Below are 50484 nucleotides of genomic sequence, written 5' to 3' on the forward strand. Positions count from 1 at the left end.
CCCCCGACCCGGGCGCCAGCCGCACCGTTCCGAGCCGCTCCGCCTATCCCGCGAGCCTGCGCAAGCAGGAACTGAGCACCGATGCCTTCCGCACCATCCAGTCCACCCAGAGCCGCCTCAACGGCTTCGTGGTCATCCTCAGCCGCAAGGACCGGGTCAGCGTCCCCTTCGGGACCGCCCTGCTGCGCTCCATGTCCACCCAGTGGCGCGGTGACGCGAAGGGCTCCAAGAAGTTCCGTGACGCCATCGGCGACTATCTCTCGGAGCTCACGGGGCTCGTCCACATCCTCGGCAAGGGCGGCGAGCTCACCCTCTCCGGACGCAGCGCGACCATCCCGGTCACCGTCAAGAACGAGCTCGGCCAGACCGTGACCGGCCTCGAACTGCGTCTCACCTCCGGCCAGGACAACAACCTCGACATCGGTACCCCCCAGGCGGTCACCGTCGAGGGCGGCCACACCCGTTCCCTGAAGTTCAACGCCAACGCCAAGCGCAACGGCCAGACCACGGTCATCGCCCAGCTGTACACCCAGGACGGCACCCCCTACGGCAAGCGCATGACCTTCCAGGTGAATGTCACGTCCATCACCTCCACGGTCATGCTCGTCATCGCCGGCGGCCTCCTGCTCCTCGTCCTCGCGGGTGTTCGCATGTACCGCCAGCGCAAGCGCACGGCCGCCGCTGATGCCGCCGAAAGCGGCGACGACGGTGAGGACGGTGGTCCGGAATCCGAGGAGCCGCGCGACCCGGCACCCGAGAACGGCAGTCCGCTCACCAGCAATCCCGCGCGCATTCAATAAGGTGGGCGAGTGGTACCGCAGTCCCCCGGGGGTGACCCCTCGGGACCCCCAGCCGAAAGACAGGTCCGCCGGGCATCCCGGAGCGACATGGCGAGGAGAGCGTGAGTGAACGCGCCGTACGACGGTGACCGCAGCCGGGCAGCGGGGGACGCCTTCCCGCAGCAGCCCGAGCAGCGACCCGCCGCGCCCGACCCGTACCTGCAGGACACCTACGCCCGCGATCCGTACCAGCGGCAGGACCCCACCACCCAGGACCCGGTCGGCGAGGCGCTCTACGACCGCGCTGCGCACCCGCCCTACCCGCCGTACGAGCAGCCGCAGCAGCCGCAGTACGTCGGCGTCGACGAGCTGATCTCCCACGCCGCGTACGACGACCAGGCCGAGCCCGATCCGTACGAGCACCTCTTCCGCGACCAGCCGCAGCCGCCGGCCCCACCGGAGCCCCAGCAGGAACCGGGACCGGCCGCCGCGCCCAAGGCCGGCGGCCGGGCCGGAAGCATCCTGAAGTCGAGCGCGGTGATGGCAGCGGGCACGTTGGTGTCCCGGCTCACCGGTTTCGTCCGCAATCTCGTGGTCACCGCCGCGATCGGTGCGGCCACTCTCGCCGACGGCTACACCGTCGCCATCACCCTCCCGACGATGATCTACATCCTGGTCGGCGGCGGCGCCATCAACGCAGTCTTCGTCCCGCAGCTCGTACGTTCCATGAAGAACGACGAGGACGGCGGCCTCGCGTACGCGAACCGGCTGCTCACCCTGGTGATCTGCGGCATGGCCGCGGTCGTCGGCCTCATGGTGGTCGGTGCGCCGCTGCTGGTCCGCATGATGGCCAGCAAGTTCGCACAGGACCCGGCGCAGTTCGACGTCGCGGTCACCCTGACCCGCTACTGCCTGCCCACGATCTTCTTCATGGGCCTGCACGTGGTCATGGGTCAGATTCTCAACGCCCGCGGACGCTTCGGCGCGATGATGTGGACCCCGGTCCTCAACAACATCGTCATCATCTTCTCCTTCGCCTCGTTCATCTGGGTCTTCGGCACCTACCGCACGACCCACATGAACGCCACGACGATCACCCCCGAGGGTGTCCGGCTGCTCGGTATCGGCACCCTTCTCGGCCTCGTCGTCCAATCCCTGGCGATGCTCCCCTACCTCCGGGACGCCGGCTTCAGGTTCCGGCCGCGCTTCGACTGGCGCGGCCACGGACTCGGTCACGCCGCCAAGCTCGCCAAGTGGACGTTCCTGTTCGTGCTGGCCAACCAGCTCGGCCTGATCGTCGTCACCCAGCTCGCGACCTGGGCGGGCAGCACCGCTTCCGCCCAGGGCCACGACGGGACGGGAATCGCGGCCTATCAGAACGCCCTGCTGATCTGGCAGATGCCGCAGGCCATCATCACGGTCTCGGTGATGACCGCGGTGCTGCCGCGGATCTCCCGCGCCGCCGCGGACGGTGATGCCGCCGCCGTACGTGACGACATCTCCTACGGCCTGCGCACCTCGGCCGTGGCCATCGTCCCGGCCTCCTTCGCCTTCCTCGCCATCGGCATCCCGCTGTGCGAGCTCATGTTCCCCGGCGCGGGCCACGCGGCCGCCCAGAACATGGGCTTCATCCTGATGGCCTTCGGCCTCGGCCTGATCCCCTACTCCGTGCAGTACGTCGTCCTCCGTGGCTTCTACGCGTACGAGGACACCCGCACCCCCTTCTACAACACCGTCATCGTCGCCGCGGTGAACGCCACCGCCTCCGCGATCTGCTTCGTGGTGCTCCCAGCCCGCTGGGCCGTGGTCGGCATGGGCGCCTCGTACGGGCTGGCGTACGTGATCGGTGTGGGCGTCGCCGTCAAGCGGCTGCGCAAGCGGCTCGGTGGGGACCTCGACGGCAAGCGCGTCGTACGGACCTACACCCGGCTCGTCGGCGCGACCCTCCCGGCCGCCCTGGTGGCCGCAGTCGTCGGCTACGGCGTGACTCGAACCCTCGGAAACGGGGTAGCCGCTGCTCTACTCGCGGTAGTCGCCGGCGGACTCGCGCTGATCGGCGTCTTCTTCGTGGCAGCCAAGCGAATGCGAATCGAGGAGATGACAGCCATGGTCGGTATGGTTCGCGGTCGGCTGGGCCGCTGACAGTCCGAGCGCAACCATCGCGGCTCGCCGCGTGTCGTGCATAGCGGCGGACTGTTGGCACAATTGTCCTTGGCTGTGTTGTCAGATCTTGCAACGGATGGGGAGGCGGGAACGACGGTGGCGGAACGGAGCACGGCTGCCGTCGGAGTGGCCAATGAGAGCGGCGACACCCAGCCGCTCTCCGCCCAAGCGGACAGTGCCACTGCCGACGATGCGACGGACCGGGGCGAGAAGAACGACGCGCCGCAGCAGAACATCCCCGAGGAGACAGCGGAACTGCCCGAGTCCAAACCTGAGAAGAGCGCGCAGAGCACAGAGCCGCCGGAGCTCCACAGCGGCCACAAGCTCGCCGGGCGCTACCGCCTGGAGGAGTGCCTCACCCGTGTCGACGGCTTCAGCAGCTGGAGAGCGGTCGACGAGAAGCTGCGTCGCGCCGTCGGGATCCACATCCTGCCCGCCGACCACAGCCGGGCCCGGCCGGTGCTCGCCGCCGCACGCTCGGCAGCGCTGCTCGGTGACCCACGCTTCGTCCAGGTCCTCGACGCCGTCGAGGAGAACGACCTTGTCTACGTCATTCATGAATGGCTGCCCGACGCCACCGACCTGACCGCGATCCTTGCCGCGGGCCCACAGGAGGCGCACGACTGCTACCAGATGGCCAGTCAGGTCGCCCAGGCGATGGCCGCCGCCCACCGCGAGGGGCTGGCGCACCTGCGGCTCAGCCCGGACTGCGTACTGCGGACCGAGTCCGGCCAGTACCGCATCCGTGGTCTGGCCGTCGCGGCGGCACTGCACGGCGTGAGCTCCGAGCGTCCGCAGCGCGAGGACACCGAGGCCATCGGTGCCCTGCTGTACGCGTCGCTGACCCAGCGCTGGCCATACCCCGAGGACCAGTACGGGCTCACCGGTCTCCCCAAGGACATCGGCCTCGTCGCCCCCGACCAGGTGCGTGCGCGGGTGCACCGCGGCCTGTCCGAGGTCGCGATGCGTGCCCTGGTCAACGACGGCGCGACCGCCTCCCGTGAACTCCAGCCCTGCGCCACCCCGGAGGAGCTCGCCAAGGCGATCGCCGCCCTCCCGAAGATCCGGCCCCCGGAGGCTTCTCGCCCCCCGGGATCCCCCTACCAGCGCACCACCTACCAACAGGGCGCCTACCGCCAACCCCCCGCCCGCCAAATCCCCCCCGGCGCCCCACCCACCGCCCCCCTGGCCGCCGGCCCACCCCCCGCCCTCCCCGGCGGCCGCACCGGCAAAGCCCTCAAGTGGGCTGTCTCCAGCCTCCTCATCGCCGCCCTCGGCCTGGGCAGCTGGCAGCTCGCGGACACACTGATGAACCGCCAGAACGATACGAACGGCGGCACGCCCAGCGCGTCCGAGAGCACCGGAAGCACCAGCGGCACCGACGGGTCGGGCGGCTCCGGCAAGACGAAACTGAAGACGCTCCCCATCCAGGAAGCGGCCGAGTACTACCCCTTTGGGGGACCTCAGCACACGGCCGATGTCGGCAAGACATACGACGGCGCCACCTCCACCTACTGGAGGACGTATTCCTTCAAAGAGGGGCCGAAACTCGCGCCCTACAAGGACGGCGTGGGGATCGTCTACGACCTCGGCTCGAAGCAGAAGGTCAGCACCGCGTCGATAGACTTCGAATACGGCGGCGACCACACCACCGTCGAGCTGTACGCCGCTGATTCGCTGTCGTCCACGGCACCGCTGTCGGGTCTGTCGAAACTGGCGACGACCAGTACGAGCGGCAAGACCGCCACGCTCTCCGCAAAGGGTTCGGTCTCCACCCGGTACGTCGTGGTCTGGCTGACCGCGCTCCCGTACTCCCCAGCCGACCAATACAGCGGCGCAGGGTACAAACAGGCCATCACCAACGTGGTCTTCAAGGGCTGAGCCAGGCCAACGCAATCGGTGGTCCTCCGACAGAGTCGGAGGACCACCGATTGCGTATTGCGGCTCACTGTTCATGTCTCAGCTCGATGAATCATCATGTGCGTCGTCTGATCAAGAACACGCATCGCCTCAACGCTCGCCGTGTACAGAGGCACAACGGCAAGCTTCAATGAGACAAGACACTCCGAGTGGGGGATGTGTGAGTGAAATGAGCGAGCAGGGAGCGCTGTCCGACAGCGATCTCCTCGCCCGTCATGTCGCGGGGGACCCGGATGCCTTCGGTGAGCTCGTACGCCGTCACCGGGACCGGCTGTGGGCGGTGGCGCTGCGGACGCTGGGGGACCGGGAGGAGGCCGCGGATGCCGTGCAGGACGCGCTGGTGTCGGCCTTCCGGGCCGCGCATACCTTCAGGGGGCAGTCGGCGGTGACGACGTGGCTGCATCGAATAACCGTCAACGCGTGCCTGGACCGCGCCCGTAGGGCCGCCTCCCGCCGGACCTCCTCGGTGACCGACGAGAAGCAGTTCGAGGAACTCCTCGAGCCTCATGAGTCCGCCGAGGCTCCGGCGGAGCGGGGCGAACTGCACCGCGAACTGCTGGACGCCCTCTCCACTCTGCCGCCCGAGCAGCGGGCCGCGCTGGTCCTGGTCGACATGCAGGGCTATCCGGTCGCCGAGGCGGCCGCCGTCCTGGACGTGCCTGCCGGCACCGTGAAGAGCAGATGCGCGCGCGGCCGCGCCAGACTCCTGCCTCTCCTCACTCATCTGCGCGCCGACACCGGGGGTAGCGGCGATGCGGGTGGGGGAAGGAACCGGACGGATAGAACTTCCGTCCCAGAGACGGAAACCGGACCGGCAATCGGGCCGGAGCGCGGCATTACGAAGGGCGGAGGTGGAAACCAGTGACTTCCACGACCGGCAGGACCGGCACCGGCACCGAGGAGCACCCCGAGGTCGCTGAGATCTCCGCCCTCGCCGAGGGCATCCTCCCACCCCAGCGTTCCACCGACGTACGGGGGCACCTCGAAGCCTGCGTCCTGTGCGCCGATGTGCGGGCCTCACTGGACGAAATCCGCGACCTTCTGGGTACCCTTCCCGGGCCGCCGCGGATGCCCGCCGACGTCGCCGGTCGGATCGACGCGGCGCTCGCCGCAGAGGCACTGCTGGACGCTTCACCGACTCCTGTTTCACGTGAAACAGGAGCGGGCGATGTTTCACGTGAAACAACGACCGCTGCCGACCGTCCGAGCGGCCGTTCCCCAGCACCCAGCGGCCCGGGCAGGCCGCGCGGCCGTCGCCGTCGCTGGGTCAAGGGAGCACTCGTCACCGCCTCGGCGGCCGCGGTTCTCAGCCTCGGCGGGCTACTCGCCCACTCCCTCACCGCCGGCTCCGGGGCTTCCACCAGCAGCAGCGACTCAGCCGTCAGCGACTCCGCGGGCGCGTCCAAGCAGCAGAGCCTGGAGGCCCATGTGCACCAGCTCCTGGCCGCCGCCGGAGCCTCCGCGCACGTCGAGGGCGGCGCCGGCACGGGCAACGGCCCGATGGTGAAGAGCTCCGGAAGCCTTCCTGCGTGCGTGACGGAGGGCATCGGCCGCTCCGGGACCCCGCTCGCATTCGACCGCGGCACCTATCAGGGCGCCGACTCCTACCTCGTCGTCTTCCCCAGCGCCGGCGACGCGGCCAAGGTCGACGCCTACCTGGTCGACGCCTCGTGCGTCACGGCCACGCCGGGCAAGCCGGGTACGGTCCTGAGTAAGGACACGTACGCGCGATAGCGGCGGCGGGGTGACGGGAATGCCTGGCCCGTAGGATCCGTTAGGCGGGATGGACACAGTCCCCCCGCCAGGGTCCAGAGAAGTCGGCAGAGACGAGGAAGAAACCCGTGACGACCGTCCGTAACGTCATCATCATCGGATCCGGGCCTGCGGGCTACACGGCCGCGCTCTACACCGCACGCGCGTCGCTGAAGCCGCTCGTCTTCGAAGGCGCTGTCACGGCCGGCGGCGCGCTGATGAACACCACCGACGTCGAGAACTTCCCTGGATTTCGCGAGGGCATCATGGGCCCCGACCTGATGGACAACATGCGCGCCCAGGCCGAGCGCTTCGGCGCCGAGCTGATCCCGGACGACGTGGTCGAGGTCGACCTGACGGGCGACATCAAGACCGTCACCGACTCGGCGGGCACGGTGCACCAGGCGAAGACGGTCATCGTCACGACCGGTTCCCAGCACCGCAAGCTGGGTCTGCCGCGCGAGGACGAGCTGTCCGGCCGTGGCGTGTCCTGGTGTGCGACCTGTGACGGCTTCTTCTTCAAGGAGCACAACATCGCGGTCATCGGCGGCGGCGACACCGCGCTGGAGGAGGCGACCTTCCTCTCCCGCTTCGCCACGTCCGTGACCGTCGTGCACCGCCGCGACACGCTGCGCGCCTCGAAGGCGATGCAGGAGCGCGCCTTCGCCGACCCGAAGATCAGTTTCGTCTGGGACAGCGAGGTCGCCGAGATCCACGGCGAGAACAAGCTCTCCGGCCTGACGCTGCGCAACACCAAGACCGGCGAGACCTCCGAGCTGCCCGTCACCGGACTGTTCATCGCCATCGGCCACGACCCGCGCACCGACCTCTTCAAGGGCGTCCTGGACCTGGACCACGACGGCTACCTCAAGGTCGAGACGCCCAGCACCCGTACCAACATCCCCGGTGTCTTCGCCGCGGGCGACGTGGTGGACCACACCTACCGCCAGGCGATCACAGCGGCCGGCACCGGCTGCTCCGCCGCCCTGGACGCCGAACGCTACCTGGCCGCCCTGGGCGACGCCGACGCCGACGCCGACGCCGAGCAGACCCTCGAGCCCGAGAAGGCCGCTGCCGCGGTCTGACGCCCCCAACAAGAACCAAGAACACCGAGGAGAACGCAGTGGCCGGCAACACCAAGATCGTGACTGACGCGACCTTCAACGACGAGGTACTGAACAGCGACAAGCCCGTCCTCGTCGACTTCTGGGCCGAGTGGTGCGGCCCATGCCGCCAGATCGCTCCGTCGCTGGAGGCCATCGCCGCCGAGCACGCCGATCAGATCACCATCGTCAAGCTGAACATCGACGAGAACCCGGTCACCGCCGCCAAGTACGGCGTGATGTCCATCCCGACCCTCAACGTCTACAAGGGCGGCGAGGTCGTGAAGACCATCGTCGGTGCCAAGCCGAAGGCCGCCATCGAGCGCGACCTGTCGGACTTCATCGGCTGACGTTTCACGTGAAACGGGCCCGCTCCTTCCGGAGCGGGCCCGTTCGCGTTCTCGGGGCCGTCAGAGGGGCCGCAGCACCGGCTCCTTCTGAACCGCACCCAACAGCCGGTCGAGGGCCAACTCGACGTCCTCCTTCCAGGAGATCGTCGTACGCAACTCCAGCCGCAGCCGGGGGAAGCGGGGATGCGGGCGGACCGTCTTGAAGCCCACCGCCAGCAGGTGGTCGGCAGGCAGTACGCACCCGGGCTCCTCCCACCGTGCGTCGCCGAATGCCTCAACCGCCTTGACGCCCCGCCGGACCAGATCCTTGGCCACTGTCTGCACCAGCACCCGCCCCAGCCCCTGACCCTGGTAACCCGGCATGATCCGGGCCGTCATGAGCTGGACGGCGTCAGGGGAGACCGGGCTCGTGGGGAAGGCCAGGGAACGCGGCACATACGCCGGAGGCGCGTAGATGACGAAGCCCGCCGGGACGTCGTCGACATACACGACCCGCCCGCACGATCCCCACTCCAGAAGCACAGCGGAGATCCAGGCCTCCTTCTCCAGCTCCGGCTTTCCCGTCTGGACTGCCGCCTCGCCGCTTACCGGGTCGAGCTCCCAGAAGACACACGAGTGGCAGCGCTTGGGGAGGTCCGGGAGGTTGTCCAGCGTGAGCGGAACGATCCGACGCCCCATGTGGTCAGACCCTCGTTTCTGTCGTGGACCCAACTGCCGACGAAGCCGCCCACGGCCCCTAGGCCAAGCCCCGCCGCCACCAGTGCCGCCGTCTGCCACTCGTGCTCCACCCTGCTGTGCCGCACGGACTGCATGGGCTCGCCTCCCCGGAGGTGCTGCTCCATCTTCTACGCATCGTATCCGCGACAGGACAAGTCCGACACCGGCGGCATGCAAAGAGCACAGCAAAGAGATCACAACAAGGAGCGGGCCGGACCTCAGGTCCGGCCCGCCCAACCGCACAAGGGCGACTCACACGTTGTCTTCGTCCGGCCCGTCCGTCAGCGTGCGCTCCAGCACCTTGCCCTCGCCGGGCGCGATCGTGCCGAGGATGCGCTCCAGATCTTCTATCGACGCGAACTCCACGACGATCTTTCCGCGCTTCTGGCCCAGGTCGACCTTCACCCGGGTGTCGAAGCGGTCGGACAGCCGCAGCGCGAGATCGGTCAGTGCCGGCGCCACCCGCCGACCGGCCCGCGGGCCGGCGGTCTTCTTGACGGCCTTCGGCTCGGCGTTCATCAGGTGGACGATCTCCTCGACCGCACGCACCGACAGCCCCTCGGCCACGATCCGGCTGGCGAGCCGGTCCTGGTCCTCGACTTCGTCCAGGGCCAGCAGCGAGCGCGCGTGGCCCGCCGAGAGCACTCCGGCGGCCACCCGCCGCTGCACAGGCCCGGAAAGCTTGAGCAGGCGCAGGGTGTTGGAGACCTGGGAGCGGGAGCGGCCGATGCGGTCGGCGAGCTGCTCATGGGTGCAGGAGAAGTCCTGCAGCAACTGGTCGTACGCGGCTGCCTCTTCCAGCGGGTTCAGCTGGGCGCGGTGCAGGTTCTCCAGGAGGGCGTCCAGGAGCAACTTCTCGTCGTCGGTGGCCCGGACGATCGCGGGGATCTTCTCCAAGCCGGCCTCACGACAGGCCCGCCACCGGCGCTCGCCCATAATGAGCTCAAAGCGGTCGGCTCCGGTCTGGCGCACCACGACCGGCTGGAGCAGACCGACCTCCTGGATGGAGGTGACGAGTTCGGCGAGCGCGTCCTCGTCGAAGACCTCGCGCGGCTGGCGCGGGTTCGGTGTGATGGAGTCCAGCGGCAGCTCGGCGAAGTACGCACCGGCGACCTCCGCCGGAGCCTGCTCAGTCGCGGTCTCCGTCTCGCGCACCACCTGCATCGTGGCCACCGGCGCCTCGGTGTGCCCGTTACGCTCCGCCAGCCCGGCCACCTTGGCCGCGGCGACTCCTCGCTCGGCGGTGAGGACCGGCGCCGCGGACGGTGATGCGGCTGCGGCCACTGCCGCCGCGGCAGACTTGTCCGCCCCCGACGGTGCGGCCGGAATCAGCGCGCCGAGACCGCGGCCTAGTCCTCTGCGTCGCTCACTCACTGGATCCCCTCCGACATGCTGTGCTTGTTCTTGCTGTGCTCATTATTGAACTGTTTGAACTCGGAACTGCCCGGGATGCCGCGCAGCGCCATCTCCCGCGCCGCCTCGAGATAGGACAACGCTCCACTGGATCCCGGATCGTAGGTCAGCACGGTCTGGCCGTAGCTGGGCGCCTCCGAGATACGGACCGAGCGCGGGATGCTGGTGCGCAGCACCTCCTCGGCGAAGTGGGTGCGCACCTCGTCCGCCACCTGGGACGCCAGCCGGGTCCGGCCGTCGTACATGGTGAGCAGGATGGTGGAGACGTGAAGCTTGGGGTTCAGGTGGGCACGGACCAGTTCGACGTTCCTCAGGAGCTGCCCGAGGCCCTCCAGGGCGTAGTACTCGCACTGGATCGGGATGAGCACCTCGGCGCCCGCCACGAGGGCGTTGACCGTCAGCAGGCCGAGTGAGGGCGGGCAGTCGATGAGGATGTAGTCCAGCGGCTGCTCGTAGGCCTGGAGGGCGCGCTCCAGGCGGCTCTCCCGGGCCACCAGCGACACCAGCTCGATCTCGGCGCCGGCCAGGTCGATGGTCGCGGGTGCACAGAACAACCCCTCGACATCGGGGACCGGCTGGACGACCTCGGAGAGCGGCTTGCTCTCCACCAAGACGTCATAGATGGACGGAACCTCGGAGTGGTGGTCGATCCCCAGGGCGGTGGAGGCGTTGCCCTGGGGGTCCAGGTCCACGACAAGCACGCGGGCCCCGTGCAGGGCCAGCGAAGCTGCCATATTGACCGTGGTCGTGGTCTTGCCGACCCCGCCCTTCTGGTTGGCGACGACGATCACTCTGGTCTCGGCGGGCCGTGGGAGCCCTTCGCCGGCCCGGCCCAGTGCCTCGACCGCCAACTGGGCGGCACGGCCGATGGGGGTGTCGTCCATCGGGGGCGGTGTTTCACGTGAAACATCCTCCCCATACGACTCGGTGCGGGGACCGGGGACCGGATCGGCCATCGGTCCCGCGATGTTGGCGTCGGACCGCAAGGATTCACTCTCCTCGACTACAAGCTCGCAATGAACAGAGCCTGCCATGCTTTCGGGGTTGTGAACCAGTGAGGCCCGATCTCCTGTGGATGAATCCACCGGTTGAGTCGACTCAGCGGCCCTGTACGGACGCGATTCGGCCGCTGCACGGGCTCGGCTGAGGATTCCTGGAAGCAGAGAGCGACGTTTCACGTGAAACACGATGCGCAGCACGCGCCGGGTTTCCTACGCGACACTCCGAAATATGTCGTTTTGACCGTTTGTATGGAGCCAAGCAGCCCCAGCCGGATCAGCGATTGTGACGCCGGGCCTGAGCCGCCTTGGCCCGCCGGGTCGCCGCCCGCACCCCACCGGGACTCTCCCCGGCCAACACCCGCACCACCGTCGCGAGCGGATCCACGATCCCCTCGCCGACCTGGACCACCGAGGTCTCCACCGCACCGAGCCGGCTCAGGGCGGCACGGGCCGCCTTCAGTTCCTCCTCGGCGGTGTCCCCCTTGAGGACGGACATCTCCCCGTGCGGACGCAGCAGCGGCAGCCCCCAGCCCGCGAGCCGGTCCAGCGGTGCAACAGCCCGCGCGGTGACCACATCCACCGCCGGAAGCTTGCCCACCATCTCCTCGGCCCGGCCGCGCACCACCGTCACCTTGGTCAGACCCAGCAGCCGCACCACCTCCTCCAGGAAGGTGGTGCGTCGCAGCAGCGGCTCAAGAAGCGTGATCGAGAGGTCGGGACGGGTCAGCGCCAGCGGAATCCCCGGCAGCCCGGCACCCGAGCCCACGTCGCACACCGAGACGCCCTGCGGGATCACCTCGGACAGCACCGCGCAGTTCAGCAGATGGCGCTCCCACAGCCGCGGTACCTCCCGTGGACCGATCAGCCCTCGCCGTACGCCGGCGTCGGCAAGCAGCTCCGCATAGCGCACCGCGTCCGCGTAGCGCTCCCCGAAGACCTCCCGGGCCGCCTCCGGCGCCGGGGGGAGCTCCACTGCCTCCTCCGTCACGAGGACCGTCCTTCCGTCGTCTCAACTACCAGGCTGACAAGATTCGGCCCCGCCTGCGAGGCAGACGGGGCCGATGGATCACGTACCGGATGGCGTACCGGAGCACAGATCGGTCCGGATCAGACCGGGAGGACAACCACCCGGCGCTGGGGCTCCTCGCCCTCGGACTCGCTGCGCAGACCCGCTGCCGCGACCGCGTCGTGCACCACCTTGCGCTCGAACGGGGTCATCGGGTCCAGCTTCACCGGCTCACCGGTGCCCTTGGCCTCTTCCGCCGCCTTCGCGCCCAGCTCCGCGAGTTCGGCCCGCTTGCGGGCCCGGAAGCCGGCGATGTCCAGCATCAGACGACTGCGGTCGCCGGTCTCCCGGTGCACCGCGAGCCGGGTCAGCTCCTGCAGCGCCTCGAGCACCTCGCCGTCCCGCCCGACCAGCTTGTTCAGCTCGCGGCCGGTGCCCTCTCCGATGATCGAGACAGAAGCCCGCTCGCCCTCGACATCCATGTCGATGTCACCGTCGAGGTCGGCGATGTCCAGCAGACCCTCGAGGTAGTCGGCTGCGATCTCGCCCTCCTGCTCCAGGCGGGTCAGCGCGTCGGTGGTGTTGCCGTCCGTCACGGATGGACTCCTCTACTTCTTCTTCGACAGGTTCGGCTTTGGCTGCGCCTTGGGCTTGGACTGGGCGTCCGACGGTGGCGTGCCCGGCTTCTTGCCCGCACCACCACTCGGCTGCGCCTGCGTGCCGGTGCCCGTCGTCTGGCGCTGGGACTTGGTCTGTCGCTTGGGCTGCGTACGCTTCACCGGCGCGGCGTCGGCCGTGGCGCCGCCCTCACCGGTCTTGGCGGCGGCCTTCGAGTCGTCCTTCAGCTTGCCCGCCGCACGCAGCCGGTCCTGGCGCTGCTTGAACGCGAGGCTGCCCGGGGTCGGATTCCGGCGGATCACGAACATCTGCTGGCCCATGGTCCACACGTTGGTGGTCAGCCAGTAGATGAGGACACCGACCGGGAAGTTGATGCCGAAGACGGCGAACATGACCGGGAAGACGTACATCAGCATCTTCTGCTGCTGCATGAACGGCGTCTTGACCGTCATGTCGACGTTCTTCGTCATGAGCTGGCGCTGCGTGTAGAACTGCGAACCAGACATCAGGATGATCATGATGATTGTGACGACACGCACGTCGGTGACCGTGGCGCCCAGCTTCGTGAGGGTGCTGGCGCTGTCGGTGAACTTCGCCGCCAGCGGGGCGCCGAAGATGTGCGCGTGCTGCGCGCTGGTCACCATGTTCTGCTTGATGACACCGACTTCTTGGCCCTTGGCGATGTAGCTGAGCACGTGGTACAGCGAGAAAAAGAACGGCGACTGCGCCAGAATCGGCAGGCACGAGGAGAGCGGGTTGGTGCCCGTCTCCTTGTACAGCTTCATCATCTCTTCGGACTGACGCTGCTTGTCGTTCTTGTAGCGCTCCTGGATCGCCTTCATCTTCGGCTGGAGCGCCTGCATGTTCCGGGTCGACTTGATCTGCTTCACAAAGAGCGGGATCAGACAGATCCGGATCAGGATCACCAGCGAGATGATCGAAAGACCCCACGCCCAGCCGCTGTCCTTGTCGAAGACGAGGCTGTACAGCGAGTGGAACTGGACGATGATCCAGGAAACAGCGTCGTAGAGGGGGTTGAAGATCCCCACGGTCAGGCTCCTTGGGCGTTAGGGGTCTCGACGGGCTCGGGAGTGACGGACCCGCCTCCGCGGCCCCGCAAGTGGCGCCGCAACCGATCGTGCCACGGCGGCCGTTTGCGCGGCGGAACATGGTCCACCCCGCCCAGCGACCAGGGGTTGCATCGCAGGATCCGCCATGCGGTCAGGGCGGTGCCCTTGACCGCACCGTGCCGGTCGATGGCCGTGAACCCATAGTGGGAGCACGAGGGGTAGTACTTGCAGACCGGACCGAGCAGCGGGCTGATCGTCCACTGATAGATCTTGATCAACGCCAGCAGCGGGTACTTCATCGCGCCACCCCCAGGAGCCGTTGCAACGCGGCGTCCAGGTCTCGGCCCAGCTCTTCGTGGTCTGCGTCGCCCGCGGCGGGCAGCGCTCGTACGACTACCAGGCTACCGGGGGGCAGCAGACTCAGACGCTCGCGGACCAGGTGACGAAGTCGGCGCTTGACCACATTGCGCGTGACCGCGTTGCCCACGGCCTTGCTCACGACGAAACCCGCACGCGCCGGGGGAGCACTTCCCCCCGCCGCGTGCGGGTCCGTGTGGTCACTGTCCGTACGCAGATGGACGACCAGCAACGGGCGTCCGGCCCTGCGTCCCCGGCGTACCGCGGTCGCGAAGTCCTGGCGCCGCCTCAGCCGATTCCCGGTGGGCAGCACGACATAAGACCTGTGCGATCAGGCGGACAGACGGGCGCGGCCCTTGCCACGACGGGTCGCCAGAATCGCGCGGCCGGCGCGCGTACGCATACGCAGCCGGAAGCCGTGGGTCTTGGCGCGACGACGGTTGTTCGGCTGGAAGGTGCGCTTGCTCACTCGGGGGCTCCAGAGGAAATCGTGTGTTGGCGGGGCGTCGCCTGGCTGTCACCGTGCGCCCACGAGAAACTCGCGGAACATTCGGGTGCACCGCTTCACGGTCACCTGGAAAAACTCTCCGGGTGACCCTCGCCCATCGGTAGGCAGGCGGCAGCAGCCATCGACAACTCGACCTCGTTACGGTACGCGCGGCCGGGTCATCAGGTCAAACCGGCAACCAGCCGTCCCCGGGGCGCGTCCATCCGGACGTGCTTTTGCACACCCTGTGGACAACGACTTGAACCACGCACGTCGCCCTGACTACCGTGGCTCAACCCGGTTACCCCCACCAACCCATCCCCGCATCCTTCCCGTCCGTCCCAAGAACCACACCTTCGTGGGATTTCATCGGCACCGAACCAGCGACCGAGAGAGCGTGCACTGTGGCTGACGTAACTGCCGATCTTGCCTCAGTGTGGCCAAGAGTCCTGCAGAAGATCCTGGTCGAGAGCGAGGACCTGAAGCCGAAGGACGCGGACTGGCTCAAGCGGACCCAGCCCCTGGCGTTGGTCGCGGGCACCGCAGTGCTTTCCGCCCCCAACGAGTTCGCCAAGAGCGTTCTCGAAGGACGGCTGCTCCCGCTGATCACCGAGGTGCTCAGCCATGAGTTCGGCCACCCCGTAGGCATCGCCATCGCCGTCGCCTCCGGCGCCGAGGCCGAAGCCGCCCCCCAGGAGCCCGCGCCGGAGTTCCCCGCCCAGTCCCAGGGCCCCGCGTACGGCGACGAGTACGGCGCCCCCGAACCTCCCCAGCCGTACGGCGGCCAGCACCGCCGCGAGTACGACGAGGCCTACGACCGCCCGACCGACGAGGGCCCGCGGATGCGCCGCGCCTACCCCGACGCCGGCCCCGGCGGCTGGCCGCCCCGCGAGCCCGGGCCCGACGCCTGGCAGCAGCAGCGCCCCGGCGGTCCCGGCGGCTATGGCGAGCGCGACCCGTACCTCTCGCCGCCGCAGCCCCGGTACGAGTCACATCTGCCGCAGCAGCACCAACCGCAACACCACCAGCCCCAGCACCAACCGCAGTCCCCGGTCCGGCACGCGCCGCCCGCCAAGGCCTCGGCCGGGCAGGGCCCCGCCGAGCCGACCGCACGGCTGAATCCGAAGTACCTCTTCGACACCTTCGTCATCGGGGCGTCCAACCGCTTCGCGCACGCGGCCGCCGTCGCGGTCGCCGAGGCGCCGGCCAAGGCGTACAACCCGCTGTTCATCTACGGCGAGTCCGGCCTCGGCAAGACGCACCTGCTGCACGCCATCGGGCACTACGCGCGCAGCCTCTACCCGGGCACCCGGGTGCGGTATGTGAGCTCCGAGGAGTTCACCAACGAGTTCATCAACTCCATCCGCGACGGCAAGGGCGACACCTTCCGCAAGCGCTACCGCGAGATGGACATCCTGCTGGTCGACGACATCCAGTTCCTGGCGAGCAAGGAGTCGACGCAGGAGGAGTTCTTCCACACCTTCAACACCCTGCACAACGCCAACAAGCAGATCGTGCTCTCCTCCGACCGGCCGCCCAAGCAGCTGGTCACCCTGGAGGACCGGCTCCGCAACCGCTTCGAGTGGGGCCTGATCACCGACGTCCAGCCGCCCGAGCTGGAGACCCGGATCGCGATCCTGCGCAAGAAAGCCGTGCAGGAGCAGCTCAACGCCCCGCCGGAGGTACTGGAGTTCATCGCCTCCCGGATCTCCCGCAACATCCGCGAGCTCGAGGGCGCCCTGATCCGGGTCACCGCCTTCGCCAGCCTCAACCGTCAGCCGGTGGACCTCCAGCTGACCGAGATCGTGCTGAAGGACCTGATCCCCGGCGGCGAGGACTCCCTGCCGGAGATCAGCGGGCCGGCGATCATGGCGGAGACCGCCTCGTACTTCGGCCTGGACGTCGAGGACCTCTCGGGGTCGTCCCGCAGCCGGGTCCTGGTCACCGCCCGGCAGATCGCGATGTACCTGTGCCGTGAGCTCACGGACCTGTCGCTGCCGAAGATCGGCGCGCTGTTCGGCGGCCGCGACCATACGACGGTGATGCACGCGGACCGGAAGATCCGCTCGCTGATGGCCGAGCGGCGCTCCATCTACAACCAGGTCACCGAGCTCACCAATCGCATCAAGAGCTGACGCGAGGCCGCCTCAGCAGCCGTACGACCACCACAGCGCCCCGGGAGCCAACTCCCGGGGCGCTGTTCGCTGTTCGAAGAATCGGCCGACCCGCGTCGACAGGAACGTCTCTCCACAATTCCGGGCCGCCGAGCCCGTCCACAGCCTGGGGATGCCCAAGTTGTCCCGATCCTGTCCACAGCGGGGACTCCGGCATACTCATGACTCCAGGTGGGAGGGCTGGGGATTTGTGGGCAACCCTCGTCCCCAGGCTGTGGACAGATCCACTGCCCACAGCGGCCGCTCGGAGTTGTCCACCGGCCGCCCACAGCCCAGGGCCGGTTGTCCCCAGCTTCTCCACAGCTCTGTCCACTGTTCGGCAACCAAACGCGCCCTCTCCCCGGTACGAGTGAAAGCCGTCACACCAAGGGGGTGGATTGGCCTGGGGAGAACCTGGGTATTCCTGGGGACAGTGCTGGGGAGAACCAGGCATGTCCTGTGCATCCCGTGTGCACAACTTTCGGTCGTCCACAGAACAGGCCGGTTGTCCACGGGCCCCACCCACAGGCGCAGTGGATAAAAAACCGGGCCTGACCAGGGCTGGAACCACTTATCCACGGTATCCACAACCCCTATTACTACGACTACCCATAGATCCCGGGAAACCTGCTTCGAAGTGGGTCCTGTGCACAACCGAGCCGCGGGCCGTCGGGCCCCGACCGACTTCGCTTGACCCAACCCGCACCGGTTGTCCGTGGCGGCTGTCAGACTGTTCTCCGGCAAGAGGGCCACGAGGGCCAAGCACAGTCGGCCACAGACAGCCAGCAACAGCAGGAGGCGGTTCCGGTGAAGATCCGGGTGGAGCGCGATGTACTCGCGGAGGCAGTGGCCTGGGCGGCCCGCAGTCTGCCGGCCCGTCCCCCGGTGCCGGTCCTCGCGGGGCTCCTGCTGAAGGCCGAGGACGGCAAGCTGAGCCTGTCCGGCTTCGACTACGAGGTCTCGGCCCGGGTCTCCGTGGAGGCCGACGTCGAGGAGGACGGCACCGTCCTGGTCTCCGGCCGGCTGCTCGCCGACATCTCCCGCGCACTTCCCAACAGGCCTGTGGAAATCTCCACCGACGGCGTCCGAGTCGTCGTGGTCTGCGGCAGCTCGCGATTCACACTCCACACCATGCCTGTGGACGAGTACCCGGCACTGCCCGCGATGCCCGTCGCCACCGGCACCGTCCCCGGCGAGGTCTTCGCCGCGGCCGCCGCCCAGGTGGCCATCGCCGCCGGACGCGACGACACCCTTCCGGTGCTCACCGGCGTTCGGATCGAGATCGAGGGCGACACCGTCACGCTGGCCTCGACCGACCGCTACCGCTTCGCGGTCCGCGAGTTCCTGTGGAAGCCGGAGCAGCCCGACATCTCCGCCGTCGCCCTGGTGCCCGCCAAGACGCTGCTGGACACCGCCAAGGCGCTCACCAACGGCGACACCGTGTCGATCGCCCTGGCAGGCTCCGGTGCCGGTGAGGGCCTCATCGGCTTCGAGGGCGCGGGCCGCCGCACCACCACCCGGCTCCTCGAGGGCGACCTGCCGAAGTACCGCACGCTGTTCCCGACCGAGTTCGCCTCGGTCGCGGTGATCGAGACGCCACCCTTCGTGGAGGCCGTCAAGCGCGTCGCGCTGGTCGCCGAGCGCAACACCCCGGTCCGGCTGAGCTTCGAGCAGGGTGTGCTCACCCTGGAGGCCGGTTCGAGCGATGATGCACAGGCTGTGGAGCGGGTCGACGCCAAGCTGGAGGGCGACGACATCTCGATCGCCTTCAACCCCCAATTCCTGCTGGACGGGCTCAGCGCGATCGACTCCCCGGTGGCCCAGTTGTCGTTCACCACCTCGACCAAGCCCGCGCTGCTGAGCGGCCGTCCGGCGATCGACGCCGAAGCTGACGAGGCGTATAAGTACCTGATCATGCCGGTCCGGCTTTCGGGCTGAGCCTGCCCGCTGAGCCTGCTGCGCCGGGGGTACACGCCCGACGTAGGCTCAACGTAGGTCAGGCAAGGCTTCGAACGAAGGATCAACGATGGAGCTCGGTCTCATCGGTCTCGGCAAGATGGGCGGCAACATGCGCCTGCGCATCCGTCAGGCCGGCCACACCGTCATCGGCTACGACCGCAACCCGGATCTCGCCGATGTCCACAGCCTCCAGGAGCTTGTGGACAAAATCGCCGCGCCGCGGGTCGTGTGGGTGATGGTCCCTGCCGGTGCCGCCACTCAGTCGACGGTCGACGAGCTCGCCGAGCTGCTCTCCCCCGGCGATGTCGTCGTCGACGGCGGCAACTCGCGCTGGACCGACGACGAGAAGCACGCCAAGGAGCTGGCCGCCAAGGGCATCGGCTTCGTCGACTGCGGTGTCTCCGGCGGCGTCTGGGGCCTGGAGAACGGCTACGCGCTGATGTACGGCGGCGAGCCCGAGGACGTCGCGAAGGTCCGGCCGATCCTCAACGCCCTGAAGCCCGCGGGCCCGTACGGCTCGGTCCACGCGGGCAAGGTCGGCGCCGGGCACTTCGCGAAGATGGTCCACAACGGCATCGAGTACGCGATGATGCAGGCGTACGCCGAGGGCTGGGAGCTGCTCGAGGCGGTGGACTCGGTCACCGACGTCCGCGAGATCTTCCGGTCCTGGCGCGAGGGCACGGTCATCCGTTCCTGGCTGCTGGACCTGGCGGTCAACGCGCTGGACGAGGACGAGCACCTGGCCGGGCTCAAGGGCTACGCGGAGGACTCCGGCGAGGGCCGCTGGACGGTGGAGGCGGCGATCGACAAGGCGGTGCCGCTGCCGGCCATCACCGCCTCGCTGTTCGCCCGGTTCGCCTCCCGCCAGGAGGACTCGCCGCAGATGAAGATGGTCGCCGCCCTGCGCAACCAGTTCGGCGGCCACGCGGTCGAGAGCAATTAACAGCGCGCAAGGGAAGGAGGCCGGCGCACAGCCATGCACGTCGCGCATCTGTCGCTCGCCGACTTCCGCTCCTACGCCCGGGTCGAGGTACCGCTCGATCCGGGCGTGACGGCCTTCGTGGGGCCGAACGGCCAGGGCAAGACCAATCTGGTCGAGGCGGTCGGCTACCTGGCGACCCTCGGCAGCCACCGGGTCGCCAGTGACGCCCCGCTGGTACGGATGGGCGCGGACCGGGCGATCGTGCGGGCGGCGGTCGTCCAGGGCGACCGGCAGCAGCTGGTCGAGCTGGAGATCAACCCGGGCAAGTCGAACCGCGCCCGGATCAACCGCTCGTCGCAGGTGCGGCCGCGCGACGTCCTCGGCATAGTCCGCAGCGTCCTGTTCGCCCCCGAGGACCTGGCCCTGGTCAAGGGCGATCCCAGTGAGCGCCGCCGCTTCCTGGACGAGCTGCTCACCGCCCGCGCCCCGCGGCTCGCGGGCGTCCGAAGCGACTACGAGCGCGTCCTGAAGCAGCGCAATACCCTGCTCAAGTCCGCCGCGATGGCCCGCCGCCACGGCGGCCGCGGCGGCGACCTCACCACCCTGGACGTGTGGGACCAGCACCTGGCCCGGGTCGGCGCCGAGCTGCTGGCCTACCGGCTGGACCTCGTCCACGCCCTCCAGCCGCTGGCCGACAAGGCGTACGAGCAGCTGGCACCCGGTGGCGGCCCGCTCGCGCTGGAGTACCGGAGTTCGATCGGCGAACGGATCGCCGTGGCCTCCGGCCGCGAGGAGCTCTTCGCAGCCCTCATGGAGGCCCTGGGCGAATCCCGCAAGCAGGAGATCGAGCGCGGCGTGACCCTCGTCGGCCCGCACCGCGACGACCTGGTCCTCAAGCTGGGGCAGCTGCCCGCGAAGGGTTACGCGAGCCACGGCGAGTCCTGGTCGTACGCGCTCGCGCTGCGCCTGGCCTCGTACGACCTGCTGCGCGCCGACGGCAACGAGCCGGTGCTGGTCCTGGACGACGTCTTCGCCGAGCTGGACGAGAAGAGGCGCAAGCGGCTGGCGGAGCTGGTGGCGCCCGGCGAGCAGGTGCTGGTGACGGCGGCGGTGGACGACGACGTACCGGACGTGCTGGTGGGCGCACGCTACGTGGTGGAGGACGGGACGGTGGAGCGGGCGTGAGCGACGACGAGATCCCGGTCCCCGCGCAGACCGCCGCCGAGCCGTCCGGGGTGGACCTGGCTCGGGTGGCGCTGCGCGCGGCCAAGGAGCAGGCGCGGGCGCGCGGGGCGGCGGCGCAGCAGAAGAAGCAGGCCAGGCGCGGTGGCCTGCGCAGTGGCGCGCGGGCGGACGGCCGGGACCCGCTGCCGCTGGGCGCGGCGATCAACCGTCTGATCACCGAGCGGGGCTGGGAGGCCCCTGCGGCGGTGGGCGGCGTGATGGGGCGCTGGCCGCAGCTGGTCGGCGACGACATCGCGCTGCACTGCGAGCCGCAGAAGTACGACGAGGAAGCCCGCGTACTCACCGTGCAGTGCGATTCCACGGCCTGGGCGACGCAGCTGCGGCTGCTCGCGCCGACCCTCGTGGCCAGGCTGAACGCCGATCTGGGCCATGGCACGGTCAAAGTGATCAAGGTGCTGGGCCCCGCCGGACCCCCGCGCTCCTACGGTCGGCTCCGGGCACCGGGCAGTCGTGGTCCGGGCGATACCTATGGGTAGCCGGGGGTTGACAGCCCGAAGCCCTGTGCGCCCGCGTGAGCCCTTTTTGGACCGGGGCCGCGTGTAGGGAGTCGGCTGGAGGCGCTTCAGGACGGCACATGGGAACTCAGGTACCGGCAAAGCCCCATCTATGTCGGCGCTACCGGTAGACTGGTGGCTACACCGCCCACTCGCGGATCAAGTCGAACGACGCAGCCGCCCCCGCCGCAGCGGGAGACGGCTCGTGCTGTGCCAGAAAGGGCGCTTCGTGGCCGATTCCGGCAACCCCAACGAGATCAATAAGTCCACAGCAGCCGGTTCAGGCGTGCCGTCCAACGGCTCGTCCTACGACGCAAGCCAGATCACGGTCCTCGAGGGCCTTGACGCGGTGCGCAAGCGTCCCGGTATGTACATCGGCTCGACGGGCGAGCGTGGTCTGCATCACCTTGTGTACGAGGTGGTCGACAACTCCGTCGACGAGGCGCTGGCAGGGCATGCGGACACCATCGATGTGACGATCCTCGCAGACGGTGGCGTGCGCGTCATCGACAACGGTCGTGGTATCCCGGTGGACATCGTCCCCTCCGAGGGGAAGCCGGCCGTCGAGGTCGTGCTCACCGTGCTGCACGCGGGCGGCAAGTTCGGCGGCGGCGGCTACGCCGTCTCCGGTGGTCTGCACGGCGTGGGTGTGTCGGTCGTCAACGCCCTGTCGTCGAGGGTGTCGGTCGAGGTCCGGCGTGAGGGCTACCGCTGGACCCAGGACTACAAGCTGGGTGTGCCGACAGCTCCGCTGACCAAGAACGAGCCGACGTCGGAGACCGGCACCACGGTGACGTTCTGGGCGGACCCGGACATCTTCGAGACCACGGAGTACTCCTTCGAGACGCTCTCGCGGCGCTTCCAGGAGATGGCGTTCCTCAACAAGGGACTGACCATCTCGCTGACGGACGAGCGCCCTGAGCACGTCGAGGAGGACGGCGAGCCCCTGTCGGTCACGTACCACTACGAGGGCGGCATCGTCGACTTCGTGAAGTACCTGAACTCGCGCAAGGGTGAGGTCATCCACCCCACGGTCATCGACATCGAGGCCGAGGACAAGGAGCGGATGCTCTCCCTCGAGGTCGCGATGCAGTGGAACACCCAGTACAGCGAGGGTGTCTACAGCTTCGCGAACACCATCCACACCCACGAGGGCGGCACCCACGAGGAGGGCTTCCGCGCGGCGCTGACCGGTCTGGTCAACCGCTACGCGCGCGAGAAGAAGCTGCTCCGCGAGAAGGACGACAACCTCACCGGAGAGGACATCCGCGAGGGTCTGACGGCGATCATCTCCGTCAAGCTCGGTGAGCCGCAGTTCGAGGGCCAGACCAAGACCAAGCTGGGCAACACCGAGGCGAAGACCTTCGTGCAGAAGGTCGTGCACGAGCACCTCACCGATTGGCTGGACCGCAATCCGAACGAGGCCGCGGACATCATCCGCAAGTCGATCCAGGCGGCCACCGCCCGGGTCGCGGCCCGCAAGGCGCGTGACCTGACCCGTCGCAAGGGGCTGCTGGAGACGGCGTCGCTGCCGGGCAAGCTGAGCGACTGCCAGTCCAACGACCCGTCCAAGTGCGAGATCTTCATCGTCGAGGGTGACTCGGCCGGCGGCTCGGCGAAGGCCGGCCGTAATCCGCAGTACCAGGCGATCCTCCCGATCCGCGGCAAGATCCTCAACGTGGAGAAGGCGCGGATCGACAAGATCCTGCAGAACACCGAGATCCAGGCGCTGATCTCGGCCTTCGGTACCGGTGTGCACGAGGACTTCGACATCTCGAAGCTCCGGTATCACAAGATCATCCTCATGGCCGACGCCGACGTCGACGGCCAGCACATCAGCACTCTGCTGCTGACGTTCCTGTTCCGCTTCATGCGTCCCCTGGTCGAGGCCGGGCACGTGTATCTGTCGCGTCCCCCGCTGTACAAGATCAAGTGGGGCCGGGACGACTTCGAGTACGCGTACTCCGACTCCGAGCGCGACGCCCTGATCGAGCTGGGACGCCAGCAGGGCAAGCGCGTCCGGGAGGACTCGATCCAGCGCTTCAAGGGTCTTGGCGAGATGAACGCCGAGGAGCTGCGGGTCACCACCATGGACGTCGACCACCGTGTGCTCGGCCAGGTGACCCTGGACGACGCGGCGCTCGCCGACGACCTGTTCTCGGTGCTGATGGGTGAGGACGTCGAGGCCCGGCGCTCCTTCATCCAGCGCAACGCCAAGGATGTCCGCTTCCTCGACATCTGAGTCGGCCCGTATCAGCAGCCGCAGCTCGAAAGGATTTTGACCAGCAATGGCCGACGACACCACGCCAAGCACTCCAGCACTGCCCGAAGGCGCCGCCGTGGGCGACGACGTACTCCGCATCGAGCCGGTCGGCCTCGAGACGGAGATGCAGCGCAGTTACCTCGACTACGCGATGTCCGTCATCGTCTCGCGCGCACTGCCCGACGTCCGCGACGGCCTCAAGCCGGTGCACCGCCGCGTCCTGTACGCGATGTACGACGGCGGTTACCGGCCCGAGAAGGGGTTCTACAAGTGCGCCCGCGTCGTCGGCGACGTCATGGGTACGTACCACCCGCACGGCGACTCCTCGATCTACGACGCTCTCGTACGCCTCGCACAGCCGTGGTCGATGCGCATGCCGCTGGTGGACTCCAACGGCAACTTCGGCTCTCCGGGCAACGACCCGGCCGCGGCCATGCGCTACACCGAGTGCAAGATGATGCCGCTGTCCATGGAGATGGTCCGGGACATCGACGAGGACACCGTCGACTTCAAGGACAACTACGACGGCCGCAACCAGGAGCCGACGGTCCTCCCGGCGCGCTTCCCGAACCTGCTGATCAACGGCTCGGCCGGCATCGCGGTCGGCATGGCCACCAACATCCCGCCGCACAACCTGCGCGAGGTCGCCGACGGCGCCCAGTGGTTCCTGGCGAACCCGGAGGCGACGCCGGAGGAGCTGCTCGACGCGCTTCTGGAGCGCATCAAGGGCCCGGACTTCCCGTCCGGCGCGCTGGTGGTGGGCCGCAAGGGCATCGAGGACGCGTACCGCACCGGGCGCGGCTCGATCACGATGCGCGCGGTCGTGGAGGTCGAGGAGATCCAGGGTCGGCAGTGCCTGGTGGTCACCGAGTTGCCGTACCAGACCAACCCCGACAACCTCGCGCAGAAGATCGCCGACCTGGTGAAGGACGGCCGTGTCGGCGGCATCGCCGACGTGCGCGACGAGACGTCCAGCCGCACCGGCCAGCGCCTGGTGGTCGTGCTCAAGCGCGACGCCGTCGCCAAGGTCGTGCTGAACAACCTCTACAAGCACACCGACCTGCAGTCCAACTTCGGCGCCAACATGCTGGCGCTGGTCGACGGCGTGCCGCGCACGCTCTCCATCGACCAGTTCATCCGCCACTGGGTGACCCACCAGGTCGAGGTCATCGTCCGGCGGACCCGCTTCCGGCTCCGTAAGGCCGAGGAGCGGGCGCACATCCTGCGCGGTCTGCTCAAGGCACTGGACGCCATCGATGAGGTCATCGCGCTGATCCGGCGCAGCGACACCGTCGAGATCGCGCGCGAGGGCCTGATGGGCCTGCTCACGATCGACGAGATCCAGGCGAACGCGATCCTGGAGATGCAGCTACGCCGACTGGCCGCCCTGGAGCGGCAGAAGATCGTCGCCGAGCACGACGAGCTGCAGGCGAAGATCAACGAGTACAACGCGATCCTGGCCTCGCCGGAGAAGCAGCGCTCGATCATCAGTGAAGAGCTGACCGCGATCGTCGACAAGTTCGGCGACGACCGGCGCAGCAAGCTGGTGCCCTTCGACGGCGACATGTCCATGGAGGACCTGATCGCCGAGGAGGACATCGTCGTCACCATCACGCGTGGCGGCTATGTGAAGCGTACGAAGACCGAGGACTACCGGTCGCAGAAGCGCGGCGGCAAGGGCGTGCGCGGCACGAAGCTGAAGCAGGACGACATCGTCGACCACTTCTTCGTCTCCACCACGCACCACTGGCTGCTTTTCTTCACCAACAAGGGCCGCGTCTACCGGGCCAAGGCATACGAGTTGCCGGACGCCGGCCGCGAGGCGCGCGGCCAGCACGTGGCCAACCTGCTGGCCTTCCAGCCGGACGAGCGGATCGCGCAGATCCTGGCGATCCGCGACTACGAGGCCGCGCCGTATCTGGTGCTCGCCACGAAGTCCGGCCTGGTGAAGAAGACCCCGCTCAAGGACTACGACTCCCCCCGCTCGGGCGGTGTCATCGCGATCAACCTGCGCGAGACGGACTCGGGAGCCGAGGACGAACTCATCGGCGCTGAGTTGGTGTCGGCCGATGACGATCTGCTGCTGGTGTCGCGGAAGGCGCAGTCCATCCGGTTCACAGCTACGGATGAGAGTCTGCGCCCTATGGGACGTGCGACATCCGGTGTGAAGGGCATGTCCTTCCGCGAAGGTGACGAACTTCTCTCGATGAATGTCGTGCGCCCAGGTACGTTCGTTTTCACCGCTACGGACGGCGGGTACGCGAAGCGCACCAATGTGGACGAGTACCGGGTCCAGGGGCGTGGCGGGCTCGGCATCAAGGCGGCGAAGATCGTCGAGGATCGCGGCTCGCTGGTCGGGGCGCTGGTGGTGGAGGAGACGGATGAAATCCTCGCCATCACCCTCAGCGGTGGTGTGATCCGTACGCGGGTCAATGAAGTGCGTGAAACCGGACGTGACACCATGGGCGTCCAACTGATCAACCTCGGTAAGCGGGATGCGGTTGTGGGCATCGCGCGCAACGCCGAGGCGGGGGCGGAGGCCGAGGAGGTCGTCGCCGCCGATGAGGTCGAAGAGGTCGAAGGTGCCGAGGGCGTCGCGGAAGCGCAGCCCGCGGCCGCCGAATCAGAGGAGTAAGCCGTGAGTGGAGCCACGGGTGCCGCGGGCGGGACGGGCGCCGAGGGAGCGCAGCCACTACCAGCTGCCCTGCCCGAAGCGCCCGGCGGCGCCCCTGGCTCACCCACGGGCAACGGCCCGCAGCAGGGGGGAAACACCGTGACCGATACCCGTCCGCCGCACCACCACGCGGTACGGCAGCAGCAGCCCTACGGCGGCGGGGTCCCGGCCCCGCCGCCGGACCTGCCCGCACAACCGGCACAGCCGGTACAGTCTCCGCAGGCCTACGTCCCGCCGTCCGGTACCCCGGAGACAGCGGGCGTGCGCCGGCCGCGCCCCGCGGCCCGTACGGTCCCGCGCACCCGCAAGGCACGGCTGCGGGTTGCCAAGGCCGATCCCTGGTCCGTGATGAAGGTCAGCTTCCTGCTCTCCATCGCGCTGGGCGTCTGCAGCGTCGTGGCTGTCGTTGTCCTGTGGATGGTCCTGGACACCCTCGGGGTCTTCTCCACCGTCGGCGGCACCATCAGCCAGGCCACCGACTCCGGCACCGGCGGCGGCTTCGACCTGCAGTCCTTCCTCTCCCTGTCGAACGTGCTGACCTTCACCTCGATCATCGCGGTCATCGACGTCGTCCTGGCCACGGCGCTGGCCACCCTGGGGTCGTTCATCTACAACCTCTCCGCGGGCATGGTGGGCGGCATCGAGCTGACTCTGGCGGAGGACGAGTAGGCCGCCGATACCGATTTTGGGACATGGGCCCGGGTGCGCTAATCTTTCAACGCAGCGCGGGGCTATAGCTCAGACGGTTAGAGCGCTTCCCTGATAAGGAAGAGGCCACAGGTTCAAGTCCTGTTAGCCCCACAGGTGGATGAAACGGCCCGTACGGATCAAGATTCGTACGGGCCGTTTCCTTATGGCGGCCGCATAGGTTGGGCGGGTAGCAGGTCACCGTTCGATATCGACCGGTGTGTATAGTCGGGCCCGTCGGAGGACCCCCAACGCCAAGAAGGAAGAGGTCGCGCGGTGAAGAAGTTTCTCCTGGTCGCACTGGCCGCCATCGGCGGTCTCCTCGTGTACCGCCAGATCCAGGCGGACCGCGCCGAGCAGGACCTGTGGACGGAGGCGACCGATTCCGTTCCGGCAGGTTCCGGTGCGAGCGTCTGATACGCCAGGTTTTTTCGGGAAGCCCCGGCCGCATGGCGGCCGGGGCTTCGCTGTTGCCGGACCGTGACGGCCCACGACTTGAGTTTGCTGCCGCAAATCAATAGCTTCGCAGCAGCAAATGCGACGCGAGGGGGAAGCGGCACATGCGTGAACGATGGGCCCTGATCGGCGGGCTGCTGCTGGCGGTGGTGGCCGGGGCGGTGGTCCCGGCCCAGGCGGCGGGCGCCTCCCAGGACAGCCTGATCATGGTGCTCGACTCCTCCGGCTCGATGGCGGGCGAGCGCATGGCGGCCGCCAAGAAGGCCGTCGACGAGGTGGTCGACACCCTGCCGGACGGCTATCCCACGGGGCTGCGCGTCTACGGCGCCGGCAAGACGCACGGCTGCGACGACACGTCGCTCGTGGAGCCCGTACAGCCGCTGGACCGGGCCGCGATGAAGAGCGCGGTGGCGGCGGTCGAGCCCAAGGGCGACACCCCCATCGGGCTCTCGCTGCGCAAGGCCGCCGGGGATCTGCCGGAGAGCGGCCGGGGGACGGTCCTGCTGGTGTCGGACGGGGAGGACACCTGCGGGGACCCGGCGCCCTGCGAGGTCGCGAAGCACTCGCGGACTCCGCCGGCCAGGGGGTCGGCCTGCGGATCGACGAGCTGCTGCCTGGTCAGACCCGCTTCTACAAGGTGCGGGTTGGCGGCGACGCTGGGCACCGGGGTCTACAAAGACGAGGTCGAGCCCGGCGAGACGCTCTTCTACCAGGTGCGGGTCGGCTGGGGGCAGCAGCTCTTCGCCACCGCCGAGTTGGGCAACGCCAAGGTGACGGGCAGCGGCGGCTTCGCCGGCAGCGGCGTACAGATGGACCTCTACAACACCGCGCGAGGCTCGGTCGACAACAACTCGGTGTCCTACAGCGGTGAGCAGGCCTCCGTCGCGCTGGGCACGTCCCCGGCCCGGTATACCAACCGCTTCGGGGGCGTCGGCGGGGTGGCGAGGCGCTCGGGGACGGGCAGCGGCGGGGCGAGGTGGAAGCTGCCGGTCGTCTCGGAGGAGGGCACGGGATCCGCCGCCGGCTTGGCCATGGGTCCTGCCGGGCCGAAGCCCTCGGGCAGCGGGCCGATCTGGTCGAAGACCTCGACCGGCTCCTCGTCGATCCCCGGCTCCGGCAGCAGCTCCTGGGCCGCCGCGAGCGCCTTGCGTGCCCCCGTCGCCGTACGGAACCGGGCCTCTGGCTCCGGCTGCAGCAGCGCGCCGATCACCTGCCACAGGGGATCGGGCACGCCCACCGGCGCCCTCGGTGTGCCGTGCTCGTACATCGCGAAGATCGCCTGCTGGTCCGGCTTCTTCCCGCTGAGCAGATACAGCGCGACCAGCCCGGCCGCGACAGGTCGGCCGGGAAGTCCGGCTCGGCGCCCAGCATCTGCTCCGGCGCGAAGTAACCGGGCGTGCCGACCAGGTAGTTGGTCTCGGTGAGCCGGGGCTCGCCCTTGCGCATGGCGATGCCGAAGTCCGACAGGCGCAGGTGCGGCTGCCCGGTGCCGGTGGCCTCCAGGAGGATGTTCGCGGGCTTGATGTCGCGGTGCACCACGCCCTCGGCGTGCACGGCCGTCAGCCCGGACAGCAACTGGTCGAGGAGCAGGCACACATAGCGCGGCGGCAGCGGCCCGTAGTCCCCGATGACGTGCGACAGCGAGCCGCCGCGCACCAGGTCCATGGTGAACAGCACCTTGTCGTCGTCGGCCGCCCAGCTGGCCGGGGCCAGGACATGCGGGTGGTCGATGCGCATCGCCTGCTCGCGTACGAAGCGGAGCAGGGAGTGGGCGTCGCTCTGCAGCAGCACCTTCGCCGCGACATACCGCCCGCGCCGCCGGTCCCAGGCGCGCCACACCGCGCCCGCCCCGCCTCGCCCGATCGGGTCCACCAGCTCGTACCGGCCCGCGAAGACCTCACCCATGGCCTGCGTCCGCCCCCTGCTCCGTGCCTCGGTCGTACCCAGTCGCTCAGTCCTGGTGCGCCTCGAAGTGACTCACCGCGTCATCGGTGCGCCCGGCTCCGTACACACGGAGGAACTCTGCCAGTTGAGGGTGGTCCGGGGCGAGGGAGTCGGCGGCTTGTGTGATCTCCTCGGCGGACGCGACCGACCGCAGCAGCGACTGGATCTCCCGTACGACCCGACGCGCGAGCGGCGGCCGCTCACCGGAGGAGGTGCTGTGCCCGGGGGCGAGCAGCGACGACCCCTCCGACTGCCGGATCTCCGCCATCCGCGCCGCCGCCTGCACGGAGGGCAGGGACCCGTCCGCGACCTGCCCGGCCAGTTCCTGGAGCGCCTGCAGCCGCTGCGCCACCGCCGGGTTGCCGATCTTCGCCCGCTGCCCGCTCATCAGCTGCGACAGCATCGGCGCCGACAGCCCGAGCACCCCCGCCAGCCGTGACTGGTTGAGCCCCAGGTCGCCGATCAGCCGCCGGAACAGATCCCCCAGCGGCTCCCCGTACCAGCCCCGCTGCAGCTCCTGCGCGCGCATGGTGGCGTCCTGCGGCGATGTGTCCATGCACGCTCCTGGGAGACTCATCTTTGCGGCTGCGAATCTTGCAAACCATCCTACGGACCCCGATACTCGGTCGGTGATCGCCGCCGCAACCGGTACCCTGGTCTGCGGCACGGGGCCTTAGCTCAGTTGGTAGAGCGCTGTCTTTGCATGGCAGATGTCAGGGGTTCGACTCCCCTAGGCTCCACGGGATCTCATCAGCGCGGGACCGCTTCGGCGGCCCGCGCTGATCTGCATCCGTCCGACTGCGGGGGCGGTGAGGCATGCGGAAGAATCACGGGGTGCGGTTCGGCATCCTGGGGGAGACGCAGGCGCGGCTGGCTGACGGCAGCGCGGCTGCCGTGGGCGGCCCGGGACGGCGCGCCCTGCTGGCCATGCTGCTGCTGGAGGCAGGACGCATCGTCACCGTCGAGCGGCTGATCGACGGGCTGTACGGGGAGGACCCGCCGGCCGGGGTGGCCAACGCGCTGCAGTCGCAGGTGTCGCGGCTGCGGTCGGCGCTGCGGGCGCCCATCGAGAACCATCCCGCCGGGTACCGGCTGGCGATCCCCGTCGACGAGGTCGATGTGCACCGCTTCGAGCGCCTCTCGCAGCAGGGCCGGGACGCGCTGGCGGCAGGCGAACCGGCGCGCGCGGCAGGGCTGTTGAGGGAGGCGCTGGGGCTGTGGCGTGGCTCGGCGCTGGCGGACGTGGGTGACGCGCCCTTCGCGGAGCCGCAGGTGACGCGTCTGGAGGAGCTGCGGATCGCGGCGGTGGAGGACCGTATCGCCGCGGAGCTGGCGCTGGACGCGCACCGGCATCTGGAGCTGGTCCCCGAGCTGCGGGAGCTGGTCGCGGAGTATCCGCTGCGGGAGCGGCTGCGGGCGCAGTTGATGCGGGCGCTGTACAGCTGCGGGCGGCAGTCCGAGGCGCTGCGGGTGTACGAGGAGGCGCGGCGGGAGCTCGCCGAGTCGCTGGGCGCAGACCCGGGAGCGGAGCTGGCCGAGGCGCACTTGGCGGTGCTGCGAGGGGACCACACGGGTGTTTCACGTGAAACATCCGCCGTCCGTCACACCCGCGCCCACACGCTGCCCGCCCAGCTCACCAGTTTCGTCGGTCGCAACGAGGAGCTGAGCCGGATCGGCTCGCTCCTCGGTGAGGCTCGGCTCGTCACACTCATCGGCCCCGGCGGTGCGGGCAAGACCCGTACGGCCATTGAGGCCGCCGACCGGTATCCCGGCGAGGCCTGCTTCGTCGACCTGTCGGCGCTGACCGACGGCGGGGACGTGCCGCAGGCGGTCGCCGGCGCGCTGGGTCTGCGCGAGGCGGGGCTGCTTCCGCCGTCCGGCGGCGGTCGGGACGCGGCCGGTCCCCTGGCACGTCTCACAGCGGCGCTGGCGGACCGTGACCTGCTGCTGGTACTGGACAACTGCGAGCATCTGGTCGCCGACGCCGCCCGGTTCACCGCCGCCCTGCTCAGCGCGTGCGGGGCGGTCCGTGTCCTCGCCACGAGCCGGGAGGCGCTCGGCATCACCGGCGAGACGCTGTGCCCGCTAACGCCACTGCCCGGCACCACCGCCGCCCGGCTCTTCGCCGAGCGGGCCGCCGCCGTACGCCCGGACTTCGACCCGGCGGGCGAGACGGAGGCGGTACGGGCCATCTGCGTGGCCCTGGACGGCATGCCGCTCGCCATCGAGCTGGCCGCCGCGCGGCTGCGCTCGCTGACCGCCGCCGAGATCGCCGAACGGCTCGGCAGGGAAGACCGCTTCCGGCTGCTGTCACGCGGCAGCCGTACCGCCCAGCCCCGCCAGCAGACGCTCCGCGGAGTCGTCGACTGGAGCTGGGACCTGCTGACCGACGACGAGCGGGCGCTGCTGCGCCGGGCCTCGGTCTTCGCCGGCGGCTGGACGCTCGCCGCGGCGGAGGACGTCTGCGCGGACGGGGACGGCATTGATGCGAACGACGTGCTCGACCTGATCGACTCGCTCGTCGAGAAGTCCCTGGTCGTGGCCTACCGCCCCGACGCCGATGGCAGCGCCTCGCTGCGCTACCGGCTCCTGGAGACCATCCGGGCGTACGGTGCCGAGCGGCTCGCCGAAGCCGGTGAGGGGGAGACCCTGCGCCGCGCCCACGCCGAGTACTTCATCGGCCTGGCGCTGACCGCCGACCACTACATGCGGCGGGCCGAACAGGTGCACTGGCTGCGAGTACTCGCCGCCGACCACGACAACCTGCACGCGGTGCTGCGCCGGGCCGTCGCGGCGGGCGACACGGCGCGAGCCCTGCGGGTGATCGCCGCGCTGTCCTCGTACTGGCTGCTGCGCGGGGTGCGCTACGAGGGCGCCGTGCCCGCCCGGCAGGTGCTGGCCGCGATCGGACCCAAGGCCCCGGAGGGCCGGGACGAGGAGTACGCGCTGTGCGTGCTGGCGGCGGTGTCGGACCTTCCGGATCCGGATGAGTACGCCGAGCATGTGGCGGCGGCCGCGGCGATCCTCGAGCAGATCGGCAGGATTTCCCGCCGGTACCCCGTCCTCACGGTGATCTGGGCGCCCTTCGCCGGGGTCCCCGAGGACACGGCGGCGGCGAACGAGCTGCTGGATGCCTTCCTGGCGGCGGAGGACCACCCATGGCTCAGGGCACTGGCCCGGATCGGCGCCAGCTTCCAGAAGTGGCTGGTCGAGGTCGACGCCGATGCCGCCGAGCGGGAGGTCGGCCAGGCCCTTTCCTCCTTCCGGGAGCTCGGCGACCGCTGGGGGATCATCACCTCCTTGAGCGTGCTGTCCGACATCTCCGGCCACCGGGGCGACCTGGCGCGCGCCATCGCCCTGACCGACGAGGCACTGGCCCTCGCCACCGAGCTCGACGCCCTCCAGGACATGGCTGAACTACTCAGCCAGCGCGCCGCGTTCGGCGTAAGGGCCGGGCAGCACGAGTCGGCGCGCGCGGACGGCTTGCGGGCCGCCGAGCTGGCCCGGAGGGCGGGCACCCCCGAGTTCGCGGCGCGCGCCCACCTGGGTCTGGCGGAGTCCGCCCGCCTCCGGGGCGACCTGTCCGAGGCGCGCAGGCTGTGCGAGCGGGCCCTGACCGAGTGCCCGGCCGGCTACTTCTCCAGCAACAGCACCCGGGTCGCCGTGCTCGGTGCCCTCATCCGGATCGCCGTCGCCCAGGGCGATGCCGTGCGGGCCCGTACGTACTACCCCGAGGCGGTCTCCCTCGACCACGCCCGCTACATGCCGCTCGCCGGAGCCGTGGTCGCCGAGACCTTCGCCGGACTGGCCCTTCTGGAGGGCGACCCCCGGCGGGCGGCCGAACTGCTGGGCGTGTGCCGGGCGCTGCGCGAAGGTGACCTCCTTGCCGACCCGGACGCGCTGAGTACGGCGGACGGAGCGCGCGCCGCGCTCGGCGAAGCCGCCTACGAGGCCGCCTTCGCGCGCGGGGCGACACTGGGCCGGGAGCAGGCGCTCCAGGCGCTGACCGACCCGCTGTAAGGCCCGGTCAGCGGCCGTCAGCGCGCGGTACGCGGCCGGTCAGCGGGCGCGCGCACTGTGACGGGCATGACGACGACATCGAACGAAACGCTGAACCCCCGCCGCTGGGCGGCGCTGGTGGTGTGCTGCCTGGCAGGGATGCTGCTCGGCATCGACAACAGCGTCCTCAACTACGCCATCCCCTCGCTGGTGAAGGACCTGAAGCCGTCCAGCACCGAGATCCTGTGGATCTCCGACGTCTACGGCTTCGTGATGGGCGCCCTGCTGGTGGTCATGGGCAACCTCGGCGACCGGTTCGGCCGCAAGCGCCTGGCAATGATTGGCGCCGCCGCCTTCGGCGCGGCCTCGCTGCTCACCTCGTACGCAACCAGCCCCGAGCTGCTGATCGCCGGGCGTGCCCTGCTCGGCGTCGCCGGCGCGATGATCATGCCTTCGACGCTGTCCATCGTGCGCCACGCCTTCACCGACCCCAAGGAGCGCACCACCGCGATCGGCCTGAGCGGCGGGCTCGGCGCCGCCAGCTTCGCCCTGGGTCCGGTGGTCGGCGGACTGCTGCTGGACCACTTCTGGTGGGGCTCGGTCTTCCTGATCAATGTGCCGGTGATGGTGGTCGTGCTGATCGCCGGGGCCGTGGTGCTGCCGGAGTCGCGCAACCCGAGGCCAGGGCGGCTGGACTGGGTGAGCGTGCCGCTGTCCGTCGTGGGACTGCTCGGCGTGATCTACGCGATCAAGATCGGCGCGCGGGACGGCTTCGACGAGGGCCAGGTGTGGGCCGCCGCCGCGGTCGGCGCGGTTGCCCTGCTGTTCTTCGGGCGCCGGCAGACCCGGGTGGCCGAGCCGCTGATCGACGTGCGGCTGTTCCGTAACCCGGCCTTCAGCGGGGCGGTCGGCTCAAACCTGGTGATGATCTTCGCCTCGTCGACCCTGTCGCTTGCCTTCTCGCTCTACTTCCAGGTGGTGCGTGGCTGGTCGCCGCTGACGGCTGGCCTCGCCCTGCTGCCCGGCCCGCTGGCCGCGGTCTTCGCGGCGCCCCTCGCGTCGGTGCTGATCCCCAGGATCGGACGGGCGAAGGTGGTCGCCCTCGGGCTGGCGTTGCTGGCGGCCAGCACCGCGGTGCTGGGCCAGGCGAGCACCCCGGACGCCAACTACTGGGCGCAGATTTTCGCGCCGCTGCTCGTCAACGGCATCGGCATCATCCTGATCATCTCGGTCACCTCCGACACGATCCTGGCCAGCGCCCCCAAGGAGCGTACCGGCGCGGCCGCCGCGATCTCCGAGACCGCGATGGAGCTGGGCGGGGCGCTCGGCATAGCGGTACTCGGCTCGGTGCTGACAGCGGTGTACCGGGGCGCGCTCGACCTGCCGGCCGGCGTTCCGGCCGACGTGGCGCACGCGGCCCGCGACTCGGTCAGCGGCGCCGCCCAGGGCGGCCCGGCGGTCGCCACCGCCGCGTACCAGGCCTTCTGCCACAGCATCCAGATCACGACCCTGGCCGGCGCCGCGCTCATCGCGGCCGGTGCGGTGGCGGCGCTCTTCACCCTCCGCTCGGTGCCGGCGGTCATCGACGTGCCGGAGGAGGAGCCCCAGCCGGTTCCGGCCGGCACATGAGGGCCGTAGGTGATGGCCGCACGACGAGCCGCCCCGCGCCTTACGGTGCGGGGCGGCTCGTGTCGTACGGGTTGTACGGCGCCGGCGTTACGGGTATGTCTCGCCACGGCCGCGGCGCTCGGCGGCTTCCTCCTCGGCCTGCTTGGCCTGCACCTCAGGATCGAGGGCGTCGACGGGGGAGCCGTCGACCTGGCCGAGCGAGGCGTCGGTGGAGACACCGCCGTTGAGCGATGACCGGTCGGAGACCTCCGTGGCGGGGGCCGGCTCGACCAGCCAGTCGGGGTGGGTCTGCTTGCTCCACCAGCGCCAGGCGGCGAAACCCGCCCCGCCGATGATGCCGAGCACGGCCAGCCGCTTGGCGATCCGGCCGTTCCTGGCCCGACGGGCGAGCCGGTGGTCCAGCTTTTCGATGTCGGCGGCCGTCACATGGCTACGCAGCGCGGCAACCGCCGCCGCGCTCCTGATGGCCGCCTCCTCGCGGGCCGGACCAGCGGCGGCGCGAACCTGCGTCACCGCCTGCTCGACGCGCGGCGCCGCGTACTCCGCGGCCTGCCGGGCGGTCTTACGGGTCCGGTCGGCTGCCGTCGACGCGGCCTGCTGCACCCCCGGCGGCACTGCCGCGAGGGCCTGGTCAAGGGCCTGGTCGACGCGCGCCGCCAGATGCGCGTCGTACTGCGTGCGGGCCGCCGCCCGGGCCTGTTGTGCTGCCGTCGACACCTTCGGTGCCAGTCGCTGCCGGGCTTCGTCCGCGTAGTGCGCGGCACTGACCTTGGCCGTGCTCGCATACGGCGCCACCACGTCCGCGGCGTGCCGCACGCTGTCCTTCGTTTTGTCGGCTGCGTGGCGCACGCTGTCGATGCGGGTCACGAGAACCTCCTCCTCGGTGGCGTACGTTAGGTCGCCTTTCCACCCGGTTTGAAATCATGCCCGTCAGTACGGCATCCGGCATTCGCGCTCGGGCATACGGGTCAAGGCGGGGCAAGTGCGGGGAGAACGAGAGCAAGGGGAACTCTCACCGACAATGCCACGGAGGTGGCTTCCGCGCGATGGTTACTCACCGGAAGCCCGGGCGTGCGAGGATTTGTCCCTGTCATTGAAGACTATGGAAGGTAGATCGTGGCCGAGCAGCTTTACGCCACCCTGAAGACCAACCACGGGGACATCGTGATCCGGCTCTTCCCGGACCACGCGCCGAAGACCGTGAAGAACTTCGTCGAGCTCGCCGAGGGCACCCGCGAGTGGACCGACCCGAAGACCGGCAAGCCGTCCAACGAGAAGCTGTACGACGGCACGGTCTTCCACCGCGTCATCTCCGGCTTCATGATCCAGGGCGGCGACCCGCTGGGCAACGGCACCGGCGGCCCGGGCTACAAGTTCGGCGACGAGTTCCACCCGGACCTCAGCTTCAACAAGCCGTACCTGCTGGCCATGGCCAACGCCGGGCCGGGCACCAACGGCTCGCAGTTCTTCATCACGGTCTCCCCGACGGCGTGGCTGACCAACAAGCACACGATCTTCGGTGAGGTCGCCGACCCGGCCAGCCAGAAGGTCGTGGACGGCATCATCGCCACCCCGACCAACCCGCGGACCGACCGTCCGCTGCAGGACGTGGTCATCGAGTCCGTCGTGGTCGAGCGCCGCTAGGGCCTGCTACGGGAACCGAATCGCCCCGCCCGCGCGTATGACGGGCGGGGCGAGTCTTTAACACGGCGAAGGCGTGAAGGCGAAAGGCCACGAGATGATGGACCAGAGGGTCTGCTGCTACCGCCACCCGGACCGGGAGACCGGCATCCGGTGCACGCGCTGCGAGCGGCCGATCTGCCCGGAGTGCATGGTCAGCGCCTCGGTGGGCTTCCAGTGCCCGGAGTGCGTACGGGAGGGCCGAAGCGCGGCAGCGGCGGCGGCGCCGCGTACGGTGGCGGGCGGCAGTCTCGTCGCTGACCCCAGGCTGCTCACCAAGATCATCATCGGGCTGAACATCGCGGTCTTCCTGGCCGTACAGGCCTTCGGCGATCAAGTCGTGACCGACCTGGAGCTGTACGCGCGCTGCTTCAGCAACACCCCCACCTGCGGCGTCCTCGACGGCCCCGACCAGTGGTACCGGCTGTTGAGCTCGGTCTTCCTGCACCAGCAAATCGCTCACATTGCCTTCAACATGCTCGCCCTGTGGTGGATCGGCGGACCCCTTGAGACCCTGCTCGGCCGGGCCCGCTATCTCGCCCTCTATCTGATCTCAGGGCTCGGCGGCAGCGCCCTGGTGCTGCTGCTCTCCCCCGGCACCCCGACGCTGGGCGCCTCCGGCGCGATCTTCGGGCTCTTCGGGGCGACGGCGGTGTTCATGAAGCGGCTGCGGCAGGATCTGCGGCCGGTGCTGATCCTGCTCGGACTCAACCTGCTCTTCACCTTCACCTGGTCCGGCATCAGCTGGCAGGGCCACATCGGCGGCCTGGTGGCGGGCACGCTGGTCGCCATAGGGATGGCGTACGCGCCCCGCGAGCGGCGGCGCCTGGTGCAGTGGGGGACCTGCGCGGCGGTGCTGGTGGCGGTGGTCGCGGTGACGGCGGTCGCGCTGGCCCGGATCAACGGCTGACCGGTCGCCCGGAGGCCGTAACCTGTGGCGTTGATCTGACGTTATCCACAGAGGGTAGGGCGTCCTGTGCATGGCGTACGGGACCCCTGGAGGTGCCGCAGGCCGGCGGATCCGGACACGTTTTCCCTGCAAGATCAATGAATGACCGGTGGCCCGTACACCGGACCACCGGTCACACCGGCGTCAACCCGGTAGTGGTTATCCACAGATCATGCGACCTTTTCAACACTGTGGACAGCCCTGTGGATAACTGGCTACTTCCACTGCGTCGAGACGACGAAGCCGCCCGCGATGAAGCCGAAGCCGACCACGATGTTCCAGTTGCCGAGCGCGTCGATGGGCAGCTTGGTGGCCGACACATAGAACACGACGATCCAGGCCAGCCCGATGAGGAAGAACGCCAGCATCATCGGTGCGACCCAGCTGCGGCCGCTCTTGAGCTTGATGGCTGTGGTCTTCGCCGGCGGCGGCGTGAAGTCGGCCTTCTTGCGGATCCGTGACTTCGGCACGAGGGACTCTCCTGTCGATGCGCTGCGTAACCGCGCGGGGTGGTGTGATCATGCCGGGCGGGGAAGGAGACACTACCGTCGCCGGGCGTCCGTTAGCGTAGTGCTTCCTCGGGTTGGAAGGAGATAAGGCTAGGTGAGCGATTCCGGCGGCACCTCCTCCGCCCGTCACTCTGTCCGTTCTATTGTGCTTCGTACCCTGAGTGCGGGCGTGTTCGCGCTCGCCGGACTGATCTTCTGGATGAGTTTCGACACCGCCAAGGGCGTCGACATCCGCACCGACGCCCCACTGCTGCGACTCTCGGACCGGATCCAGGAGAAAAGCACGCAGAACGCCGACCTGGAGACCGAGCTATCCCGCCTGCGGAGCGAGGTCGACCAGCTCGCCCACGCCGACAGCGGCGTCAGCGACGCCACCCGCAAGAGGATCGACGCGCTGAGCAAGGCGGCCGGCACCAAGAAACTCACCGGCCCCGCGGTCGCCGTCACCCTCAATGACGCCCCGCCCAACGCCACCCCTCTGATCCCCGGCGTGCCCGACCCGCAGCCCAACGACCTGGTCATCCACCAGCAGGACCTGCAGGCCGTGGTGAACGCCCTGTGGGCGGGCGGCGCGACCGGCATCCAGGTCATGGACCAGCGGCTGATCTCCACCAGCGCCGTGCGCTGCGTCGGCAACACCCTGATCCTCCAGGGCCGCGTCTACTCGCCGCCCTACAGGATCACCGCTGTGGGTGAACCGACCAAGCTGCACAAGGCCCTCGACAACAGCCCGGCCATCCAGAACTACCTGCAGTACGTCACCGCCTACGGGCTCGGCTGGAAAGTCGAGGACTCCGGGCGGGTGACTCTTCCGGGCTACTCCGGCACAGTGGATCTGCATGACGCCAAGCCTGTGGGGTGACGGGGGTGATGACCGGTGCGCCTGCGCTTGCTGGTGCGCACGGTCAGCGAAATGTGCATCACCGTGGGCGCGGTCATCGTGCTCTTCGTCGTCTACGTCCTGTTCTGGACCGGCGTACGGGCCGACACCTCCATGGACCACGAGATCAGCGGGCTGCAGGACCAGTGGGCCGGCCGGCCCCTCTCCACGGCCACAGCCACGGCCACGCCGACGGCGTCTCCCGCAGCGACCGCCCCGCAACAGCCCGCCTACCGGGACGGCACCGCCTTCGCGGTCATGTACATCCCCAGGCTCGGCCGCGACTGGCACAAGCCCGTCCTCCAGGGCACCGGCACCGGCACCCTCAAGAAGGGCCTCGGCCACTACGCCGCCACCGCCCGGCTCGGCGCGACGGGCAACTTCGCGGTCGCCGGACACCGCCGCACGTACGGCGACCCCTTCAAGGACTTCCCCCTGCTGCGCAAGGGCGACACGGTCGTCCTCACCGACGGCACCACCTGGTACACGTACGAGATCGACCGGGGCCCCTACAAGACCGTCCCGTCCGACATCGGCGTCATCGACCCCGTGCCGGTCAAGTCCGGCTTCACGGCGGCCGGGCGGTATCTGACGCTGACCACCTGCGAGCCCGAGTGGGGCCACAGCCACCGGCTGATCGCCTGGGGACACCTGGCGGCGACCCAGCCTGTGGAGGACGGCATGCCGGACAGCTTGTCCGGCTAATCTTGGGACGGGAAACCGGAACGAAGGGCAGCGCATCGCATGTACGGCTGGATCTGGCGGCATCTGCCGGGCAACGCGTGGGTGAGGGCGCTGATCTCGCTCCTGCTGGTTCTGGCCGTCATATACGTGCTCTTCCAGTACGTTTTCCCGTGGGCGGAGCCACTGCTTCCGTTCAATGACGTGACGGTCAACGAGGGGATGGCAGCCGTCCGATGACCGCACGTACCGCAGGCAGCCCAGTCACCGCACGGATTCTCGTCGTGGACAACTACGACAGCTTCGTGTTCAACCTGGTCCAGTACCTCTACCAGCTCGGCGCCGAGTGCGAGGTGCTGCGCAACGACCAGGTCGCGCTCTCCCACGCCCAGGACGGCTTCGACGGCGTCCTGCTCTCCCCCGGCCCCGGCACGCCCGAGGAGGCCGGGGTCTGCGTCGACATGGTCCGGCACTGCGCCGCCACCGACGTACCGGTCTTCGGTGTCTGCCTCGGCCTGCAGTCCATGGCGGTGGCGTACGGAGGCGTGGTGGACCGCGCGCCCGAGCTGCTGCACGGCAAGACCTCGCTGGTCACGCACGAGGGCGCCGGGGTCTTCGCCGGGCTGCCGACGCCCTTCACGGCGACCCGCTACCACTCGCTGGCGGTCGAACGGGACACGGTGCCGGAGGAGTTGCAGGTCACGGCCTGGACGGAAAACGGCATCATCATGGGACTGCGGCACCGCACGGCCCGGGTCGAGGGCGTCCAGTTCCACCCCGAGTCCGTACTCACCGAGTGGGGCCATCGCATGCTCGCCAACTGGCTTGCGGAATGCGGCGATCCGGGCGCAGTCGAGCGCTCTGCGGGCCTGGCGCCCGTGGTCGGCAAGGCCGGGGTGTGACATGACGGCGGAGCGCCGTCACTTCGGCGACACCGCCGAATTCGCCGCCGTCGTCGAACAGTTGACCGATCCGCTCAGCGACCCGCTGCCGGGGCAGGCCACGATTCCGGCCCAGACTCCGGCCCAGGGTCCGGTTCCGGCTCCTGTGCCGCAGGACGGCTCGCCCTGGTTCCGTCAGCAGCCGGAGCCGCAGCAGCCGCCGCAGCAGACCGTGCCGGCGCAGCCGTACCAGGCCGCGTCCGGGGCCCCCTACGACGCCCGGTACCACGCGCCCGCCGAGCAACAACTCCCCGCCGGCGCCCGGGTCCTGCCCCGGCAGCAGCCCGTATCGGAAGCCGACCGGGCTGCCGCCGCCCGCCGCCGCGCGGCCGGAGCTCCCGGCGACACGGCCGCGATGCCGGCGCTCGACCCCGAGCCGGAGGCCGTACCGGACTCCGTAAGGGAGCCCGCGGCCGAGCCCGAGCCGGAAGCCCCGGTCCCGCCGCCCGACGGTGGCCGCGCCGCGCGCCGTAAAGCCGCCCAGGAGGCCACGAGACGGGGTGGTCGGGGGCGAAGGGCCGCTGGACCGGCCAAGCCCGCCACAGAGGCAGCAGGGGCGGCTGAGGCGGCAACGGCGGCACCCCGGTCCCGTATGGAGGCCCGCAGAGCGGCGAAGGCGGCGAAGGAGAGCCCGGCGGTCATCGCCAGCCGGGTGCTGGGTGAGATGTTCATCACCATCGGCGTGCTGATGCTGCTCTTCGTCACCTACCAGCTCTGGTGGACCAACGTCCTCGCCCACCAGGCGGCCGGCGGCGCCACCAAGAACCTCGAAAAGCAGTGGGACGGCACCAAGAACTCCAACCGCGACCCCGGCACCTTCTCCCCGGGCCAGGGCTTCGCGATCATCTACATCCCCAAGCTGGACGTGAAGGCCCCCATCGCCGAGGGCACCGACAAGCACAAGGTCCTCGACAAGGGCATGGTCGGCCACTACTCCGGCGCGCAGGAGACCGCCATGCCGTGGGACAAGACGGGCAACTTCGCGCTCGCCGCCCATCGCAACACCCATGGCGAACCGTTCCGCTACATCAACAAGCTCGTCAAGGGCGACGAGGTCGTCGTCGAGACCGAGAGCACGTACTACACCTACGAGGTCACCAGCACCCTCCCTTCCACCTCCCCCGCCAACACCTCGGTGATCAACCCGATCCCGACCGGCTCGGGATTCACCACGGCGGGCCGGTACATCACACTCACCACCTGTACGCCGGAGTTCACCAGCACGTACCGGCTGATCGTGTGGGGCAAGATGGTCGAGGAACGACCGCGCAGCCAGGGGAAGCCCGACGCGCTGGTCCAATGACCTACGTACGGCGATCGGGGCGCGAGCGGTGACAACGACGGATCACGGTCAGGACAGCGAGGTCGCGCCGCCGCCGCGCCGCCGCACCTGGAACAGGGTCGCCGCGACGATCAGCGCCACAGGTGAACTCCTCATCACCGCCGGGCTGATCCTCGGCCTCTTCGTCGTCTACTCCCTGTGGTGGACCAACGTCACAGCGGACCGCCAGGCCAAGAAGGCCGCCGACGCCGTCCGCCACGACTGGGCCACCTCCTCCGGCGACAGCAAGCCCGGCCGACTCGACACCAAGGACGGCATCGGCTTCCTCCACGTCCCCGCCATGGGCAAGGGCTTCGAGCTCCTGGTGAAGAAGGGCACCTCCACCAACGTCCTCAACGAGGGCGTCGCCGGCTACTACACCGACCCCGTGAAGTCCGCCATGCCGTGGGACAAGACGGGCAACTTCACCCTCGCCGCGCACCGCGACGGCCACGGCGCGAAGTTCCACAACATCGACAAGATCAAGAACGGCGACCCGGTCGTCTTCGAGGACCGCGACACCTGGTACGTCTACAAGGTCTACAAGATCCTCCCCGAGACCTCGAAGTACGACGTCAAGGTCATCAACCAGATCCCCAAGGAAAGCGGCAAGAACAAGGCCGGCCGCTACATCACCCTCACCACCTGCACGCCGGTCTACACCTCCCGCTACCGCTACATCGTCTGGGCCCAGTTGGTCCGTACGCAGAAGGTCGACGCGGACCGCACGCCGCCGAAGGAACTGGGCTGAGACACGGCGAAGGGGGGCCGCGGACGTGATGTCCGCGGCCCCCCTTCGCTGTTCGGGCGGCGCTAGCCGCCGTTGCCGCCGCCGATGAAGCCGCCGCCGTTGCCGCCGCCGTTGCCGCCGCCGCCCATGGTGGTGAGGGTGACCGTCTGGCTGGTCGGGTCGGCCGGGCTGTTTCCGCCCGGGTCCTGGTTGGTGACGATGGCGTTGTCGTCGGAGGCGCTGCCGTTGGCGAAGGCGATGTTGTTGAAGCCCGCCGCTTGCAGGGTCTGCTTGGCCTGCTTGACCGTCTGGCCGAGCACGCTGGGCACGGTCGTCTGGCTCGGGCCGCTGGAGACGGTCAGGGTGATGGCCGTGTCGGGGGTGTAGTCGGCGTTGCCGTCAGGGGTCTGTGCGATCACGGTGTTCTGCGAGGCGCTGTTCGTCTGCATGTTCACGGTGACGTTGGTGAAGCCCGCGTCCGCGATGAGCTTCTTCGCGTCGTTGACGTTCGTGTTGATCACGTTGGGGAGCGTGATCTTCGCCGGCGCCTGGGCGACCGTGATGGTGATGGTCGCGCCCTTGGCCGCCTTGCTGTTGCCCTTGGGGTTCTGGGACAGGACGGTGCCAGGGTCGGAGCTGGTGGTCGTCTTGTTCTTGGGCACGACCGTGAAGCCCGCGTTCTCAAGGATGGTCGTGGCCTCGTCCTGGGTCTTGCCGGTCACGTCGTCGACGTTGACCTGGGTGGGGCCCTTGGAGAGATTCAGGGTGACGGTGTCGGTCTTGGCGATCGTGGTGTTCGCCACAGCGGACTGCTTGCAGACCTTGCCCTTGTCCTGGTTGTCGCAGAAGACATCGGGGCCCCAGGCGATCCGGACGCTCCCGTTGTCGGCCCGGCTCTTGGCTTCGGTCTTGGTGGCTCCGATGAACTGCGGCACGGTGACCTTGTCGCCGGCCGAGTTGTTGCCCGTGAACAGCGCCTTGCCCATGAAGATCGCACCGACCAGGACCAGGATGCCCGCGACGACGAGCAGGATGGTCGAGGTGTGGTTCTTCTTGGGCTGGCGGCGCCGGTCGGGGCGCTCGTCGTAGCCGTAGCCGCCGTCCTCCTCGCGCAGGGGCGGCAGCATGGAGGTGCCGGGGTCCTGCTGGGGCGGAAGGGCGGTGGTGGGGGCGTCGGAGCCGTAGCCGCCGTACCCGCCGTAGCCGACGGCGCCCATGGCGGCGGTGGCCGCTACGGGCTGGCCGTCGAGGCAGGCCTCGATGTCGGCGCGCATCTCGTCGGCGGACTGGTAGCGGTAGTCGGGGTCCTTGGTCAGGGCCTTGAGGACGATGGCGTCCATCTCGGGGGTGACCTCGGGGTCGTACACACTCGGCGGCTGCGGCTCCTCGCGTACGTGCTGGTACGCGACCGCGACCGGGGAGTCGCCCACGAAGGGCGGCCGTACCGTCAGCAGCTCGTAGAGCAGGCAACCCGTCGAATACAGGTCGGAGCGCGCGTCGACCTGCTCGCCCTTGGCCTGCTCCGGGGAGAGGTACTGGGCGGTGCCGATGACGGCGGCGGTCTGGGTCATGGTCATGCCGGAGTCGCCCATGGCGCGGGCGATGCCGAAGTCCATGACCTTGACCTGGCCGGTGCGGGTGAGCATGACGTTCGCGGGCTTGATGTCCCGGTGGACGATCCCGGAGCGGTGCGAGTACTCCAGGGCCTGGAGGATGCCGCCGGTCATCTCCAGGGAACGCTCGGCCAGCAGCTTGCGGCCGGAGTGCAGCAGCTCACGCAGGGTGGAACCGTCGACGTACTCCATGACGATGTACGGGATCGAGACGCCGTCGACGTAGTCCTCGCCGGTGTCGTAGACAGCGACGATGGACGGGTGGTTCAGGGAGGCGGCCGACTGGGCCTCACGGCGGAACCGGGCCTGGAAGGACGGATCGCGGGCGAGGTCCACCCGGAGCGTCTTCACGGCGACGGTGCGGCCGAGCCGGGTGTCATGGGCGAGGTACACCTCGGCCATTCCACCGCGGCCGAGCACCGAGCCCAGCTCGTACCGGCCGCCGAGGCGACGCGGCTCTTCCATAGCGCTAGCCCTTCCTTAACCGTCCGTGTGGCTGCTCGGGCATACCGTACCCGTCGTGCTGTGCCGATCCTGGCGCGGACCGGCAGCCGATATCCGACCGGTATCGCGACGCACGCAGGACGTCCACATACTCCAGTACGGCGTGACCGGCATCACTTGTTCAGGACGGCCTCCATGACCTTCTTGGCGATCGGGGCGGCCAGTCCGCCACCGGAGATGTCACCGCGGTTGGCGGAGCCGTCCTCGACCACGACCGCGACCGCGACCGGCGAGCCACTGTCGGTCTTGGCGTACGAGATGAACCAGGCGTACGGGTTCTTGTCATTGTTCACACCGTGCTGGGCGGTGCCGGTCTTGCCGCCCACCGTGACGCCGGGGATCTGGGCGTTGGTTCCGGTGCCGGATGTGACCACCGTCTCCATCATCGACTGAAGCTTCTGTGCGTTCGCGGCGCTGAGTGGCTGGGAGTAGGTCTTGTCCGTGTGCTGCTCGATGACGCTGTTGTTGGCCGCCTGGAGCTTCTGCACCAGGTACGGCTCCATCAGCACGCCGTTGTTGGCGACCGCCGACGCGATCATGGCCATCTGCAGCGGGGTGGCCGCGGTCTCGAACTGGCCGATGGACGACAGCGCGGTCTGCGGCTTGTCCATGGTGGTCGAGAAGTTGCTCTTGGCCGCGCGGACCGGGACGAAGAGCTCGTCGTTGAAGCCGAACTTCTTCGCCTCCGCGACCATCTTGTCACGGCCGAGGTCGGCGCCGATCTTGCCGAAGACCGTGTTGCAGGAGTAACGGAGGGCGACCCGCAGCGTGGCGTTCTCGCAGGGGATGTTGCCCTCGTTCTTCAGCTCGGTCGTGGTGTTCGGCAGGATGTACGGCACCGGCGAGTTGGTCTTCTCGTCGATGCTGCTGTACAGGCCGTTCTCCAGGGCCGCCGCCGCCGTGACGACCTTGAAGGCCGAGCCGGGCGGGTAGGTCTGGCGGAGCGCCCGGTTGAGCATGGGCTCGTTCTTGTCGTCCTTGAGCTGGTTCCAGTTCTTGGAGTCCGTGGTCGAGTTCCCGGCGAACGTCGAGGGGTCGTACGAGGGCGTGCTGGCCAGCGCGAGGATGGCGCCGGTCCGGGGGTCGATCGCGGCGACGGCGCCCTTCTTGCTGCCGAGTCCGTCGAAGGCGGCCTTCTGGGCGGCGGCGTTCAAGGTGGTGACGACATCGCCGCCCTGCTTCTTCTTGCCGGACAGGATGTCGATGGTCCGGTTGAAGAAGAGCCGGTCGTCGTCGCCGGTCAGGACCTTGTCCTCGACGCCTTCGAGCATGCTGGTGCCGAAGGCCTGCGAGGCGTAGCCGGTGACCGGGGCCCACATGGAGCCGTTCTTGAAGGTCGCCTTGTACTTGAAGTCGCTGCCGTTGGTCGCGGTGTGGCCGGTGACCGCCTTGCCGTCGACGATGATGTCGCCGCGGGGGTTGGCGTACTGGTTGATGGCGACGCGGCGGTTGTGCACGTTGTTCTTGAGCGAGTCGGCCTGTACGAACTGGACGTAGTTGGCCCTGATGAGCAGGGCGAGGACGAGCAGGCCGCAGAAGATGGCGACTCGGCGCAGGGGCTTGTTCACTGGACTCGAACCACCTGGGTCGGCTCGGCATCGGGGGACGGGGCGGGGGCGGGCGCGGGCCTTCTGGCGGTGTCGCTGATCCGCAGCAGGATGCCGATCAGCGCCCAGTTGGCGATGACGGACGAGCCGCCGGCCGCGACGAACGGCATGGTCATACCGGTGAGGGGGATGAGCCCCATCACACCACCGGCGACGACGAAGATCTGGAGGGCGAAGGCCCCGGAGAGGCCGATGGCCAGCAGCTTCCCGAAGGGGTCGCGGGCGGCGAGGGCGGTGCGGACCCCGCGCTCGACGATCAGCCCGTAGATCAGCAGGAAGGCCATCAGTCCGGCCAGGCCCAGCTCCTCGCCGACGGTGGCGAGGATGAAGTCCGAGTTGGCGGCGAAGCCGATCAGGTCCGAGTGGCCCTGGCCGAGGCCGGTGCCGAAGATGCCGCCGGAGCCGAAGGACATCAGGGCCTGGGCCACCTGATCGCTGCCTTTCCCGGTTGTGAAAACGGCGAAGGGGTCGAGCCAGGCGTTCACGCGTCCCTGGACCTGCGATTCGAAGGTGGTGACGCCCACCGCCCCGACCGCGGACATCAGCAGGCCGAAGACGATCCAGCTGGTGCGCTCGGTGGCCACGTAGAGCATGATCACGAAGAGGCCGAAGAACAGCAGCGAGGTGCCCAGGTCCGTCTCGAAGACCAGGATCAGGATGCTGAGCCCCCAGATGACCAGGATCGGTCCGAGGTCCCGGCCACGCGGCAGGTACAGGCCCATGAAGCGACGGCTGGCGAGCGCCAGCGCGTCCCGCTTGACCATCAGATAGCCCGCGAAGAACACCGACAGGATGATCTTCGCGAACTCTCCGGGCTGCAGCGAGCCGACCCCGGGGATTCTGACCCAGATCCGGGCTCCGAAGACGGGGGGGAAGAACACCGGCAGGATCAGCAGGACCAGCGCCGCCACCATGGAGATGTAGGTGTAGCGCTGCAGGATGCGGTGGTCCTTCAGCAGGATCAGCACGCCGACGAAGAGAGCGACACCCAGGGCCGAGAACAGCAGTTGCTTGGGGGTGGAGGGGCTGAACGAGCCGTACTCGTACTTGGCAAGCTGGATGAGCCGCTGTGACTGGTCCAGCCGCCAGATGAACACCAGACCCATGCCGTTGAGCAGCGTCGCCAGAGGGAGCAGCAACGGGTCTGCGTAGGGGGCGAATTTGCGTACCGCGAGATGCGCCACGGTCGCGAGCGCGGTGAGCCCGAGGCCGTAACTGAGCATGCCCGACGGCAGTTTGCCGTTTATCGCCAGGCCGACGTTGGCGTACGCGAAGACCGGGATGACGACGGCGAAGACCAGCAGTGCCAGCTCGGTGTTGCGGCGGCTCGGGGCTCCTACGGACGTGATGGTCGTGGTGTTGCTGATGACGGACATGGTGGCGTACCGCCCCCTCCTGGGACTGCTACTGGCCGCTGGGGCACTGCTGGGCCAGCGTCTGGTCCTCCGGGGAGAGGGTGGTGCTGGGCGAGGATGATGGTGTGGCCGTCGCGCTCGGCTTCGGGCTGGCGGACGCCGAACCGGAGGCGGTGCCGGCGGTGCCGGTTGACGTCTTCTTGGCCTTTCCGGCGGCTGCTTTGGCCTTGGCGGCCTTGTCGATGGCTTCCTTGGTCTGGCAGACCTTGGCCTGTTTCTCCAGCGCGGCGGCGGTGTCACGGGCGTCGGCGAGGCTGCCGGCGGCGATGGTGTCCTCGACGTTCTTGCGCTGGTAGTCCGGGAGGTACTTGAGTTCGATCGCGGGGCGGTCCTCATGGACCTTCGACAGGTTGATCCAGGCCAGCTTCTGCTGGATGCCCTGGTAGATCGCGGCGTGGTTTCCCTGGACGCCCACGTAGTACTGCGTCTGGGTCCAGCGGTACGCGCCGTACACGCCGCCGCCGATGAGGCCGAGGACGACGACCAGGATCGCCGAGCGCTTCAGCCACTTGCGGGACTTGCGGGGCTTGTCCCAGTCGTCGGCGCTCTCGCCCTCGAAGGCGCCGAAGCTGCCGAGCGGCACGCCGGCCATCGTCATGTCGCCGCTGCCGGGCGGCCCGAAGGCGCCCTCGGGGGGCTGCGGGCGGCCCAGCTCGGAGGCGCGGCCGGCGGGGGTCTGGAGGTGCCGCGGGTCGGAGAGCGGGAGCTGGCTGTCGGCCACGGCGCCGACGACGACAGGGGCGTCGTGGAGGCGGCCGGCCAGGGTGTCGTTGTCGTCGATGTCCAGGACGTCGGCGACGATGCAGGTGATGTTGTCGGGGCCGCCGCCGCGCAGTGCGAGCTGGATGAGCTGCTGCACGGTCTCGCCCGGATCCTGGTAACCCGCGAGGGTGTCCTCCAGGGTCTGGTGGCTGACGACGCCGGACAAACCGTCCGAACAGATGAGATAACGGTCACCGGCCCGGACCTCGCGGACCGACAGGTCGGGTTCGACCTGGCCGCGGCCGTCCAGGGCGCGCATCAGCAGCGAGCGCTGCGGGTGCGTACCGGCTTCCTCCTCGGTGATCCGGCCCTCGTCGACCAGGCGCTGCACCCAGGTGTGGTCCTGGGTGATCTGGGTGAGGACGCCGTCACGCAGCAGGTACGCGCGGGAGTCGCCGACGTGCACCAGGCCGAGCCGCTGGCCGGTCCACAGCAGCGCGGTGAGCGTGGTGCCCATGCCCTCCAGCTGGGGGTCCTCCTCGACCATGATGCGCAGCTGGTCGTTGGCGCGCTGCACGGCGGTGCCGAGCGAGGTGAGGATGTCCGAGCCGGGGATGTCGTCGTCGAGCGTCACGAGGGTGGAGATCACCTCGGACGAGGCGACCTCACCGGCGGCCTGGCCGCCCATGCCGTCGGCGATCGCGAGCAGGCGGGGGCCGGCGTAGCCGGAGTCCTCGTTGCCCTCCCGGATCATGCCCTTGTGCGAACCGGCGGCGAAGCGCAGCGACAGACTCATACGCACCTCGCCTGTCGGCTCCGGGTACATCCGCACGCTGCCCACCCTCTCGCTTGCTGGCCGTGCTCCCTGGGCTTGCCCATTGATGCGACTACTTCCGCAGCTCGATGACGGTCTTGCCGATGCGGATCGGGGCACCCAGCGGGATCGGGGTCGGCGTGGTCAGCCGGTTCCGGTCCATATAGGTGCCATTCGTGGACCCGAGGTCCTCGACGATCCACTGGCCGTCACGGTCCGGATAGATCCTGGCATGCCGGCTGCTCGCGTAGTCGTCGTCCAGCACAATCGTCGAGTCGTGCGCGCGGCCCAGTGTGATCGTCTGGCCTTGCAGTGCCACCGTGGTGCCCGCGAGCGAGCCCTCGGCGACCACGAGCTTGGTCGGGGCGCCACGTCGCGCCCGGTTGTTCTGCGGCGGTTGCTGCTGCCGCTGGGTAGCCTGCGCCTGCTGGCGCTGCTGCGGCGGCCGGGTGCCGGTTTCCGCGCGCCGCGAAGCACGCTGGGTCACCCGCGTCCCGAACAGATCGCTACGGATGACCTGTACGGCCACGATGACGAACAGCCACAGTACGGCGAGGAAACCCAACCGCATGACCGTCAGGGTCAGCTCTGACATTGCCCCCGCTTCACCCTTCGGCTTGCCGGTACACGATGGTGGTACTCCCCACGACGATGCGAGAGCCGTCGCGGAGCGTAGCGCGCTGGGTGTGCTGCCCGTCCACCACGATCCCGTTTGTCGATCCGAGGTCCTGGACCACGGAAGGCGATCCGACCCGGATCTCGGCGTGGCGCCGGGACACTCCGGGGTCATCGACCCGTACGTCCGCCTCGGTGCTGCGGCCGAGCACCAGCGTCGCCCGGGAGATCTGGTGCCGGGTGCCGTTGATCTCGATCCAGCGGCGCACCGGGCCTCCCTCGGCCGGGGCTCCCGTGCCGGGCAGCCGGGTCACCGGCGCGGAGCCGGCCTGGCGCGCGCCCACGGACGGCGGCGGCCCGGC

The 50484-nt window shown here is 69.1% G+C and carries 43 protein-coding genes, 2 tRNA genes and 3 pseudogenes; 29 read left to right on the forward strand and 19 right to left on the reverse strand.

What is annotated here, in order from left to right:
- The 7 genes from EFK10_RS47050 to trxA form a co-directional block, all read left to right on the forward strand.
- Positions 1–800: DUF6049 family protein (locus EFK10_RS47050; RefSeq protein WP_240677021.1), on the forward strand; the 800-nt coding region annotated here is incomplete at its 5' end.
- Between the two features lie 105 nt (positions 801–905).
- Entirely contained in the window at positions 906–2921 is a 2016-nt protein-coding gene (gene murJ, locus EFK10_RS06045; RefSeq protein WP_127354722.1) for a murein biosynthesis integral membrane protein MurJ, read from the forward strand.
- Between the two features lie 117 nt (positions 2922–3038).
- Positions 3039–4823, forward strand: a complete 1785-nt coding sequence (locus tag EFK10_RS06050; RefSeq protein ID WP_127354723.1) for a protein kinase family protein — start codon at positions 3039–3041, stop codon at positions 4821–4823.
- Between the two features lie 208 nt (positions 4824–5031).
- Entirely contained in the window at positions 5032–5727 is a 696-nt protein-coding gene (gene sigM / locus EFK10_RS06055; protein WP_127354724.1) for an RNA polymerase sigma factor SigM, read from the forward strand.
- The gene (locus tag EFK10_RS06060) at positions 5724–6596 is read left to right on the forward strand and encodes an anti-sigma factor (protein ID WP_127354725.1); all 873 of its coding nucleotides are present in this window, start codon (positions 5724–5726) and stop codon (positions 6594–6596) included. The genes sigM and EFK10_RS06060 overlap by 4 nt, the downstream gene beginning before the upstream one ends.
- A 107-nt stretch (positions 6597–6703) precedes the next feature.
- Positions 6704–7699: a thioredoxin-disulfide reductase gene (trxB, locus tag EFK10_RS06065; RefSeq protein WP_127354726.1), complete on the forward strand. Its 996-nt coding sequence runs from the start codon at positions 6704–6706 to the stop codon at positions 7697–7699.
- A gap of 38 nt (positions 7700–7737) precedes the next feature.
- The gene (gene trxA, locus EFK10_RS06070; RefSeq protein WP_127354727.1) at positions 7738–8067 is read left to right on the forward strand and encodes a thioredoxin; all 330 of its coding nucleotides are present in this window, start codon (positions 7738–7740) and stop codon (positions 8065–8067) included.
- 60 nt (positions 8068–8127) lie between these two features.
- On the opposite strand, the gene EFK10_RS06075 is transcribed toward trxA, so the two are convergent.
- The 9 genes from EFK10_RS06075 to rpmH all read right to left on the reverse strand — a co-directional run bounded on the left by EFK10_RS06075 (position 8128) and on the right by rpmH (position 14718).
- Positions 8128–8745, reverse strand: coding sequence for a GNAT family N-acetyltransferase (locus EFK10_RS06075; RefSeq protein ID WP_127354728.1), 618 nt, complete (start codon positions 8743–8745; stop codon positions 8128–8130).
- Positions 8746–9036: 291 nt separating this feature from the next.
- The gene (locus tag EFK10_RS06080) at positions 9037–10158 is read right to left on the reverse strand and encodes a ParB/RepB/Spo0J family partition protein (RefSeq protein WP_127354729.1); all 1122 of its coding nucleotides are present in this window, start codon (positions 10156–10158) and stop codon (positions 9037–9039) included.
- Positions 10155–11231 carry a ParA family protein gene (locus EFK10_RS06085; protein ID WP_127354730.1) on the reverse strand — a complete coding sequence of 359 codons (1077 nt, stop codon included), beginning with the start codon at positions 11229–11231 and terminating at the stop codon, positions 10155–10157. The genes EFK10_RS06080 and EFK10_RS06085 overlap by 4 nt, the downstream gene beginning before the upstream one ends.
- Positions 11232–11472: 241 nt before the next feature.
- The gene (rsmG, locus tag EFK10_RS06090) at positions 11473–12186 is read right to left on the reverse strand and encodes a 16S rRNA (guanine(527)-N(7))-methyltransferase RsmG (protein ID WP_127354731.1); all 714 of its coding nucleotides are present in this window, start codon (positions 12184–12186) and stop codon (positions 11473–11475) included.
- 119 nt (positions 12187–12305) lie between these two features.
- Entirely contained in the window at positions 12306–12800 is a 495-nt protein-coding gene (locus EFK10_RS06095; RefSeq protein WP_127354732.1) for a Jag family protein, read from the reverse strand.
- 12 nt (positions 12801–12812) lie between these two features.
- Positions 12813–13871: a membrane protein insertase YidC gene (gene yidC / locus EFK10_RS06100; RefSeq protein ID WP_127354733.1), complete on the reverse strand. Its 1059-nt coding sequence runs from the start codon at positions 13869–13871 to the stop codon at positions 12813–12815.
- A 2-nt stretch (positions 13872–13873) separates the two neighbouring features.
- Positions 13874–14191, reverse strand: coding sequence for a membrane protein insertion efficiency factor YidD (gene yidD / locus EFK10_RS06105; RefSeq protein WP_127354734.1), 318 nt, complete (start codon positions 14189–14191; stop codon positions 13874–13876).
- Positions 14188–14562: a ribonuclease P protein component gene (gene rnpA / locus EFK10_RS06110; protein WP_127354735.1), complete on the reverse strand. Its 375-nt coding sequence runs from the start codon at positions 14560–14562 to the stop codon at positions 14188–14190. Before rnpA ends, yidD begins: the two co-directional genes overlap by 4 nt.
- 18 nt (positions 14563–14580) lie before the next feature.
- Entirely contained in the window at positions 14581–14718 is a 138-nt protein-coding gene (rpmH, locus tag EFK10_RS06115; RefSeq protein ID WP_030354375.1) for a 50S ribosomal protein L34, read from the reverse strand.
- 422 nt (positions 14719–15140) lie between these two features.
- On the opposite strand from rpmH, the gene dnaA reads away from it, so the two are divergent.
- From dnaA to EFK10_RS49605, 11 genes and pseudogenes are all read left to right on the forward strand, one after another.
- Positions 15141–16871: a chromosomal replication initiator protein DnaA gene (gene dnaA, locus EFK10_RS06120; RefSeq protein ID WP_127354736.1), complete on the forward strand. Its 1731-nt coding sequence runs from the start codon at positions 15141–15143 to the stop codon at positions 16869–16871.
- An 825-nt stretch (positions 16872–17696) separates the two neighbouring features.
- The gene (gene dnaN / locus EFK10_RS06130) at positions 17697–18827 is read left to right on the forward strand and encodes a DNA polymerase III subunit beta (protein WP_127354737.1); all 1131 of its coding nucleotides are present in this window, start codon (positions 17697–17699) and stop codon (positions 18825–18827) included.
- A gap of 76 nt (positions 18828–18903) precedes the next feature.
- A pseudogene (gene gnd / locus EFK10_RS06135) lies at positions 18904–19791 on the forward strand (phosphogluconate dehydrogenase (NAD(+)-dependent, decarboxylating)); the annotation flags it as partial.
- A gap of 33 nt (positions 19792–19824) precedes the next feature.
- A complete protein-coding gene (gene recF / locus EFK10_RS06140) occupies positions 19825–20955 on the forward strand; it encodes a DNA replication/repair protein RecF (RefSeq protein WP_127354739.1) in 1131 nt (376 codons plus the stop codon).
- Positions 20952–21491: a DUF721 domain-containing protein gene (locus tag EFK10_RS06145; RefSeq protein ID WP_240677022.1), complete on the forward strand. Its 540-nt coding sequence runs from the start codon at positions 20952–20954 to the stop codon at positions 21489–21491. Before recF ends, EFK10_RS06145 begins: the two co-directional genes overlap by 4 nt.
- Positions 21492–21714: 223 nt before the next feature.
- The gene (gyrB, locus tag EFK10_RS06150; RefSeq protein WP_127354740.1) at positions 21715–23751 is read left to right on the forward strand and encodes a DNA topoisomerase (ATP-hydrolyzing) subunit B; all 2037 of its coding nucleotides are present in this window, start codon (positions 21715–21717) and stop codon (positions 23749–23751) included.
- Positions 23752–23797: 46 nt separating this feature from the next.
- Positions 23798–26407, forward strand: coding sequence for a DNA gyrase subunit A (gene gyrA / locus EFK10_RS06155; protein WP_127354741.1), 2610 nt, complete (start codon positions 23798–23800; stop codon positions 26405–26407).
- Between the two features lie 3 nt (positions 26408–26410).
- Positions 26411–27115, forward strand: coding sequence for a DUF3566 domain-containing protein (locus EFK10_RS06160; RefSeq protein ID WP_127354742.1), 705 nt, complete (start codon positions 26411–26413; stop codon positions 27113–27115).
- Positions 27116–27173: 58 nt separating this feature from the next.
- Positions 27174–27247, forward strand: a tRNA-Ile gene (locus tag EFK10_RS06165).
- A 162-nt stretch (positions 27248–27409) separates the two neighbouring features.
- Positions 27410–27550: a DLW-39 family protein gene (locus EFK10_RS06170; RefSeq protein ID WP_018559211.1), complete on the forward strand. Its 141-nt coding sequence runs from the start codon at positions 27410–27412 to the stop codon at positions 27548–27550.
- A gap of 284 nt (positions 27551–27834) precedes the next feature.
- Positions 27835–28050: pseudogene (locus EFK10_RS49605) on the forward strand (hypothetical protein); the annotation flags it as partial.
- A gap of 461 nt (positions 28051–28511) precedes the next feature.
- Here the strand turns inward: EFK10_RS49605 and EFK10_RS06180 are convergent.
- Positions 28512–29494: pseudogene (locus EFK10_RS06180) on the reverse strand (serine/threonine-protein kinase); the annotation flags it as partial.
- Positions 29495–29540: 46 nt separating this feature from the next.
- Positions 29541–30089, reverse strand: coding sequence for a helix-turn-helix domain-containing protein (locus EFK10_RS06185; RefSeq protein ID WP_127354743.1), 549 nt, complete (start codon positions 30087–30089; stop codon positions 29541–29543).
- A 111-nt stretch (positions 30090–30200) separates the two neighbouring features.
- On the opposite strand from EFK10_RS06185, the gene EFK10_RS06190 reads away from it, so the two are divergent.
- The 3 genes from EFK10_RS06190 (at position 30201) to EFK10_RS06200 (ending at position 35161) form a co-directional block, all read left to right on the forward strand.
- Positions 30201–30273 (forward strand) — tRNA-Ala (locus tag EFK10_RS06190).
- 76 nt (positions 30274–30349) lie between these two features.
- Positions 30350–33553, forward strand: coding sequence for a BTAD domain-containing putative transcriptional regulator (locus tag EFK10_RS06195; protein WP_127354744.1), 3204 nt, complete (start codon positions 30350–30352; stop codon positions 33551–33553).
- Between the two features lie 66 nt (positions 33554–33619).
- Positions 33620–35161, forward strand: coding sequence for an MFS transporter (locus EFK10_RS06200; RefSeq protein ID WP_127354745.1), 1542 nt, complete (start codon positions 33620–33622; stop codon positions 35159–35161).
- A gap of 87 nt (positions 35162–35248) precedes the next feature.
- Here EFK10_RS06200 and EFK10_RS06205 read toward each other — a convergent pair whose 3' ends face one another.
- Positions 35249–36028 (reverse strand): DUF5324 family protein, encoded by a 780-nt coding sequence (locus EFK10_RS06205; RefSeq protein ID WP_127354746.1) that lies wholly within the window; start codon positions 36026–36028, stop codon positions 35249–35251.
- Between the two features lie 249 nt (positions 36029–36277).
- Between EFK10_RS06205 and EFK10_RS06210 the strand changes: the two genes are divergently transcribed.
- Both EFK10_RS06210 and EFK10_RS06215 read left to right on the forward strand, forming a co-directional pair.
- Positions 36278–36805, forward strand: a complete 528-nt coding sequence (locus tag EFK10_RS06210; RefSeq protein WP_127354747.1) for a peptidylprolyl isomerase — start codon at positions 36278–36280, stop codon at positions 36803–36805.
- 94 nt (positions 36806–36899) lie between these two features.
- Positions 36900–37751 carry a rhomboid family intramembrane serine protease gene (locus EFK10_RS06215; protein ID WP_206305322.1) on the forward strand — a complete coding sequence of 284 codons (852 nt, stop codon included), beginning with the start codon at positions 36900–36902 and terminating at the stop codon, positions 37749–37751.
- A gap of 254 nt (positions 37752–38005) precedes the next feature.
- Here the strand turns inward: EFK10_RS06215 and crgA are convergent, their stop codons facing one another.
- Positions 38006–38260 (reverse strand): cell division protein CrgA, encoded by a 255-nt coding sequence (crgA, locus tag EFK10_RS06220; protein ID WP_127354748.1) that lies wholly within the window; start codon positions 38258–38260, stop codon positions 38006–38008.
- Between the two features lie 133 nt (positions 38261–38393).
- Here crgA and EFK10_RS06225 point away from each other — a divergent pair, with 133 nt between their 5' ends.
- From EFK10_RS06225 to EFK10_RS06245, 6 genes are read left to right on the forward strand one after another with little or no spacing between them, the layout of a single operon-like run.
- On the forward strand, positions 38394–39161 hold the full coding sequence (locus tag EFK10_RS06225) for a DUF881 domain-containing protein (RefSeq protein WP_127354749.1): 768 nt from the start codon (positions 38394–38396) through the stop codon (positions 39159–39161).
- A 51-nt stretch (positions 39162–39212) separates the two neighbouring features.
- Positions 39213–39884 carry a class E sortase gene (locus tag EFK10_RS06230; protein ID WP_240677023.1) on the forward strand — a complete coding sequence of 224 codons (672 nt, stop codon included), beginning with the start codon at positions 39213–39215 and terminating at the stop codon, positions 39882–39884.
- Between the two features lie 39 nt (positions 39885–39923).
- Positions 39924–40100: a hypothetical protein gene (locus tag EFK10_RS47055; RefSeq protein WP_164835846.1), complete on the forward strand. Its 177-nt coding sequence runs from the start codon at positions 39924–39926 to the stop codon at positions 40098–40100.
- The gene (locus EFK10_RS06235) at positions 40097–40762 is read left to right on the forward strand and encodes an aminodeoxychorismate/anthranilate synthase component II (protein ID WP_127354750.1); all 666 of its coding nucleotides are present in this window, start codon (positions 40097–40099) and stop codon (positions 40760–40762) included. Before EFK10_RS47055 ends, EFK10_RS06235 begins: the two co-directional genes overlap by 4 nt.
- Before the next feature lies 1 nt (position 40763).
- On the forward strand, positions 40764–42104 hold the full coding sequence (locus EFK10_RS06240; protein ID WP_127354751.1) for a class E sortase: 1341 nt from the start codon (positions 40764–40766) through the stop codon (positions 42102–42104).
- A 28-nt stretch (positions 42105–42132) separates the two neighbouring features.
- Entirely contained in the window at positions 42133–42873 is a 741-nt protein-coding gene (locus EFK10_RS06245; protein WP_127354752.1) for a class E sortase, read from the forward strand.
- Positions 42874–42935: 62 nt separating this feature from the next.
- Here the strand turns inward: EFK10_RS06245 and pknB are convergent, their stop codons facing one another.
- The 6 genes from pknB to EFK10_RS06280 all read right to left on the reverse strand — a co-directional run.
- Positions 42936–44930, reverse strand: coding sequence for a Stk1 family PASTA domain-containing Ser/Thr kinase (gene pknB, locus EFK10_RS06250; protein ID WP_127354753.1), 1995 nt, complete (start codon positions 44928–44930; stop codon positions 42936–42938).
- A 152-nt stretch (positions 44931–45082) separates the two neighbouring features.
- Entirely contained in the window at positions 45083–46537 is a 1455-nt protein-coding gene (locus tag EFK10_RS06260; RefSeq protein ID WP_127354754.1) for a peptidoglycan D,D-transpeptidase FtsI family protein, read from the reverse strand.
- Positions 46534–47952, reverse strand: a complete 1419-nt coding sequence (locus EFK10_RS06265; RefSeq protein ID WP_127354755.1) for an FtsW/RodA/SpoVE family cell cycle protein — start codon at positions 47950–47952, stop codon at positions 46534–46536. The genes EFK10_RS06260 and EFK10_RS06265 overlap by 4 nt, the downstream gene beginning before the upstream one ends.
- 28 nt (positions 47953–47980) lie before the next feature.
- Positions 47981–49519: a PP2C family protein-serine/threonine phosphatase gene (locus tag EFK10_RS06270; protein WP_206305324.1), complete on the reverse strand. Its 1539-nt coding sequence runs from the start codon at positions 49517–49519 to the stop codon at positions 47981–47983.
- 61 nt (positions 49520–49580) lie between these two features.
- On the reverse strand, positions 49581–50102 hold the full coding sequence (locus EFK10_RS06275) for an FHA domain-containing protein FhaB/FipA (RefSeq protein ID WP_127354757.1): 522 nt from the start codon (positions 50100–50102) through the stop codon (positions 49581–49583).
- A gap of 10 nt (positions 50103–50112) precedes the next feature.
- Positions 50113–50484, reverse strand: a 372-nt coding sequence (locus tag EFK10_RS06280; protein WP_164835847.1) for an FHA domain-containing protein, incomplete at its 5' end; no start/stop codon positions are given.

Source organism: Streptomyces soli (assembly GCF_003999195.1).
In the GTDB taxonomy this organism is placed as follows: Bacteria; Actinomycetota; Actinomycetes; order Streptomycetales; family Streptomycetaceae; genus Actinacidiphila; species Actinacidiphila soli.

Coding starts and splice junctions, on each gene's coding strand:
- recF (WP_127354739.1), top strand. CDS start 19,825: ATGCACGTCGCGCATCTGTCGCTCGCCGACTTCCGCTCCTACGCCCGG.
- EFK10_RS06185 (WP_127354743.1), bottom strand. CDS start 30,089: ATGGACACATCGCCGCAGGACGCCACCATGCGCGCGCAGGAGCTGCAG.
- EFK10_RS06265 (WP_127354755.1), bottom strand. CDS start 47,952: ATGTCCGTCATCAGCAACACCACGACCATCACGTCCGTAGGAGCCCCG.
- pknB (WP_127354753.1), bottom strand. CDS start 44,930: ATGGAAGAGCCGCGTCGCCTCGGCGGCCGGTACGAGCTGGGCTCGGTG.
- EFK10_RS06230 (WP_240677023.1), top strand. CDS start 39,213: ATGTGCATCACCGTGGGCGCGGTCATCGTGCTCTTCGTCGTCTACGTC.
- sigM (WP_127354724.1), top strand. CDS start 5,032: ATGAGCGAGCAGGGAGCGCTGTCCGACAGCGATCTCCTCGCCCGTCAT.
- EFK10_RS47055 (WP_164835846.1), top strand. CDS start 39,924: ATGTACGGCTGGATCTGGCGGCATCTGCCGGGCAACGCGTGGGTGAGG.
- gyrA (WP_127354741.1), top strand. CDS start 23,798: ATGGCCGACGACACCACGCCAAGCACTCCAGCACTGCCCGAAGGCGCC.
- yidD (WP_127354734.1), bottom strand. CDS start 14,191: ATGAAGTACCCGCTGCTGGCGTTGATCAAGATCTATCAGTGGACGATC.
- EFK10_RS06215 (WP_206305322.1), top strand. CDS start 36,900: ATGATGGACCAGAGGGTCTGCTGCTACCGCCACCCGGACCGGGAGACC.
- EFK10_RS06235 (WP_127354750.1), top strand. CDS start 40,097: ATGACCGCACGTACCGCAGGCAGCCCAGTCACCGCACGGATTCTCGTC.
- EFK10_RS06075 (WP_127354728.1), bottom strand. CDS start 8,745: ATGGGGCGTCGGATCGTTCCGCTCACGCTGGACAACCTCCCGGACCTC.
- EFK10_RS06195 (WP_127354744.1), top strand. CDS start 30,350: ATGCGGAAGAATCACGGGGTGCGGTTCGGCATCCTGGGGGAGACGCAG.
- EFK10_RS06275 (WP_127354757.1), bottom strand. CDS start 50,102: ATGTCAGAGCTGACCCTGACGGTCATGCGGTTGGGTTTCCTCGCCGTA.
- EFK10_RS06240 (WP_127354751.1), top strand. CDS start 40,764: ATGACGGCGGAGCGCCGTCACTTCGGCGACACCGCCGAATTCGCCGCC.
- EFK10_RS06270 (WP_206305324.1), bottom strand. CDS start 49,519: ATGTACCCGGAGCCGACAGGCGAGGTGCGTATGAGTCTGTCGCTGCGC.
- EFK10_RS06200 (WP_127354745.1), top strand. CDS start 33,620: ATGACGACGACATCGAACGAAACGCTGAACCCCCGCCGCTGGGCGGCG.
- EFK10_RS06085 (WP_127354730.1), bottom strand. CDS start 11,231: ATGGCAGGCTCTGTTCATTGCGAGCTTGTAGTCGAGGAGAGTGAATCC.